Origin of the sequence: Halomonas alkaliantarctica, assembly GCF_029854215.1 — a bacterium.
GTDB classification, from domain to species: domain Bacteria; phylum Pseudomonadota; class Gammaproteobacteria; order Pseudomonadales; family Halomonadaceae; genus Vreelandella; species Vreelandella alkaliantarctica_A.
This window is the reverse complement of record NZ_CP122961.1, coordinates 1-57,671: the sequence shown is the minus strand read 5'-3', so window position 1 is coordinate 57,671 and position 57,671 is coordinate 1. Positions and strand designations below refer to the sequence as shown.

General features: G+C 53.8%; 50 protein-coding genes, 3 rRNA genes and 1 other RNA gene (1 of these 54 running past the window's edge). 20 read left to right on the top strand and 34 right to left on the bottom strand.

All coding sequences use genetic code 11. The annotated features are described in order from the left end of the window. The 7 genes in view from QEN58_RS00270 to flgB are tightly spaced (at most 52 nt apart) and all read right to left on the bottom strand, a layout consistent with a single transcriptional unit that may run on beyond the window. A protein-coding gene (locus QEN58_RS00270; protein ID WP_280105269.1) for a flagellar basal body L-ring protein FlgH crosses the window boundary here: on the bottom strand, positions 1 to 213 show its 5' portion. It extends 477 nt beyond the left edge of the window; the window shows 213 of its 690 coding nt (coding positions 1–213); it begins with the start codon at positions 211 to 213; its stop codon lies off the left edge, out of view. Between the two features lie 50 nt (positions 214 to 263). Continuing rightward, on the bottom strand, positions 264 to 1,046 hold the full coding sequence (gene flgG, locus QEN58_RS00265; protein WP_280105268.1) for a flagellar basal-body rod protein FlgG: 783 nt from the start codon (positions 1,044 to 1,046) through the stop codon (positions 264 to 266). Between the two features lie 30 nt (positions 1,047 to 1,076). Further along, positions 1,077 to 1,835: a flagellar basal-body rod protein FlgF gene (gene flgF / locus QEN58_RS00260; protein ID WP_280105267.1), complete on the bottom strand. Its 759-nt coding sequence runs from the start codon at positions 1,833 to 1,835 to the stop codon at positions 1,077 to 1,079. Between the two features lie 31 nt (positions 1,836 to 1,866). Beyond that, a complete protein-coding gene (gene flgE, locus QEN58_RS00255) occupies positions 1,867 to 3,153 on the bottom strand; it encodes a flagellar hook protein FlgE (RefSeq protein ID WP_280105266.1) in 1,287 nt (428 codons plus the stop codon). 52 nt (positions 3,154 to 3,205) lie between these two features. Beyond that, positions 3,206 to 3,895 (bottom strand): flagellar hook assembly protein FlgD, encoded by a 690-nt coding sequence (locus tag QEN58_RS00250; RefSeq protein ID WP_280105265.1) that lies wholly within the window; start codon positions 3,893 to 3,895, stop codon positions 3,206 to 3,208. 3 nt (positions 3,896 to 3,898) lie between these two features. Then, positions 3,899 to 4,309: a flagellar basal body rod protein FlgC gene (flgC, locus tag QEN58_RS00245; protein ID WP_280105264.1), complete on the bottom strand. Its 411-nt coding sequence runs from the start codon at positions 4,307 to 4,309 to the stop codon at positions 3,899 to 3,901. 31 nt (positions 4,310 to 4,340) lie between these two features. Continuing rightward, positions 4,341 to 4,775 carry a flagellar basal body rod protein FlgB gene (flgB, locus tag QEN58_RS00240; RefSeq protein WP_280106873.1) on the bottom strand — a complete coding sequence of 145 codons (435 nt, stop codon included), beginning with the start codon at positions 4,773 to 4,775 and terminating at the stop codon, positions 4,341 to 4,343. A 203-nt stretch (positions 4,776 to 4,978) separates the two neighbouring features. On the opposite strand from flgB, the gene flgA reads away from it, so the two are divergent. The 4 genes from flgA (at position 4,979) to QEN58_RS00220 (ending at position 7,341) form a co-directional block, all read left to right on the top strand. Next, on the top strand, positions 4,979 to 5,695 hold the full coding sequence (flgA, locus tag QEN58_RS00235; RefSeq protein WP_280105263.1) for a flagellar basal body P-ring formation chaperone FlgA: 717 nt from the start codon (positions 4,979 to 4,981) through the stop codon (positions 5,693 to 5,695). A gap of 98 nt (positions 5,696 to 5,793) precedes the next feature. Continuing rightward, positions 5,794 to 6,060 carry a flagellar biosynthesis anti-sigma factor FlgM gene (gene flgM, locus QEN58_RS00230; RefSeq protein ID WP_280105262.1) on the top strand — a complete coding sequence of 89 codons (267 nt, stop codon included), beginning with the start codon at positions 5,794 to 5,796 and terminating at the stop codon, positions 6,058 to 6,060. Positions 6,061 to 6,073: 13 nt separating this feature from the next. Next, positions 6,074 to 6,523, top strand: a complete 450-nt coding sequence (locus QEN58_RS00225) for a flagella synthesis protein FlgN (protein ID WP_280105261.1) — start codon at positions 6,074 to 6,076, stop codon at positions 6,521 to 6,523. Positions 6,524 to 6,600: 77 nt separating this feature from the next. Then, the gene (locus QEN58_RS00220; RefSeq protein WP_280106872.1) at positions 6,601 to 7,341 is read left to right on the top strand and encodes an SDR family NAD(P)-dependent oxidoreductase; all 741 of its coding nucleotides are present in this window, start codon (positions 6,601 to 6,603) and stop codon (positions 7,339 to 7,341) included. 180 nt (positions 7,342 to 7,521) lie between these two features. Here the strand turns inward: QEN58_RS00220 and rrf are convergent. The 3 genes from rrf to QEN58_RS00205 all read right to left on the bottom strand — a co-directional run bounded on the left by rrf (position 7,522) and on the right by QEN58_RS00205 (position 12,500). Beyond that, positions 7,522 to 7,637: ribosomal RNA gene (gene rrf / locus QEN58_RS00215) — 5S ribosomal RNA — on the bottom strand. A 151-nt stretch (positions 7,638 to 7,788) separates the two neighbouring features. Beyond that, a 23S ribosomal RNA gene (locus QEN58_RS00210) occupies positions 7,789 to 10,681 on the bottom strand. A gap of 286 nt (positions 10,682 to 10,967) precedes the next feature. Next, positions 10,968 to 12,500, bottom strand: a 16S ribosomal RNA gene (locus QEN58_RS00205). The 16S, 23S and 5S rRNA genes sit together here, the layout of an rRNA operon. Positions 12,501 to 13,085: 585 nt before the next feature. Between QEN58_RS00205 and QEN58_RS00200 the strand changes: the two genes are divergently transcribed. Continuing rightward, entirely contained in the window at positions 13,086 to 14,111 is a 1,026-nt protein-coding gene (locus QEN58_RS00200; protein ID WP_280105260.1) for an aspartate carbamoyltransferase, read from the top strand. Positions 14,112 to 14,160: 49 nt separating this feature from the next. On the opposite strand, the gene ruvX is transcribed toward QEN58_RS00200, so the two are convergent. The 7 genes from ruvX to QEN58_RS00165 all read right to left on the bottom strand — a co-directional run bounded on the left by ruvX (position 14,161) and on the right by QEN58_RS00165 (position 18,832). After that, a complete protein-coding gene (gene ruvX / locus QEN58_RS00195; protein WP_280105259.1) occupies positions 14,161 to 14,616 on the bottom strand; it encodes a Holliday junction resolvase RuvX in 456 nt (151 codons plus the stop codon). Beyond that, entirely contained in the window at positions 14,616 to 15,173 is a 558-nt protein-coding gene (locus QEN58_RS00190; RefSeq protein ID WP_022520996.1) for a YqgE/AlgH family protein, read from the bottom strand. Before QEN58_RS00190 ends, ruvX begins: the two co-directional genes overlap by 1 nt. Positions 15,174 to 15,245: 72 nt before the next feature. Then, positions 15,246 to 16,202, bottom strand: coding sequence for a glutathione synthase (gene gshB, locus QEN58_RS00185; protein WP_280105258.1), 957 nt, complete (start codon positions 16,200 to 16,202; stop codon positions 15,246 to 15,248). A 77-nt stretch (positions 16,203 to 16,279) separates the two neighbouring features. Continuing rightward, positions 16,280 to 16,972, bottom strand: coding sequence for a CvfB family protein (locus tag QEN58_RS00180; RefSeq protein ID WP_280105257.1), 693 nt, complete (start codon positions 16,970 to 16,972; stop codon positions 16,280 to 16,282). Positions 16,973 to 17,099: 127 nt separating this feature from the next. Next, complete coding sequence (locus tag QEN58_RS00175; RefSeq protein ID WP_280105256.1) at positions 17,100 to 17,864, bottom strand: 16S rRNA (uracil(1498)-N(3))-methyltransferase; 765 nt, start codon at positions 17,862 to 17,864, stop codon at positions 17,100 to 17,102. Positions 17,865 to 17,867: 3 nt separating this feature from the next. Further along, positions 17,868 to 18,368 (bottom strand): protein-export chaperone SecB, encoded by a 501-nt coding sequence (gene secB, locus QEN58_RS00170; protein ID WP_280105255.1) that lies wholly within the window; start codon positions 18,366 to 18,368, stop codon positions 17,868 to 17,870. Positions 18,369 to 18,409: 41 nt separating this feature from the next. Then, positions 18,410 to 18,832: a rhodanese-like domain-containing protein gene (locus QEN58_RS00165; protein WP_280106871.1), complete on the bottom strand. Its 423-nt coding sequence runs from the start codon at positions 18,830 to 18,832 to the stop codon at positions 18,410 to 18,412. Positions 18,833 to 19,036: 204 nt separating this feature from the next. Here QEN58_RS00165 and gpmI point away from each other — a divergent pair, with 204 nt between their 5' ends. The 3 genes from gpmI to QEN58_RS00150 all read left to right on the top strand — a co-directional run bounded on the left by gpmI (position 19,037) and on the right by QEN58_RS00150 (position 23,188). Beyond that, positions 19,037 to 20,614 (top strand): 2,3-bisphosphoglycerate-independent phosphoglycerate mutase, encoded by a 1,578-nt coding sequence (gpmI, locus tag QEN58_RS00160; RefSeq protein WP_280105254.1) that lies wholly within the window; start codon positions 19,037 to 19,039, stop codon positions 20,612 to 20,614. 23 nt (positions 20,615 to 20,637) lie between these two features. Beyond that, positions 20,638 to 21,756 (top strand): murein hydrolase activator EnvC family protein, encoded by a 1,119-nt coding sequence (locus tag QEN58_RS00155; RefSeq protein WP_280105253.1) that lies wholly within the window; start codon positions 20,638 to 20,640, stop codon positions 21,754 to 21,756. Between the two features lie 115 nt (positions 21,757 to 21,871). Then, entirely contained in the window at positions 21,872 to 23,188 is a 1,317-nt protein-coding gene (locus QEN58_RS00150) for a S41 family peptidase (RefSeq protein ID WP_280105252.1), read from the top strand. 11 nt (positions 23,189 to 23,199) lie between these two features. Here QEN58_RS00150 and QEN58_RS00145 read toward each other — a convergent pair whose 3' ends face one another. The 4 genes from QEN58_RS00145 to QEN58_RS00130 all read right to left on the bottom strand — a co-directional run bounded on the left by QEN58_RS00145 (position 23,200) and on the right by QEN58_RS00130 (position 27,795). Next, positions 23,200 to 24,480 (bottom strand): UbiH/UbiF/VisC/COQ6 family ubiquinone biosynthesis hydroxylase, encoded by a 1,281-nt coding sequence (locus QEN58_RS00145; RefSeq protein WP_280105251.1) that lies wholly within the window; start codon positions 24,478 to 24,480, stop codon positions 23,200 to 23,202. Between the two features lie 34 nt (positions 24,481 to 24,514). Then, entirely contained in the window at positions 24,515 to 25,744 is a 1,230-nt protein-coding gene (gene ubiH, locus QEN58_RS00140; protein WP_280105250.1) for a 2-octaprenyl-6-methoxyphenyl hydroxylase, read from the bottom strand. Between the two features lie 91 nt (positions 25,745 to 25,835). Beyond that, positions 25,836 to 27,176, bottom strand: a complete 1,341-nt coding sequence (gene pepP / locus QEN58_RS00135; RefSeq protein ID WP_280106870.1) for a Xaa-Pro aminopeptidase — start codon at positions 27,174 to 27,176, stop codon at positions 25,836 to 25,838. Between the two features lie 40 nt (positions 27,177 to 27,216). Further along, entirely contained in the window at positions 27,217 to 27,795 is a 579-nt protein-coding gene (locus tag QEN58_RS00130; RefSeq protein WP_280105249.1) for a UPF0149 family protein, read from the bottom strand. 181 nt (positions 27,796 to 27,976) lie between these two features. Here QEN58_RS00130 and QEN58_RS00125 point away from each other — a divergent pair, with 181 nt between their 5' ends. The 3 genes from QEN58_RS00125 (at position 27,977) to QEN58_RS00115 (ending at position 29,255) form a co-directional block, all read left to right on the top strand. Next, complete coding sequence (locus QEN58_RS00125) at positions 27,977 to 28,276, top strand: cell division protein ZapA (RefSeq protein ID WP_071694902.1); 300 nt, start codon at positions 27,977 to 27,979, stop codon at positions 28,274 to 28,276. Between the two features lie 92 nt (positions 28,277 to 28,368). Then, positions 28,369 to 28,551, top strand: a non-coding RNA gene (ssrS, locus tag QEN58_RS00120) — 6S RNA. Between the two features lie 56 nt (positions 28,552 to 28,607). Further along, positions 28,608 to 29,255, top strand: coding sequence for a 5-formyltetrahydrofolate cyclo-ligase (locus tag QEN58_RS00115; RefSeq protein WP_280105248.1), 648 nt, complete (start codon positions 28,608 to 28,610; stop codon positions 29,253 to 29,255). Positions 29,256 to 29,719: 464 nt separating this feature from the next. On the opposite strand, the gene ilvA is transcribed toward QEN58_RS00115, so the two are convergent. Next, positions 29,720 to 31,234, bottom strand: coding sequence for a threonine ammonia-lyase, biosynthetic (ilvA, locus tag QEN58_RS00110; RefSeq protein ID WP_280105247.1), 1,515 nt, complete (start codon positions 31,232 to 31,234; stop codon positions 29,720 to 29,722). Positions 31,235 to 31,409: 175 nt separating this feature from the next. Here ilvA and rpiA point away from each other — a divergent pair, with 175 nt between their 5' ends. Further along, complete coding sequence (rpiA, locus tag QEN58_RS00105; protein ID WP_280106966.1) at positions 31,410 to 32,084, top strand: ribose-5-phosphate isomerase RpiA; 675 nt, start codon at positions 31,410 to 31,412, stop codon at positions 32,082 to 32,084. Positions 32,085 to 32,107: 23 nt separating this feature from the next. Here the strand turns inward: rpiA and waaA are convergent, their stop codons facing one another. The 3 genes from waaA to QEN58_RS00090 are packed head-to-tail and all read right to left on the bottom strand — an operon-like array spanning position 32,108 to position 35,917. After that, positions 32,108 to 33,400, bottom strand: coding sequence for a lipid IV(A) 3-deoxy-D-manno-octulosonic acid transferase (gene waaA / locus QEN58_RS00100; RefSeq protein WP_280105246.1), 1,293 nt, complete (start codon positions 33,398 to 33,400; stop codon positions 32,108 to 32,110). After that, on the bottom strand, positions 33,400 to 34,830 hold the full coding sequence (hldE, locus tag QEN58_RS00095) for a bifunctional D-glycero-beta-D-manno-heptose-7-phosphate kinase/D-glycero-beta-D-manno-heptose 1-phosphate adenylyltransferase HldE (RefSeq protein ID WP_280105245.1): 1,431 nt from the start codon (positions 34,828 to 34,830) through the stop codon (positions 33,400 to 33,402). Before hldE ends, waaA begins: the two co-directional genes overlap by 1 nt. Continuing rightward, entirely contained in the window at positions 34,820 to 35,917 is a 1,098-nt protein-coding gene (locus QEN58_RS00090) for a glycosyltransferase family 9 protein (RefSeq protein ID WP_280105244.1), read from the bottom strand. The genes hldE and QEN58_RS00090 overlap by 11 nt, the downstream gene beginning before the upstream one ends. Between QEN58_RS00090 and QEN58_RS00085 the strand changes: the two genes are divergently transcribed. Next, positions 35,916 to 36,635 carry a 3-deoxy-D-manno-octulosonic acid kinase gene (locus tag QEN58_RS00085; RefSeq protein ID WP_280105243.1) on the top strand — a complete coding sequence of 240 codons (720 nt, stop codon included), beginning with the start codon at positions 35,916 to 35,918 and terminating at the stop codon, positions 36,633 to 36,635. The two genes, QEN58_RS00090 and QEN58_RS00085, sit on opposite strands and share 2 nt — an antisense overlap. On the opposite strand, the gene QEN58_RS00080 is transcribed toward QEN58_RS00085, so the two are convergent. From QEN58_RS00080 to QEN58_RS00070, 3 genes are all read right to left on the bottom strand, one after another. Beyond that, on the bottom strand, positions 36,623 to 37,210 hold the full coding sequence (locus QEN58_RS00080; protein WP_280105242.1) for a YrbL family protein: 588 nt from the start codon (positions 37,208 to 37,210) through the stop codon (positions 36,623 to 36,625). The genes QEN58_RS00085 and QEN58_RS00080 overlap by 13 nt on opposite strands. Continuing rightward, positions 37,198 to 38,325 (bottom strand): glycosyltransferase family 4 protein, encoded by a 1,128-nt coding sequence (locus tag QEN58_RS00075; protein WP_280105241.1) that lies wholly within the window; start codon positions 38,323 to 38,325, stop codon positions 37,198 to 37,200. The genes QEN58_RS00080 and QEN58_RS00075 overlap by 13 nt, the downstream gene beginning before the upstream one ends. Positions 38,326 to 38,636: 311 nt before the next feature. Then, on the bottom strand, positions 38,637 to 39,386 hold the full coding sequence (locus tag QEN58_RS00070; protein ID WP_280105240.1) for a glycosyltransferase family 2 protein: 750 nt from the start codon (positions 39,384 to 39,386) through the stop codon (positions 38,637 to 38,639). Between the two features lie 77 nt (positions 39,387 to 39,463). On the opposite strand from QEN58_RS00070, the gene QEN58_RS00065 reads away from it, so the two are divergent. From QEN58_RS00065 to QEN58_RS00050, 4 genes are all read left to right on the top strand, one after another. Further along, on the top strand, positions 39,464 to 40,522 hold the full coding sequence (locus QEN58_RS00065; protein ID WP_280105239.1) for a glycosyltransferase family 4 protein: 1,059 nt from the start codon (positions 39,464 to 39,466) through the stop codon (positions 40,520 to 40,522). Further along, positions 40,519 to 41,484: a glycosyl transferase family 90 gene (locus tag QEN58_RS00060; RefSeq protein ID WP_280105238.1), complete on the top strand. Its 966-nt coding sequence runs from the start codon at positions 40,519 to 40,521 to the stop codon at positions 41,482 to 41,484. Before QEN58_RS00065 ends, QEN58_RS00060 begins: the two co-directional genes overlap by 4 nt. Before the next feature lie 36 nt (positions 41,485 to 41,520). After that, positions 41,521 to 43,431, top strand: a complete 1,911-nt coding sequence (locus QEN58_RS00055; protein ID WP_280105237.1) for an acyltransferase family protein — start codon at positions 41,521 to 41,523, stop codon at positions 43,429 to 43,431. Between the two features lie 185 nt (positions 43,432 to 43,616). Beyond that, positions 43,617 to 45,284: a sulfatase-like hydrolase/transferase gene (locus tag QEN58_RS00050; protein ID WP_280105236.1), complete on the top strand. Its 1,668-nt coding sequence runs from the start codon at positions 43,617 to 43,619 to the stop codon at positions 45,282 to 45,284. Here QEN58_RS00050 and waaF read toward each other — a convergent pair. Beyond that, a complete protein-coding gene (gene waaF / locus QEN58_RS00045; protein ID WP_280105235.1) occupies positions 45,274 to 46,317 on the bottom strand; it encodes a lipopolysaccharide heptosyltransferase II in 1,044 nt (347 codons plus the stop codon). The genes QEN58_RS00050 and waaF overlap by 11 nt on opposite strands. Then, the gene (gene rfaD / locus QEN58_RS00040) at positions 46,310 to 47,266 is read right to left on the bottom strand and encodes an ADP-glyceromanno-heptose 6-epimerase (protein ID WP_280105234.1); all 957 of its coding nucleotides are present in this window, start codon (positions 47,264 to 47,266) and stop codon (positions 46,310 to 46,312) included. Before rfaD ends, waaF begins: the two co-directional genes overlap by 8 nt. A 109-nt stretch (positions 47,267 to 47,375) precedes the next feature. Between rfaD and glyQ the strand changes: the two genes are divergently transcribed. From glyQ to gmhB, 3 genes are all read left to right on the top strand, one after another. After that, entirely contained in the window at positions 47,376 to 48,347 is a 972-nt protein-coding gene (glyQ, locus tag QEN58_RS00035) for a glycine--tRNA ligase subunit alpha (RefSeq protein WP_280105233.1), read from the top strand. After that, a complete protein-coding gene (gene glyS / locus QEN58_RS00030; protein WP_280105232.1) occupies positions 48,347 to 50,413 on the top strand; it encodes a glycine--tRNA ligase subunit beta in 2,067 nt (688 codons plus the stop codon). Before glyQ ends, glyS begins: the two co-directional genes overlap by 1 nt. Before the next feature lie 163 nt (positions 50,414 to 50,576). Next, entirely contained in the window at positions 50,577 to 51,128 is a 552-nt protein-coding gene (gene gmhB / locus QEN58_RS00025) for a D-glycero-beta-D-manno-heptose 1,7-bisphosphate 7-phosphatase (RefSeq protein WP_280105231.1), read from the top strand. A gap of 200 nt (positions 51,129 to 51,328) precedes the next feature. Here the strand turns inward: gmhB and gyrB are convergent, their stop codons facing one another. From gyrB to dnaA, 4 genes are all read right to left on the bottom strand, one after another. Further along, positions 51,329 to 53,749, bottom strand: coding sequence for a DNA topoisomerase (ATP-hydrolyzing) subunit B (gene gyrB / locus QEN58_RS00020; protein WP_280105230.1), 2,421 nt, complete (start codon positions 53,747 to 53,749; stop codon positions 51,329 to 51,331). Between the two features lie 55 nt (positions 53,750 to 53,804). After that, positions 53,805 to 54,908 (bottom strand): DNA replication/repair protein RecF, encoded by a 1,104-nt coding sequence (gene recF / locus QEN58_RS00015; protein ID WP_280105229.1) that lies wholly within the window; start codon positions 54,906 to 54,908, stop codon positions 53,805 to 53,807. A 132-nt stretch (positions 54,909 to 55,040) separates the two neighbouring features. Next, positions 55,041 to 56,144 (bottom strand): DNA polymerase III subunit beta, encoded by a 1,104-nt coding sequence (gene dnaN / locus QEN58_RS00010; protein WP_280105228.1) that lies wholly within the window; start codon positions 56,142 to 56,144, stop codon positions 55,041 to 55,043. Between the two features lie 60 nt (positions 56,145 to 56,204). Then, positions 56,205 to 57,671 (bottom strand): chromosomal replication initiator protein DnaA, encoded by a 1,467-nt coding sequence (dnaA, locus tag QEN58_RS00005; RefSeq protein WP_280105227.1) that lies wholly within the window; start codon positions 57,669 to 57,671, stop codon positions 56,205 to 56,207.

Genomic DNA, 57,671 nt, shown 5'->3' with positions numbered 1-57,671 from the left:
CGGACGGCGGTCTTCAAATAACGGTTGATAGCCTTGCCTAGCCTGATAAATAGATCCGTTAGGAATGGGCGGTGGACGATCAACAATGCTGATCTGCTCTTGCTCCCCCACCACTGAGGCTCTTGGAATTTGGGCGCAGCCAGCGACAATCAATAAGAAAAGCACCAGCCCCGCTAGTGCAATACGACGTGACATGTGACGCAACTCCAGCATAACGCAACCTGTAAGTAAGCCTTGTATAAAAGCTTTGTCGATAAGTAACGTTACATCTGGCTTAAGCGTGCCAACATTTCGTCACTGGTAGAGACCGCTTTACTATTAATTTCATAGGCTCGCTGGGTCTGAATCATATTGACCATTTCCTCAACAACGTTGACGTTGGAGGTTTCCACATACCCCTGGAATAAACGGCCTGCACCATTCATACCGGGCATATTTTCATTAGGTGCACCAGAGGCCCCAGTCTCCAGATAGAGATTGCCACCAATACTTTGTAAACCTGCCGGATTAATAAAGGTACTGACGGTTATTTGCCCAATCTCGTTATCAAGCGCGATACCCGGCTGGCGAACGCTTACCGTGCCATCCTCGCCAATGTTCACGGATAAAGCATTAGGCGGTAAGAAGATAGCAGGCTCAACAGGGTAGCCATTAGCGGTCACCATCTGACCGTTTTCATTTAACTGAAAGCTACCGTCACGGGTATATCCCGATGTGCCATCGGGTAATAGCACTTGAAAAAAGCCTTCACCATTGATCGCAAGGTCACGGGAGTTTTCTGTCTGCTCTAGCCCACCTTGAGTATGTAAACGCTCTGTTGCCACAGCCCTTACCCCTGTGCCAACCTGCATACCGGATGGCAATCGATCCTGGATATTATTTTGAGCGCCTGGCTGACGCATATTTTGATATAACAAGTCTTCAAACACCGGACGTGAGCGTTTGAAACCATTGGTACTCACGTTGGCCAGGTTATTTGAAATCACATCCAGCTTGGTTTGCTGCGACTCCAAACCGGTTTTAGCGGTCCATAAAGACTTAATCATTTGTCCGTTCCCTTAACCGGCTGACCAGCATCAGCCTTGAATAGATAGTATGCCATTGGCACGCTGTGCGTTTTCGTCAGCGGTCGTTATCACTTTCATCTGCATGTCATAACGGCGCGCAACATCGATCATCGAGACCATGGCATCAACAGCGCTAACGTTGCTGCCTTCCAGTGCGCCGCTAACCAACTTGGCATTTTCATCAGCAGGTAAAGCGCCAGGCTCACCTTGGTCATTCGTAGGTGCGCGAAACAGACCGTCTTCACCGCGCGTTAATGCTCCCTCTTCAGGAGTCACCAGCTTAATACGCCCTACTTCGACCAACGCTTCCGGCCCTACGCCCTCGGGTATGGCACTAATCGTTCCATCGGCACCGATGGAGACTTGCGCGCCTTGCGGGACAGCAATAGGGCCGCCTTCGCCCATTACCGGACGCCCAACGTTGAGCAGCACGCCATCGCTATCGATCTGCAGATCGCCACGCCGTGTATAGGTTTCGGTACCGTCATCCGCTTGCACCGCCATCCATGCGTCGTCTTGCATCGCGACATCAAGGGTGCGCCCCGTATACTCAACAGGGCCCTGTGAAAAATCGCTGCCGGGCGTCGTCGTCACCGCTGAGGTACGCGTTGCTAGTAACGCATCGCCCTGCACGGGCACGGAACGAGCCGCCTGTAGCTGCGCACGAAAACCGGTGGTGCTCACATTCGATAGGTTGTTACTCACCACCGACTGCTGGTCCATACTGTTTTTGGCACCACTCATGGCGGTATATAGCATTCGATCCACGGTACTTACTCCTTACCTAAATGACCGATCATTAAAGGTTAATAATGGTCTGCAGGAGCTCGTCCTGGGTACTGATGGTTTGTGAATTGGCCTGATACGCGCGCTGGGCAACAATCATATCCACAAGCTCGCGCGCCATATCCACATTGGAGGTTTCAACCGCACTCGCCTCAATCATGCCACGTAGGCCAGTACCCGCAGCCCCAACCAACTCCTGGCCAGAATCAGCGGTAGCTGTCCACAGGTTATCGCCTTCGGGCTTTAAACCTTCAGGGTTACGAAAGCTAACCAACGCTATTTGACCGGCCGCGCGCGATTGCTCATTAGAGTAGTTACGCATAACGGTGCCATCATTTTGGATGGTTACGCCTACCAGAGAGCCCGAAGTGTAGCCGTCTTGAGTTAGATCATTAACGGTTGAGCTGTCAGCAAATTGAGTAGTGTTATCAAAGTCAATTTCTACCTGCTGGCTAGTCACGGTAGCATTGAACTCATTAGTACCTGCCGTACCATCTGCATTAAGTACTGCCCCAGCAGTATCTAAATTAATGTCAAACGCAGTAAAGTTATCGTTGAGACGTCCATCCGTAGTAAAACCAAAGTTTGAGCCAGCAGCTATATTTTCAAAACCATAGTTAGGTGCTCCAGCCGGACCGCCAGACATACGTGCATCGACACGCCACTCATTAGCAGCAGTTTTGGTAAAATACATGGTTAAATTGCGGGCATTTCCTAATGAATCATAGATAGTGCCGTTCGTGGAATAAGAGTACTGACTTGTATCGAGACCATTCGCAACCGCCGCTGCATCAATTCCGGTTGGATCAATTATTTCTTCCCCAGCATCTAGGTTTAGCGAGACATCAAGGTTTTCTGTAGCGTTTGCAGGTAAGCCATCAGCGTTGACGCTAATGGCCGACACGTCGCCGCCCGCCTGAACAACACCTTCAGCATTAGCTGCATAGCCCATGATCTGCGCGCCCTGGGCGTTCACTAGGCGTCCATCGGCGGTCATGGTGAGCTGGCCATTTCGCGAATAACCTACTTCACCATTAGGCTGCTGAAAGCGAAAGAAGCCTTCACCCGAAATAGCTAGGTCCATATTTCGGTTAGTGGATTCAACATTACCCTGGCTAAAATTTTGCAGCACTGAAGCAGTACGAACCCCAAGACCTATACGCGATTCTGCATAAACATCGGCGAACTGTACATTAGAGCTTTTAAAACCAACTGTTTGCGAGTTGGCAATGTTATTACCAACGGCGCCTAATTTTTGCTGCTGAGCGTTTAGACCACTGAGTGCTTGTGAAAAACTCATGATGTTCCCCTAAGAAAGCTATGTTTAATTAAACATTGGTTTTAATTAATAGTTAAAGAATTTGTTTAACGTCATTCAGGCTAATTTGGCCGTAGATCGCGCCTAGATCCAGCCGAACGCTGCCACTGCTATCGTTAGGCGTCACACTATTTACTACGGCGTACTGCAAGGCCGTCGATTCGATTTTTTCATCTTCAGCATCGGTCGCCTCTAGCTGAACCGAATATCGACCGCTGGCAACCGATTCACCCTGAGCATTTTTTCCATCCCATTGGAAAGATTGAACACCTGCATCTAGTGCCCCTAGGTCAAGAACCCTAAGGACTTGACCGCCATCACCCACTATAGTGGCTTTAACATTCGCCGCCGGTTCGGCAAGTTCTATACCAAAGGGCGTAGTATATGAATTCCCGTCTTCATTCTGCTCCACCAAAACATCCCTACCGGACACCATAACGCCCTTGCCGATTAGACCACTCGCCTGCAGTGCCTGATTGGCATTCATTTGGCTGGTAATGCCTTCAAGCGTGCTATTTAATTCTTCAATACCGCTTACTGTATTGATTTGCGCTAACTGCGAGGTCATCTCCGAGTTTTCCATCGGCTTGAGCGGATCTTGATTCTGCAATTGGGTAATCAACAACGTCATGAAGCTTTCACGCAGTTCATCGGATTGGCGAGCAGAGAGGCCATTAGAACCACCGCTATTTATGTTATTCAATACGTTCGTATCGACATTCATGGTTTACCCCTCACCCAGCGACAGCGTCTGCATCAGCATCTGCTTACTGGTATTAAATACTTCGATATTGGCTTGATAGGAGCGTGAGGCAGAAATCATATTGACCATTTCATGCACGGGCTCAACATTGGGCTTTGCCACATACCCCTCTTCATCAGCTGCCGGGTGATTGGGCATGTACTCCATCCGCAGGGGCGAATCGTCTTCCACTACCTCGGTTACACGAACACCGCCAACGCCATAGCGGTTGCTTTGTGCCAGGGTCTCAAACATCACCTGTTTGGCTCGATAGGTTTCACCATCAGGCCCAGCAACACTGTCTGCGTTGGCCATATTGCTAGCGGTGACGTTCATTCGCTGGGATTGGGCACTCATTGCCGAGCTGGCAATATCAAACGTAGAGAACATCGACATCGTTTATTAACTCCTCACTAATTTGGTCTGGTTACTCGGGCTGCATGGCATTTTTCAGCCCTTGAATTCGGCTGTTGAGCATCGTGAGTCCGACTTGATAACGAACTGCGTTATCAGCAAACTGCGTGCGCTCACGGTCCATATCAACCGTATTCCCATCCAAACTAGGCTGATCCGGGATGCGATAAAGTAAATCGACGTTGTCCGCTCCGCGCCATGCGGGGCCTTGTCCAGCAATATGGTTCCCGGCAGTACGCGACAATGTAAGGCCTCCGCCGGTATTACTAGATCCATTCTGAACACCGTCTACTGCTTTTTTCAGTTCACTAGCAAAGTCAATGTCCCGCGCCTTATAGTTAGGCGTATCGGCATTGGCGATATTAGCCGCTAACACCTCGTGACGCGCTTGACGTAACCCTACTGCTTGCTGATGAAAATTAAAGGCAGATTCCAGTTGATCAATCATGCCGACCCTCGCTTTGAGGCAAAAAATAAAATGGATTTTGTTGATGATGAAGAATACGTCTGGAGCTGTCAGCCTAAAGCATGGAACAGCTGTCGTTTCTGCCAGCATTTCGCGTGATACGGTTACTGCCTTTTCGCTAGACTGGGCGATGAACCCTTCGCTTTGCTCTCCTTCCTTCGCTCCCAAGTAAGTGGCCTTCCCCCATGCTACGACAGCGCCTTACTAATCCCAGCACGCTTCGCTTCTGGCAAGTGATCCTCTTATTGGCCATCCTATGCGTCAGTGCTCTAACCAAGGTGCAGGCTGATGACGACCACCTTCTCCAAAAAGTGCATCAATTTCTTTACAAAGAGACACGCGCATTAGGCGAAGAAGTGGTCATTGACCTACGGCCACCGTCTCCACATTTACCACAATGTGTCCAACCGGAGCCTTTTTTACCCAACGCTAATCAAGCCCCCTTGGGCCGCGTGTCCGTTGGCGTACGTTGCGGTGAAGACAGCAGACAAGTCCGCTACTTGCAGGCCCAAATTGATGTCATTGGCAATTACGTGGTGGCAGCAAGAGACATTGAGCGGGGCACATTGATCACGTCAAATATGCTCAATGAACGCGGTGGCAACCTTGGTGATCTGTCAGCTCAAGCGCTGACAGCCGAAGAAGATATCGTAGGTAAAATAGCTCAGCGCCCAATTCGCAGTGGCAGTGCCTTCTTAGCCCATTATTTACAAGCGCCTGATTTAGTTGAACGTGGGCAGCGCGTCACGGTCATAGCTCAGGGCTCAGCTTTTCGCGTTTCTCGCGAAGGCGAAGCGCTTGAAAATGGCGCTCTTGGCGAGCAGATAAGAGTCCGTTTTGGTTCACGGGAAATCCTGACGGCTCGTGTCACTGAGCGAGGTATTTTGGTGGTGGATTTTTAGTGTGAAACCTAAAGTTATACCCAGCACTGCCGATAGTTATCTTTATACAAGCTATACTAAACGCAAAGCGCATCGACGCTGACGATGAGGCAGACGACGTGAACATTGATAACATTAATCCGCTGTTACGCTCTAACCAGGCTCAGCAGCGTGACGAAACGCAAAAAGCTAACAGCGTTACATCCGCTACACCGGGTGGCACAACACGTGAATCTACTCAACTGAGCCAATCAAGCATCGATGAATCCCAAGATATCGATAGCGCCAAAGTTGAAGAGATTCGTGACGCCATTCGTGAGGGCCGCCTTGAAATGAACGCGGAACGTATCGCCGAGGGCCTAATTGCCAATCTTAAAGATTTATAAGGGGAGCCTGTAAATGAGCCTTGCATCCTTGCTTACCAATCAACAACAGCGCCTTGATGCGCTCATATCGTTGTTGTCCAGCGAGCAAAATTTATTGACGCAAGGTGATATTGACGGTGATGCCCTATCTCAAGTTGCACTGGATAAACAGGCATTGCTGGCCGAACTAGAGCGTATTGAGACCCTGCGTCGCAATGTACAAGAACGTCTTGGCTATGCCGAGGGCGCTAACGGCGCTAGAGCGGCTGCTCAAGATGCAGGCTGTCATACAGCTTGGGAAAGCTTGCTAGAAAAGAGCGAACGAGCCTCGCGCATGAATGAGCTAACGGGGCAGATGCTGTCCGTACGCATGAAGCATAATCAAGCAATGCTGGATTATATCCGTCAAATTGCAGAAAAAACGCTTTATAAACCGGATGGTCGTAATAGCGCCCAACCGGGCAGAATCAACGCTTCCGCCTAATATATCTAATCTCTCGACAAAATCTCTGCATGACGTTTCAATGAAAGCCCTCATTGGCGGGATTTCAAAGGCTTTTCATGTTCAATTTACTGCCTCATCATTATACAGCGCTGGTTGTCGGCGCATCGGGGGGAATAGGCGCTGCCATTATTAAGCAGTTACTTTCTTCCTCGCATGTTGGCCACATTATTGCAGTTAGCCGCCAACCACCACGAATTGATGACCCCCGCCTCACTCACCTAATGCTTGATGTCTCTCAAGAGCCAGGTAGAAAGGCACTTCAAAAAGAGCTAGCGGCCCAACCCATTCACTTCTTTTTCAATGCCATCGGCATCCTTCATGATAAAGCGCAACAGCTGCTGCCTGAAAAGCGCCTAGATCAGCTTAGCGTCGAAAATCTAACCCAAACAATGAACATCAATGCTTTTACGCCGGTCTTATTGTTAGCGGCACTGCAAGACTCATTCAAAGGGACACATCCGACGGCGATCGCCAGCCTTTCCGCTCGTGTTGGCTCAATCGAGGACAATCAGTTAGGAGGCTGGTATAGCTATCGTGCCAGCAAAGCAGCGCATAACATGCTGCTCAAGACAGCATCCATAGAACTCAAGCGACTTAATAAGCAGTCCACAGTGCTATGCCTACATCCAGGCACCACCGACACGGCACTCTCCAAACCCTTTCAAGCAAGGGTTCCTCACGAGAAGTTGTTCACGACCACATTTGTAGCAGAGCAGTTGCTGTCAGTTATCGCCCAGCGAACGCCTGATGATAGCGGTACCTTTTGGGACTGGAATGGCCAACCTATTGATTGGTAAGTATGAGATGCTTTTTTCCACGCATACAAAAAACCCAGCCGGGTGGCTGGGTTTCTTGTTAAATAAGTGCCTGACGATGGCTGGGCCGGCCATCCGGGACTCTCCATGGGGAGACCCCTTGTTTTCTTCCGCACAACTAAAATACCCCAGCTTCTCTCGAAGCTGGGGTACGGTATAGGTGCCTGACGATGACCTACTCTCGCATGGGGAGACCCCACACTACCATCGGCGCTAAGCGGTTTCACTTCTGAGTTCGGCAAGGGATCAGGTGGTTCACGCGTGCTATGGTCGTCAGGCGTAACTGGCTATGTACATCATGCTGACTGTTTTTAACTCAATTGTGTGCGTCTTATCGCCTGCCGCCCTTACGTTATGTCGTTTGGGCCACACGCTGCGTATCCGGCATTCATCAACGTCATCATCACGACCAGACCCCTTGGGTGTTATAGGGTCAAGCCTCACGGGCCATTAGTACACGTTAGCTCAACGCCTTGCAGCGCTTCCACACCGTGCCTATCAACCAGCTGGTCTCGCTGGGCCCTTCAGGAGGCTCTAGGCCTCAGGGATGTCTCATCTTGAAGGGGGCTTCCCGCTTAGATGCTTTCAGCGGTTATCCCGTCCGACCATAGCTACCCGGCAATGCCACTGGCGTGACAACCGGAACACCAGAGGGTCGTCCACTCCGGTCCTCTCGTACTAGGAGCAGCCCTTCTCAAACATCCAACGCCCACGGCAGATAGGGACCGAACTGTCTCACGACGTTCTAAACCCAGCTCGCGTACCACTTTAAATGGCGAACAGCCATACCCTTGGGACCGACTTCAGCCCCAGGATGTGATGAGCCGACATCGAGGTGCCAAACACCGCCGTCGATGTGAACTCTTGGGCGGTATCAGCCTGTTATCCCCGGAGTACCTTTTATCCGTTGAGCGATGGCCCTTCCATACAGAACCACCGGATCACTAGAACCTGCTTTCGCACCTGCTCGACGTGTCTGTCTCGCAGTCAAGCACCCTTATGCTCTTGCACTCAATGCACGATGTCCGACCGTGCTGAGGGTACCTTCGTGCTCCTCCGTTACTCTTTAGGAGGAGACCGCCCCAGTCAAACTACCCACCACACACTGTCCTCGATCCGGATAACGGACCTGAGTGAGAACGCCAATGATGCCAGGCTGGTATTTCAAGGTTGGCTCCGCCCGAACTGGCGTCCGAGTTTCAAAGCCTCCCAGCTATCCTACACAGGCAACATCAGCGTCCAGTGTGAAGCTATAGTAAAGGTTCACGGGGTCTTTCCGTCTAGCCGCGGGTACACCGCATCTTCACGGCGATTTCAATTTCACTGAGTCTCGGGTGGAGACAGCGTGGCCATCATTACGCCATTCGTGCAGGTCGGAACTTACCCGACAAGGAATTTCGCTACCTTAGGACCGTTATAGTTACGGCCGCCGTTTACCGGGGCTTCAATCAAGAGCTTCGCCTTGCGGCTAACACCATCATTTAACCTTCCGGCACCGGGCAGGCGTCACACCCTATACGTCCGCTTGCGCGTTAGCAGAGTGCTGTGTTTTTAATAAACAGTTGCAGCCACCTGGTATCTTCGACCGGTTCGGGCTTAGAGAGCAAGTCTCATCACCCTACGCCGGCGTGCCTTCTCCCGAAGTTACGGCACCATTTTGCCTAGTTCCTTCACCCGAGTTCTCTCAAGCGCCTTGGGATTCTCACCCTGACCACCTGTGTCGGTTTGGGGTACGGTCGCACATGATCTGAAGCTTAGAGGCTTTTCCTGGAAGCGTGGCATCAGTGACTTCCTGACCGTGGTCAGTTCGTTTCGTGTCTCGGCCTTAAAGGATCCCGGATTTACCTAAGATCCCAGCCTACTCACTTTCACCAGGACTACCAACGCCTGGCTCACCTAGCCTTCTTCGTCCCCCCATCGCAACCATGTCCGGTACGGGAATATTGACCCGTTTCCCATCGACTACGCCTTTCGGCCTCGCCTTAGGGGCCGACTCACTCTGCTCCGATTAGCGTCGAACAGAAACCCTTGGTCTTCCGGCGAGGGAGTTTTTCACTCCCTTTATCGTTACTCATGTCAGCATTCGCACTCGTGATACCTCCAGCAGACTTCTCAATCCACCTTCATTGGCGTACACGACGCTCCTCTACCGCTCATCCTAAAAGGATGAACCCGTAGCTTCGGTACCTGGTTTAGCCCCGTTACATCTTCCGCGCAGGCCGACTCGACTAGTGAGCTATTACGCTTTCTTTAAAGGATGGCTGCTTCTAAGCCAACCTCCTAGCTGTCTAAGCCTTCCCACATCGTTTCCCACTTAACCAGGATTTCGGGACCTTAGCTGACGGTCTGGGTTGTTTCCCTTTTCACGACGGACGTTAGCACCCGCCGTGTGTCTCCCACGCGTTACTCACCGGTATTCGGAGTTTGCCTCGGGTTGGTAAGTCGGGATGACCCCCTAGCCGAAACAGTGCTCTACCCCCGGCGGTACTACGTGAGGCGCTACCTAAATAGCTTTCGAGGAGAACCAGCTATCTCCGAGCTTGATTAGCCTTTCACTCCGATCCACAAGTCATCCAAATCTTTTTCAACAGATCCTGGTTCGGGCCTCCAGTTGATGTTACTCAACCTTCACCCTGCTCATGGATAGATCGCTCGGTTTCGGGTCTATATCCAGCGACTGTGTCGCCCAGTTAAGACTCGGTTTCCCTACGGCTCCCCTATACGGTTAACCTCGCCACTGAATATAAGTCGCTGACCCATTATACAAAAGGTACGCAGTCACAGAACAAGTCTGCTCCTACTGCTTGTACGCACACGGTTTCAGGATCTATTTCACTCCCCTCTCCGGGGTTCTTTTCGCCTTTCCCTCACGGTACTGGTTCACTATCGGTCAGTCAGGAGTATTTAGCCTTGGAGGATGGTCCCCCCGTCTTCAGTCAAGGTTTCTCGTGCCCCGACCTACTCGATTTCACATGATCAGATTTTCGACTACGGGGCTATCACCCGCTACGGCCAGACTTCCCAATCTGTTCGCCTAATCATTCACATGCTTAAGGGCTGGTCCCCGTTCGCTCGCCGCTACTAGGGGAATCTCGGTTGATTTCTTTTCCTCAGGGTACTTAGATGTTTCAGTTCCCCTGGTTCGCCTCTTACACCTATGTATTCAGTGTAAGATACTGACCTTATGGTCAGTGGGTTTCCCCATTCAGAAATGTCCGGGTCACAGGTTGTTGCCACCTCACCGAACCTTATCGCAGGCTACCACGTCTTTCATCGCCTCTGACTGCCTAGGCATCCACCGTGTGCGCTTAATTGCTTGACCCTATAACCCGAAGGAGTCTGGATATCGCAATAATCACGTTTCATTTTGCCGGATACGCTGACGCGTATCACAATTTAAGACCACTTCTTGCGAAGTGTTCTTGTCAGCATGATATACATTGTTAAAGAGCGACTGCTATAAGCAGTGATAAGCGTTTTTTTCACATTAAAAAAAGAAGACCTTTTTCTTTTTCTAAGCTAGAAAAGCGTTCGCTTATCACTGCTCATATCACAGCTATCTGATCAGGTAATTCATTGTGGACGCTTACTGACTGTGACGCATCGTTTAAGGAGGTGATCCAGCCGCAGGTTCCCCTACGGCTACCTTGTTACGACTTCACCCCAGTCATGAACCACACCGTGGTGATCGCCCTCTTGCGTTAGGCTAACCACTTCTGGTGCAGTCCACTCCCATGGTGTGACGGGCGGTGTGTACAAGGCCCGGGAACGTATTCACCGTGACATTCTGATTCACGATTACTAGCGATTCCGACTTCACGGAGTCGAGTTGCAGACTCCGATCCGGACTGAGACCGGCTTTAAGGGATTCGCTGACTCTCGCGAGCTCGCAGCCCTTTGTACCGGCCATTGTAGCACGTGTGTAGCCCTACCCGTAAGGGCCATGATGACTTGACGTCGTCCCCACCTTCCTCCGGTTTGTCACCGGCAGTCTCCTTAGAGTTCCCGACATTACTCGCTGGCAAATAAGGACAAGGGTTGCGCTCGTTACGGGACTTAACCCAACATTTCACAACACGAGCTGACGACAGCCATGCAGCACCTGTCTTACAGTTCCCGAAGGCACACCAGAATCTCTTCCGGCTTCTGTAGATGTCAAGGGTAGGTAAGGTTCTTCGCGTTGCATCGAATTAAACCACATGCTCCACCGCTTGTGCGGGCCCCCGTCAATTCATTTGAGTTTTAACCTTGCGGCCGTACTCCCCAGGCGGTCGACTTATCGCGTTAACTTCGCCACAAAGTGCTCTAGGCACCCAACGGCTGGTCGACATCGTTTACGGCGTGGACTACCAGGGTATCTAATCCTGTTTGCTACCCACGCTTTCGCACCTCAGTGTCAGTGTCAGTCCAGAAGGCCGCCTTCGCCACTGGTATTCCTCCCGATCTCTACGCATTTCACCGCTACACCGGGAATTCTACCTTCCTCTCCTGCACTCTAGCCTGACAGTTCCGGATGCCGTTCCCAGGTTGAGCCCGGGGCTTTCACAACCGGCTTATCAAGCCACCTACGCGCGCTTTACGCCCAGTAATTCCGATTAACGCTTGCACCCTCCGTATTACCGCGGCTGCTGGCACGGAGTTAGCCGGTGCTTCTTCTGCGAGTGATGTCTTTCCTGGCGGGTATTAACCACCAGGCGTTCTTCCTCGCTGAAAGTGCTTTACAACCCGAGGGCCTTCTTCACACACGCGGCATGGCTGGATCAGGGTTGCCCCCATTGTCCAATATTCCCCACTGCTGCCTCCCGTAGGAGTTCGGGCCGTGTCTCAGTCCCGATGTGGCTGATCATCCTCTCAGACCAGCTACGGATCGTTGCCTTGGTGAGCCTTTACCTCACCAACTAGCTAATCCGACATAGGCTCATCCAATAGCGGGAGCCGGAGCCCCCTTTCTCCCGTAGGACGTATGCGGTATTAGCCTGGGTTTCCCCAGGTTATCCCCCACTACCGGGCAGATTCCTATGCATTACTCACCCGTCCGCCGCTCGTCAGCATCTAGCAAGCTAGATCTGTTACCGCTCGACTTGCATGTGTTAGGCCTGCCGCCAGCGTTCAATCTGAGCCATGATCAAACTCTTCAGTTTAAGATCTATGCGGTTCTTACCTGCCACCCGAAAGTGACAGAAGCGAACCAAACTTGGCTCAAGGTTCAAACGAATTCATTCAAAACAGATTCCAAAGGACGAATCCTTCAAAACCTTATTGCTTGAGTCGCTTGCCTTGATATTTGGTGATTTGTCACCAACGTCAGCAAGCGCCCACATGAATTACCTGATCAAATTGTTAAAGAGCTGTTTCGCTGGGTAGTTACTGTAAAAGTAACCGGCTTACCGTTGACTTGGCTTGCCGCAGCGAGGAAGGCGTATTCTACGCACTTCCTAGCGTTTGTCAAGGGCGTTGTTTTCGATGTGATGCTGACAACATCCAAAACCGCGAGCTATCGCAGAAGCGGTAACTGTTTGACAAACCAAGGCTTTTACACCTCATTCACCGCTGGTAACGCTAGGCGTCCCCGGCAGCGGATGCGTACTTTACGGTTTCGCTGACGGGTTGGCAAGGGGTTTTGTAAGAAAATTACAGATTAGCACCCTGTAACGAATGAAAGCCCTTCGGCACTCCCCCCATTGGCGGTTACACTAACCTTATCTACCACCTTACTGAGGTCCGCCATGAGCCACCACTTGCTAACTGTCGACTCATTAAACCGCGAAAGCGTTGATCATTTACTGCGTGTAACTGCACGCATGGAGCCAATCGCTCAGCGACGCCAAGTGACACGCGTGTTGGAAGGGGCGGTACTCGGCAATCTGTTTTTTGAAGCAAGCACCCGTACGCGGGTGAGCTTCAATGCTGCCTTTTGCCGTTTAGGCGGCAGCGTTTGCGACACCACGGGTTTCACCTTCTCCTCAATGGCGAAGGGTGAGTCACTATACGATACCAGCCGTGTAATGAGCGGCTACTGCGACGCCATTGTAATGCGCCACCCCGACCAAGGCTCAGTAGCTGAATTTGCCGCAGCGACCAATGTACCGGTGATTAATGGTGGTGATGGCCCTGGCGAGCATCCCAGCCAAGCACTACTTGACCTTTATACGATTGATAAAGAGTTTCAGCGCCTGGGTAAATCGCTGACCGGTGCGCATATCTTACTTACCGGCGACTTGAAGTACGGCCGGACCGTCCATTCACTGATTAAGCTTTTATCACTCTATGACCCGCTGCGCATTACCCTGGTGTCGCCGCCGGGCCTTGAGATGCCTTCCAAACTGATTGACTTAGTCGCCTCTCGCGGCCACCGCATTGAGCAGCGCGATTCACTCGCGAGTGATTTTGCCGATTTAGATGTGGTGTACACCACGCGGATTCAGAAGGAGCGCTTTACCGATGAGATGAATGAGAGTTTCCAAGGGCTCTCTGACGACTTTATGGTTAACCGCGATTTTCTCGATCACCGCTGCAGCCAAAGCACCATTGTGATGCACCCGCTGCCCAGGGATAGCCGCCCCGGCGCGAATGATTTAAATATCGACCTTAACGGCGACCCGCGTCTGGCGATTTTCCGCCAAACCGATAACGGTATTCCCATGCGAATGGCGATTTTCGCGACACTGCTCCAAGTCGATGAGCTAATCGAAAAAGAGCTACGCCCCGTGCGCTGGTACGTACCGGCCCAAACGGGCACGTTGGATCGTTAAAGTGCACAAGTTTAAGGGTAGAAAATTTCAAGTTAGGACTTATTAGGACTTACAAAGAAAGGCGCCCGCCAGGCAAGCCTTCCTGGTGGGCAAACCAGCCCTCAAGAATAAGAATGGCCGCAATGCCATCGACGCTGTCTTGGCGATAATTGCCTTTATGGCCCGCCTCGCGAGCAATTAGCTTAGCTTCTCGCGTGGTGCCACGCTCGTCGACCATTTCACACGGTTTACCAAAACGACCATGCAAACGATTACCGAATTTGCGAGCGCGGGTGCTCATCTCTGACTCGCTGCCGTCCATATTAAGCGGCAGCCCCACCACTAACAGATCCGGCTGCCACTCGTTAAGTAGCCGTGACACGACATTCCAATCGGGAATCCCATCCCTTGCCGTAAGCGGAGTGAGCTCGCGCGCACTGCGCAGCAGCTCGTTGCCCACCGCCACACCGATACGCCGAGTGCCGTAGTCAAAGGCCAGGATTAACCGCTGCCCCGCTTCGGCCATCAGGCGTGCCCCGCGTCTCGGGTCATCAGGTTAAGATCAATACCCAGTAAACCAGCCGCAGCGGTTAAACGCTCAACGGGCGGGGTATTGAAGAGCACACTGCTCTCGGCTTCTACCGTTAGCCAGCTGTTCTCCTTCAACTCTTCTTCCAACTGCCCAACTTCCCAGCCCGCACAGCCTAAGCAGACTAAAAAGTGCTCGGGCCCCTCGCCAGCGGCAAAGGCCTGCAGAATATCCAGCGAGGTGGTCAGCGCAATGCCATCCTCCACCTGGATACTCGAGTCCCACTGCTGGCTATCGCCGACATGCAGAATGAAGCCACGGTCTTTATGCATCGGCCCGCCGTAATAAACCGGCGCATTACGGTGTGGACTTGTTTCACCGCCTAATTCCAACTGATCAAATAGTGCCTCGAGCGTGATCTCTAACGGTCGGTTAGTAATCACCCCCATGCAACCGTTGTTATCATGATCGCAAAGATAAATCAGACTACCGGCAAAATTAGGATCTTCTAAATGCGGCATAGCCATTAGAAAGTGATGTTTCAAACTTTGCATGCGTCTCCCACTGCCTGCTGACATCCCGGCAGGCATAGCGTAATAAGTGTCATTATAAGAGTTAAGCCGTGCTTAGGCTAAGCGGCGCTCGATAGCATCCAGCAGCAAACCGGCAATATTGGTGCCCCGCTGATCATCAATTTCACGCACGCAGGTAGGGCTGGTGACGTTGATTTCAGTAATATAGTCACCGATGACATCTAGACCCACGAACATTAGCCCTTTTTCACGAATCATTGGCTGCACCTGCTGAATAAGCCAATAGTCACGCTCGGTGAGCTCGCGGCTTACCCCTCGTCCACCGGCGGCCAGATTGCCACGGGTTTCGCCGGCCGAGGGAATACGCGCCAAACCAAAGGGAACGGGCTCACCCTCGACTAACAGAATACGCGTATCGCCATCCTTAATTTCCGGCAGGTAGCGCTGAGCCATAATTTGCCGCTGGCCGCGCAAGGTAAGCTGCTCAATAACCGCGCCGATATTACGGCCTTCCGGGCCAATATGGAAAATGCCGGTACCGCCCATGCCATCCAGAGGCTTGAAGATGACATCGCCGTGCTCCGCATGGAAGGCACGCAGAACATCGTCACGGCTGGCCACAAGCGTCGGTGCGCAGCACTGTGGAAACTGCTGCGCAAACAGCTTTTCATTACACTGCAACAGCGCCGACGTGGGGTTAACCACCAGGACACCTTCACGCTCAGCAAAGCCCAGCAAGTGCACGGCGTTAGTAAAATCGGCGTCGACAGGCGGGTCTTTACGCATCAACACCACATCCAGCTCAACCAGTGGGCGCGCAGAGGGCTCGCCCAGGTCATACCAGTGGTTCGGATCGCGATGCACTGTTAAGGGGCGCATACGTGCGTAGGCCTGTCCTGCATTCAAGAAAAGGTCTTCCTGCTCCATATAGTGCAGGGTATAGCCGCGCTCCTGGGCGGCCCATAGCATGGCCATGGTGGTGTCTTTCTTGTAAGCGATGTCGCTGATGGGATCCATCACAACGCCGAGATGCAGATTTGATTGGCTCATCGGGGGCACTATCCAAACATGAACAATAGAGGACCAGTATGCCGCACTGCCCGCGAGGCTCCAACTGCCCCAGCTAACTACTCGCTGAGCGCACCAGGCACGAGGCGAATAGCGCCAGGCTCCAGAGTGATTAGCTGCTGCTTATAAAGCCGCCCAATGGCCTGTTTATAGGCGCTTTTACTCACCCCTAAACGTGCTTTAACTTCATGGGCAGGGCTTTTATCCCCTAGCGCCAAATAGCCACCGCTTTCACGCAGTGCCTGCAGTATTTTATCGCCCACCACATCTAAACGAGCAACACCTGGCGGTAGCAGCGAGATATTTAGGCGACCATCTTCTCGACGCTGCTTTACGTAGCCCTTGACTGATTGACCACGGCGCAGTGGCTGAGTGACATCGTCCTGGTAAATAAGCCCCCAGTAGCGGTGATTCACCACCACCTTCATACCCAGATCAGTACGCTCCGCCACGACGACGGCGACTTCGTCGCCTTTTTCCATGGCCCAGGCGTCATCGGTCAAAAAACGATCCAGCTTCATCGACGCCACTGGCCGACCCTGGTCGTCGCTATACAGCATGACCAGTACGCGTTTGCCGGGATCAGGGCGGAAGTGCTGCTCGCTAAACGGCAGCAACACATCTTTCGGCTGCCCCCACTGCAAAAACGCGCCGATGTTATTGACGGCCGTGACGGTCAGGTACGCCACTTCTCCCAACTGGGCGGCTGCATCGCTGGCGGATCGGGGGGATGAGTGTGACTCACGCACCATGGGTGTCGTCCTTAAAGAAATAGATAAACATTATGGTGCCTAAGATAGATAAGGCAAAGCGCGGCAGGAGGAGAGTAAAAAAAACAGCTACGCTTGATGATAGGTGGCTTTCACTAATAGTAAGTACTTACAAATCGCCAAAGTAGTGTTGCAGCAGCGAAAGGGCCACCACCGGTGCCGTCTCCGTACGTAACACCCGCGGGCCGAGTGTCAGCGGCGTAAAGTCAGCGGTTTGGGCAGCGGCGATATCGCTCTCGCTCAAACCGCCTTCCGGGCCGATAAGCAGCGCGACCGACGCCGGGCGGTCTTGGCGATCGAATGCATTGCCAGTCGCTAGATGCAGCATCAAGCGCAGCGACTCCTGGCGTTCTTCAAGCCATGTCGATAACGGCATCGGTGTATGCACTTGGGGCACCACCGCACGGCCACTCTGCTCGCAGGCGCTGGCCGCCACCGCCTGCCAATGAGCGAGCTTTTTATCTTCACGGTCGCCCTTTAAACGCACGTCACCGCGCTCGGTATACAGCGGGGTAATCGCCGAAACGCCCAACTCGACGGCTTTCTGAATGGCATAATCCATTCGGTCGCCTTTAGAGATGGCTTGGCCTAGATGGACCGACAGCGGCGATTCACCACTGCCCGACCATACCGCTTCGACACGCGCGAGCGTCTGCTTGCGGCTAACTTCTGCCAAACGCACCCCCGCCTCAAGACCTTGGCCGTCAAATAGCACCAGCGGCGCGCCTTCACCCATGCGCAGCACGCGAGTGATGTGGCGCGCTGGGCCGTCAGGCAGTACGACGTCACTGCCTGCTACGAAAGCAGCAGGCACATAGAGACGTGGCATTTTGCCATGCAAGGCATACCAATCAGCGGCGTGCGTTCCTGACATGGCTTAGTGGGTATTCTCTTCTGCTTGCTTGGCTTCGCGCTGCTTACGCTGGGCGTACATCGCTTCGAAGTTAACCGGCGCCAGCATCAGCGGCGGGAAACCACCACGGTTGACCAGGTTATCCACGCACTCGCGGGCGTAGGGAAACAACAGGTTAGGGCAGAAGGCACCTAGGGTTTGCTCCAACTGCGCACCTTCAATACCGGCAATACGGAACAGACCCGCCTGCTCAACTTCGGCCAGGAAAGAGGTGGTACCGGTTTCGTTGTCGTTCACCTGGGCAGTGACTTTGACCACCACTTCATACTGATCATCAGCAATTTTAGTGCTGGTCGTATTAAGATCCAGGTTCACTTTAGGTTTGAACGCCTGCTTAAACACCGAGGGCGAATTGGGCGCCTCAAACGAGATATCTTTTACATAAATACGCTGCAGCGAGAATTTGAGCTGCGGTTTTTCGTCTGCCGCGGCACCCGCCTGCGGGGTATTGTTATCTTCCGCCATGAGAAAACTCCTGATTGTTAATTAAATAAAGGTAACGTTGGTTACTTTTTAACCACTGGAAGGCCGTCGCCTTGCCACTGCGCCATACCGCCTCTCAACTTGTACGCGCGCTCAAAACCAGCTTTGGTGAGCTTGGCCTGTGCGGCGCCGGAACTCTGGCCGTGCTTGCATACCACAATGATCGGCTGGGCTTTCACTTTATCCAGTTCGGTCATGCGGCTATCGAGGTTGCTTTGCGGTATGTTGCGCGCCCCCGCGATATGCCCGGCTTTGAAGTCTTTGTTTTCACGGATATCCAGCACCACCGCGTCTTCGCGGTTGATAAGCTGAGTGGCCTGCGAGGCGTTCAGCGCATTCGTGGAGGCACTGCGCGTTTCATAAATAATCCACGCTATCAGCACCAGCAAAAATGCCCCAACTAGCAGGGGGTGGTTCTGTACGAATTCGAACACCTGATCGATCATCGCGAACACAATCTCTTGGTCTATGCAGAAAAAAGCGGCCTTACCGCTGCCAAAACGCGACAAGTATACACGTCAGATAGCTTCCCGCGCAGGCCTTGATCATGACGCCTGGCAGTTGCCTGCGTTATGATGCCCCAAGCGTGCGCCTGTCGCGACCCCGAATTTTCGAGTCGTTCGGCTTGCCAATCTTAACGAGGTTATTTTATGGATACTTCTCGCACCCCGCGCCCCGTGGCGCTGATTATTCTCGACGGCTATGGCCACAACCCCGAGAGCGCCCATAATGCGGTGGCCGCTGCCCATACGCCGACGATGGATAAACTGTGGGAAAACCGCCCTCACGCCTTCGTTCATACCGATGGCCTTAACGTGGGGCTTCCCGATGGCCAGATGGGCAACTCTGAAGTCGGCCATATGAATATTGGTGCCGGACGGATCGTTTACCAGGACTTCACCCGTATCAGCAAGGCAATTGAAGACGGCGACCTGGATGTTAATGACAACCTCACCCAGCCGATAGACGAAGCTGTCGCCAATGGTCGGCCGGTACATTTAATTGGCCTACTCTCCCCTGGCGGCGTCCACAGCCATGAAGACCACTTTATTGCCATGGCCGAACTTGCGGCACGCCGTGGCGCCCAGCGTATTTTTATTCACGCCTTTCTCGATGGCCGCGATATGCCACCGCAGAGTGCGTTAGCCTCGATAGAGCGCGCCAATGCTCGCCTGGCCGAGTTGGTGGGCGCTGATAACGGCTTTGTCGCCTCAGTTATTGGCAGGTTCTATGCCATGGATCGCGACAACCGCTGGGAACGGGTCGAGCAAGCGTATCGTCTGCTTACCGATGGCCAAGCGGAGTACTACGCCACCAGCGCTGAAACTGCGCTCCGTGACGCCTACCAGCGCGGTGAAACCGACGAATTCGTATCGGCTAGCAGCATACCGCTCAAAGATGGTTCCAAAGAAAATGCCATCACCCTGCAGGATGGCGATGCAGCGATTTTCCTTAACTTCCGCTCCGACCGCGCCAGGGAGCTGACCCGCGCCTTTGCCGAGCCGGATTTCAACGGCTTCGAGCGCCGGGCATGCCCCAAGCTTGCCGGTAAAGGGCTGGTAATGATGACCCAGTACGCCGCTGACATTCCTGCGCCTGCCGCCTTCCCGCCATCGGATCTCAATGACACCCTAGGGGAAGTCGTCGCCAAGCGTGGCATGAAACAGCTGCGTATTGCCGAAACCGAAAAGTATCCCCACGTGACGTTCTTCTTTTCAGGCGGCAATGAAGCCGAGTACGAAGGCGAAGAGCGCATCCTGGTGCCCTCACCGCGAGATGTGCGCACCTACGACGAAAAGCCTGAAATGAGCGCCTTTGAGATTACCGATAAGCTTGTCGACGCCATCGATGGCGGCAGCTTTGATCTGATCGTTTGCAACTACGCTAACGGCGATATGGTCGGCCACACCGGCGACTTCAATGCGGCGGTAAAAGCCATTGAGACCGTGGATACCTGCGTGGGTCGTGTCGTTGAAGCCATCGAGCGTGCAGGCGGCGCCTGCTTAATTACCGCCGACCACGGCAATGCCGAACAGATGGTTCATCCCGAAACAGGCGCACCGCAAACCGCCCACACCACCTTTGTGGTACCGCTTATTTACGTTGGCGAACGTGCGGCCTCGCTTGAAGAGGGCAAACTATGCGACCTGGCCCCCACGCTGTTGACCATGATGGATCAGAAGCAGCCCGAGGCGATGACGGGTAAACCACTGATCCATTATAAGTAATGTCTAATCGGCGCTATTTAGCAATGACTCTCCTGCTGGCGCTAAGTTATGCGCCAGCGGGCTTCGCCCAGCAGGATGAAAATGCGGCGCGCCGGCAATTGGATGCGATTGGCCAAGAGATCGAGTCCGTTGCCCAACGCCTCAGCGCCACTGGCGAGGCCCGCGATAGCGCCGAACGCGAGCTCAAGGAAGTCGAAACCAAGCTTGCCGAGACTCATCAGCGCTTGGACACGCTACAAGCTGAGCGCCGCCAGTTGAATGATGAAACGACCCAGCTCCGTCAACATCGTGACCGACTGGAGAGCGAGCGTGCCGATCAATATGCAGCCTTAGGCCAGCAGCTCTCAGCGCTTTACCGCCTTGGCCCAACGCCGCAGCTCAAACTGCTGCTTAACCAAGGAGACCCCTCCGAGCTTGATCGTATGCAGGCGTATATGAATCGGCTAACTGAAGCACGCAATCGACGCTTGAATGCTATCGCCCGCCTTGATACGGCGCTCGCCGATACCCAAAAGGAGCTCAGCGAGCGACAGGCCCGCCTCGATACGCTGGCCGACGAGCTAGAAGAGCAAAGCGCGCTGTTAGCCCAACGCACCACCGAACGGCGAGGCGTTGTTTCCAACCTGGATGACCGCTACGGCAGTGAAGAGGAGCGGCTGGCCGACCTCAATCAGAGCCGCGAAGAGGCCGAGAGGGTACTCCGTAATATCCAGGCGGAGATGGCAAAACTTGCTGAACCCACGCCTACTACGCATATTGTAAGCACCCAAGGTGATTTGCCTTGGCCGGTACAGGGTTCAATCAGTAGCAATTTTCACCATCGCGACGGCGTGCACTATAACGGTATTGTGATTCAGGCCAGCGCTGGCACCCCGGTCACTGCCGTACACACTGGCCGGGTGGTATTCGCTGACTGGATGCGCGGGTTTGGTAACTTGTTAATTATCGACCACGGCGACCAGATCATGACGCTGCATGCTCACCTGCAACAGTTTAGCGTCAGGCCTGGTCAGCAGGTCAGTCGCGGTGATGAAATTGGTCGCGTAGGGGATAGCGGTGGTCAAAACCGCGCGGCACTCTACTTTGAAGTTCGTCGCGGCGGTGAACCAATTAATCCACAGCGTTGGATTGCGCGTCGCTGACGGGATAAGCTGCATGACTATTGATGTCTCAACGCCCAACGACACATTTTCTACTCAACATTTTCAATGACAGGGTGGCGCGCATTGGCGCCACCTATCGCCCTGCGGAGTCTGCATGACGCTATCTGTTACCGGGGTATCAGCCCCCGCCAAGCGCTTCTTGGCTACCCTGCTCCCGATTGTTTTACTGTCGGCCCCGCTACCGTTGCTTGCCCAACCAGCCGGTAGCAGCGCGGCGGAAGAACCTGCCTACGACCAGCTACCCCTGGAAGATATCCAGACCTTCGCCGAGGTGTTTGAGCGTATTAAGCGTGCCTACGTTGAGGAGGTCGATGACAGCACACTTTTACGTAACGCCATGCGCGGCATGCTGAGTGAGCTAGACCCCCACTCCGCCTACTTGGATGAGGAGGAGTACCAAAGCCTGCGCGAGTCGACTCAGGGCGAATTTGGCGGCATCGGTATCGAGGTGGGCACAGAGAATGGTCAGCTCATGGTGATTACGCCTATCGATGATACACCCGCTTCCCGCGCTGGGCTGATGTCTCGCGATATTATCGTTGCCATTGACGGCACACCCACCGATAGCATGTCGCTACAAGAAGCCGTGACCCTAATGCGCGGCGACCCGGGCACCGATCTACGCATTAGCGTGCTGCGTTCAGGCGAAGATTCGCCGCGGGAATTTACCTTGACCCGTGAAGTTATTCGCAGCGAGAGCGTTAAACATGAGCTGCTCGAGCCCGGTTACGGCTACCTGCGCGTTAGCCAGTTCCAGTCGCGTACACCGGAGCAGGCCCGCGAGGCGCTTGAGCTTATGTCGAGTAACCAGGCTCTAGAAGGGTTGATACTCGATTTACGTAATAACCCCGGGGGAGTGCTACAGGCCGCCGTCGGCATTGCCGACCTGTTTCTGGATGAAGGCTTGATTGTGTATACCGAGGGGCGCCTCTCGGATACCGAGATGTCGTTCTCCGCCTCACCCACCACGCCCGCTGCCGATGTGCCGCTGGTCGTGTTGATCAATGGTGGCAGTGCGTCAGCGGCGGAAATTGTTGCCGGTGCGCTTCAGGATCAGCGGCGCGGCGTGATTATGGGCACCGATAGTTTTGGTAAGGGATCAGTGCAACAGATTATGCCGCTAGGCAATGGCGAAGGGCTCAAGCTCACCACGGCGCTCTACTACACCCCCAACGGGCGCTCAATTCAGGCCCAAGGCATTGAACCCGATGTGGACGTCGTGCGCGGCCGTCTAGAAGTGGCTGAGAGCCGTCGTGAGATTCGCGAAGCCGACCTTGAAGGCCACCTTAGCGCTCAGCAGGCGCCCCGGGATCGCCAGGAAATGGCCGAGCGGCTAGTCGATGATTACCAACTCAGCGAGGCGCTTAATCTGCTTAAAGCACTCAATGTAGTCGACCGTCAGCGGCGTTAAGGCAACCTGACTTAACGGCAAGTAAGCGGCAGGCGGCCGCGTTCCCCGGTCGCCTGCCGCATTAATACCCGCTTTAGCGGCACCAACTGGTTCATACCACTCATCCCCAAATTACGCGCTAGCGTCAACGCCGGGTCGTGGCTGCCAAACAGCACTTTAAACCCTTTCATGAGGCCCAGCATGGCGCTGTTATCAAAGCGCCGCCGACGCTCATAGCGCCGCAAGGTGCTTAGCTCCCCCCAAGGGGCGCCGCGCTGCCAGGCATGCACCACCTCTTCTGCCAAAACCGCCGCATCCATAAGGCCTAAATTGACGCCCTGGCCCGCCAGCGGATGAATGCTGTGGGCAGCGTCCCCCACCAGTGCGAAATGCGGCTGCACATAGTGGCGGGCATGGCGCTGCACTAACGGAAAACGGTGGGCCTTATCGCAGACCGTTACCTCTCCCAGGCGGTAACCAAACGCTCTACCCAACGCCTCCCCAAGCGCTTCGCGAGACAATTCACTAAGCTCAGCGGCGTGCTCCGGCGTGGTCGACCATACGATTGAGCAGTAATGATCATTCTCTTCCACGGTTAAAGGCAGAAATGCCAGCGGTCGGCCGTCAATAAACGCTTGTCGCGCCGCCCCACCATGGGGTTTGACGCACGTAACGGTGGTTACCACCGCCTCCTGCTGCATATCGTCGCTGGCCACCTCGATACCGGCCATTTCGCGCAGCACAGAGTGGGCGCCATCAGCGGCGATGATTAACGGGGCGTGCAGTTGGCGCCCATCGTCAAGTATCAGCCAGTCGCCACTTGAGGCTTGCTTTGAAGGGTTAGCGCTGGCGCGTTGCAACGCCTCTAAGCGAACGCCAAAAAAAGGGGTGACATTGGGATGGTCAACGACCTGGCTATTGAGCGCGGCCAGAGTGACCGCGTTCTCAACGATATGGCCCAGCACCGCGACCCCCGCCTCGTCGGCAGAAAAGGCAATTTCACCACTGCCTTCGGCATCCCACACCTGCATGCCTTGGTAGGGAGTCACTCGGGTTTTCTGCATCGCAGGCCAAGCGCCCAAATGGGTTAGCAAACGCTGAGAGACCGGCGTTAACGCGCTAACCCGCGGGGCTGGCAGCTTGCTAGTGGCATTTTCAAGGCTTAACGGCGCGGGCTTTGCCTCAACAAGCGCTACCTGCATGCCCGCCTGGGCTAACAGCGCACAGAGCGCACTACCGACCATTCCGCCACCCACAATGATCGCCTCAAAGCTTTCCACTGGCGGCTTCGCAATGGATGAGTCCGTATGCATAGCGTTCCTTTTTTGTGGCCTAGGATGTGTAAGCTTAACGTTCTAAGCCCATGGCGCGACGAGCTAGCCCTCGCCGCAGCGGCCCAACCAGATTCAGGCCGATTAACCCCGCTGCGCGGGCATGGGGCAATAGCGGAAAGGAGAGCCCAAATAGCCGCACCAGGCCATCGCTAAAGCGGATCACGTTGGCACGATCTCGGGAGCGCTGCTTTTCAAAGGCTTGCAGTGTGGTCATATCGCCCAACGGCCGCTTGGCCTGCTCACCCTGCTCCAGCGCTTCAACAAGATCCATTACCCCGCGCAGGGCTAAGTTAAACCCCTGCCCTGCGACCGGGTGTAAGGCATGAGCAGCGTTGCCTAATACCGCGAGGCCTGGGCGCACAGGTTCTTCAGCGGTAACCAGAGAAAGCGGATAGGCGTGTCGGGTGCCTACCTGGGTAAACCGACCCACCCGATCGCCAAAGGCACGCTGAAGTTGCAGCAGAAATTCACGTTCAGGAAGCGCCATGCGCGCTGTTTCGGTGCCGCTGGGGTGCGTCCAGATTAATTCCATGGCCTGGCCGGGCAGTGGCAACAGCGCCATTGGCCCTTGGGAGGTAAAGCGCTCGTAAGCAACCCCAAGGTGGGGCTGGCTTACCCCTACGTGTGCGATCAGCGCCGTCTGCTGGTAAGACTCATGGCGGCTGCCAATACCAAGCTGCTCTTTCAGCCCAGAACGCCCTCCATCTGCTAATACCGTTAGCCCTGCGGTTAGCTGGCTGCCGTCTGAGAGCTGCAGATCATGCCCATTCGCTACGGGGGTAAGTTGCTCAACCTTCGCCGGGCAGTGCCACTCCAGCGGCAATTGAGCAAGCCGTTGGTGCAGCACACGGCCCATCCACGCATTGGGGATTACATGGCCCAACGCTGCAACGCCCAGCTCATCAGCGCTCAGCCGTGTCGCTCCTAAGCGGCCGCGCTCACTGATATGAATATGCTTGATAGGCGTGGCCTCACCGCGCATCGCTTCCCACACGCCCAACTGCTGAAAGCGCTGGGCTGAACCTTCCGCGATCGCGCTGGCCCGGGCATCAAAGCTGGGCTGCCAGGTAGTTTGCTGCAACTGAACAGCCATAGGCGCCGACTCAATGATTGCCACACGCCAGCCATAGCGCTCAATCAGCGGTGCCAGGGCGCAACCTAAACTGGCGCCTACCAGGCCCCCACCCACAATCACGATGTCATGTGTCAGCGCTCCCTTAACCGCCTGATTAGACTGCTGCATTGGCTTCTCCCGACCACGACTCCTCTTCATACAGAGGTAACGATAACGTAACGTAATTTACATAAAGGCTACTAAAAACAGTTAAACTTGGTTACTTTTTAGCCATTAATGCTTCAATTTCGACGACCTGTTTAGGCACGTCTGCGGTCAGTACTTCATGACCTTCGTCGGTGACGACCACATTATCTTCAATTCGAATACCAATGCCCTGATAAGCATCAGGAATATCGTCATCACTAGGAATATACAGGCCTGGCTCCACCGTGAGCACCATGCCTGCGACCAGTGGCCGAGGTGTTTGCTCATCCAACCGGTAGGTGCCGACATCGTGTACGTCCAGCCCCAACCAGTGTGACGTTGAGTGTAGGTAAAAGCGCCGATAACTCTCGTCATCGATGCGCGCCTGAACCTCGCCTTCCAGCAGGCCAAGCTCAATCAGCCCGGCAGTTAAATCATGCACCACGCCCTGATGGATATCAGCAAGGGTAGCATCCGGCTGGACGGCACTCACAGCGCGCTGCTGAGCGTCAAGCACCACCTGGTAGAGCGCTCGCTGGGCATCATTAAACCGCCCAGACACCGGAAATGTGCGGGTGATATCACCGGCATATAACTCAAACTCGGCGCCCGCATCAATGAGAACCAAGCCGTCTTCACACAACGGTGCGCTATTTTCAATATAGTGCAGTACACAGGCGTTGGCACCGCTACCCACAATCGTACTGTAGGCAGGACCACTGGCCCCATGCCATACAAACTCATGCTCTAGCTCGGCCTGGAGCTGAAATTCGCTCAACCCGGGGCGCGACACCTGCATGGCGCGCCGGTGCGCATGGGCAGATATCAGCGCCGCATGCCGAAGCAGGGCAATTTCAGCGTCGCTTTTGATTAACCGCATGGCGTGAATCAACGGGCTGATATCCAGCCAACCTTTTAGCGGCGGCCGACCGCGCCTAAGCCCGGCCTGGGCTTCCTGTAAAGCATCTTCAGCCATGCTGACAGCTTCAGCATTGTCTAGTGGTAGATAAAGCAGCTCGCGACCCGTCAACAATTCGGTCAGCCGTTCATCACGTACTGCGTTTTCAAACGCCTGGTCAATTCCGTATTCAGCGACCACGCCTTCGGCGCCCAAGCGGCGCCCTGTCCAGGATTCCATGGTGGGGTCACGGTCCTGACAGAACACCACGCTTTCACCTTCAGCGCGTCCAGGGAGCAGCACCAGCAGCGCATCCGGTTCGCGTATGCCCGTCAGGTAGTAAAAATCGCTGTTCTGGCGGAAAGCAAACTCGCTGTCCCGGGAGCGGGTCATCAGTCCGGCACCGGGAAGCACCACCGCAGCGTTACCCGGCAGTTGGGCCATTAAGGCATCTCGGCGGTGGCGATACTCGCCCACGCTGATCGCAGGGGGGCGAGGTAACAACATAGGCAACACAGGGTCGGGCAGCATAGCGGCTCCTCTCTAGGCAACGTGATTAGTGAACGGGCGCGTCGCTTTGTTCGACTTGCGGCATGCCTGGGTGCTGCTCGGTGTACAGCAGCATCGCAGCCATGCGGGCATGCTCGGTAAGTGCAAACAGGTCGTTTTCGTTTTCGGGGCTGTCGTCGATATCGGTATCCATACGTCCTAACGCCTGCAAATCATCAATCGCCTCACGGAGCGCCTGGGACCAGCGCTCGCGCAGTTCGTTGTCGGCTACTTCATCGACCACTTCGATAAAGCCCAGCGTCCACTCTTTAAGGCCTTGCGCCTGCTCGCCCAATGAAAACAGTTCATCAGGTAACAGCGGCGTATAGTCCAGGTCACTGGCGCTGAGCGCCTCTACGGTTTGCCGCCGCCAGCCTAATAGCCGCTCGGCACTTGCCTGATCGCGAGGCTGCTCAACGCCAAGGCTCTGGCAGACTTCGTCCAACCAAGCCTCTGCACTGACATCACGTAGCGCCAGCAGTGCACATAAGCGGCCATCCAAAAAAGCCGGGGACTGCATGCTGCCATGCAGGAGAAAAACATCCGCCACGTCAGAGAAGTCCTGACGCTCATCAATCAATGACATCGTATTTACTAACCTCGTATTCACTGTGTGTATGGGCGATAGGGTATCGGCAATGGTGCAAGATGCTCTCGCCCGCGCGTTGACCGCACACAAGCGCCTCTCTTATAGTGAGTGGCACTTACCTTCCTATGCTGTGATGTTAACGCATTGGGCCCCTTGCTGGCCCGTGCTGGAGTCTTTGATGAGCAACGCCAAGCGGCCAACCAAAGAAATAACCCTGTTAGGGCGCGGCTATATCATCGCCTGCGACACGGGTGAAGAAGCTAAACTTGACCGCGCCGCGCGCTATTTAGACCGCGCCATGCAGGGTATCAATGCCCAAAGCAGCGTGCTGGGGAGCGAGCGTGTGGCGATAATGGCGGCTCTCAATATCACCCACGAGCTTCTCGAAGCCATGGATGAACACCGTGCCGGTGAAGAGAACCTGCACCGCTTGAATGAACGCCTTGAGCGGGCATTAGCCAAAACACGCCCGTCTTAGGCGTTACCAGAAAGCACTGTCAATGGTCTCAAGACTCGGCGAACATTTAACCCAGACCTTTGGCATTAGCTGTCGCTCTGTTAGGATGGCGGAGTTCTCTGGGGTGTACGCCAGTCGTTATAGTCCCTCGAGCCTATGCGTAATACCCAGGGGGCCAAATGCTAGCCAGGCCCGTGTGCATGTCCGTGCGTCGGAAAGCCTGACGGTCTGGCTGCGGCCACCCACCTGAACCAGTAGGTTCAGGGCCAGAATGACAGCGGCACTCTGGAGAACACCTATGTATTTGAAAGAATAGAGTATTTGAAAATATAGGGTATAAGAGAACATCTGCATGGAAAGCCTCTATTCGGACGACGATAAGAAAGCGCTACGCCGCTTTTTACGTCACCAACGCCGAGCCCTTTCTAAGCATGAGCAGCGCCTTGCAGCGCAGCGTTTGTGCCAACGATTGAAAACCCTGCCTGAAATACGCCGAGCACGGCGCTTAAGCCTTTATCTGCCTGTCAACGGCGAAATCGATCCTACCCCGCTACTTCCGTGGCTACGTCAGCGTAACGTCGAGGTCTACCTACCGGTTTTACGTCCGTTTAGCGCTAACCGTCTGTGGTTTGTTGCCTACCGCCCTGACACTCCAATGGTGAAGAATCGTTTTGGTATTTGGGAGCCTGACGTGCGATTCAGCGCCCAGCGGCGCAATCGGCTGCCTACTTGGGCACTCGATACATTGATTGTGCCGCTAGTAGGGTTTGACGCTAACGCTAACCGTATGGGCATGGGGGGGGGATTTTATGACCGCAGTTTGGCGTTTATGCATCGACCCGGGCCGTCGCCCACCTTGATTGGCGTCGCCCATGCCTGCCAGCAAGTGGCATCTCTGCCTGTGGAGCAATGGGATGTGCCTTTACAAGCCGTGGTCAGTGACCTGGGTTGCGTACGCCGCCACTATTCAACTGCCAAAGAAAAAGGGCTGACCTCATAAAGGGTCAGCCCTTCCCTAGGCTATCTGATATGTGTCGCCTTACAGATTGAAAACGTTGTTGCTGTCATTAGAGGTGTTAACTTACAAGTGCGAACCAGTAGAGATTAACTTCCTAACATTGCCTGTGCATAGCCGGTAGCAAGCACCCCTAAAGCAAACACCACCATCAACGCCATTACCATATCAGGCTTTTTCCGCCGCATGCCGTTTCTCCAACACCTTTGCCGTTGCCGAGTGTGTTAAATCCACCACCCTTTACTGTTTTAAAAGGATAGCAAACTTGATTAATTTCACTCACGACTATAGGACTATAAGGCCATCCCTGACAACTGGTTTAGCGGCATTTTCCACCCTCATTTCTGAGGATTAAGTTACGTTATGTTACCAGCCACTCTTACGCTCAAGGTAAGCAACCACTTACCCACAACTATTTACTTACACCTATTACTCACCGCTGGGCAACGCTAAGCCATAAACAGTCGGTAGGCAGGATTATCACTTTCGCGCCAGTAACGGTAGCCAATGGCGTCTAAATACTCAGCCACATGAGTTCGATCACCGTTAGGCACCTGCATACCCACCAACACTCGGCCATAAGCAGCGCCATGGTTACGATAATGGAATAGCGAGATATTCCAGTCGTGAGGTAATTGTGTCAAAAAGTTCATCAGCGCTCCCGGGCGCTCGGGGAACTCAAAACGGTACACTTCTTCTTCAAAACGCTCGCTAGGTCGGCCGCCGCTCAGGTGACGAATATGCAGCTTCGCTAACTCATTTTCGGTCAGGTCTTCCACTTGGTAGCCGCCTTCACGCAGCTTCTCGATCACTGCCAAACGGTCTTCACCACCTGGCTTCACCTGTACGCCCACGTAGATATGCGCTTCGCTGCTGTCAGCGTAGCGATAGCTGAACTCGGTCACCATGCGTTTGCCTAGCATGCGGCAAAACTTTTTAAAGCTGCCGGGTTTCTCGGCGATGGTCACCGCTAGAATCGCTTCACGCTGCTCGCCTAGCTCCGTGCGCTCGGCGATGTGCTGTAAGCGATCAAAATTGGTATTGGCGCCCGAGTTAATACACAGCAGCGTCTCACCCTCGGCACCGGTCTGCTGTACGTATTTTTTCAGCCCCGCCAGCGAAAGCGCGCCGGAGGTTTCCGCCACCGCACGGGTATCCTCAAAAATATCTTTCACCGCCGCGCACATTTCATCGGTATTGACGGTGATGACACCGTCAATCAAGTCTTTGATCAGCGAAAACGGCACCTCGCCGATTTGCGCCACCGCGACGCCTTCGGCAAATACGCCCACTTGATCGAGCACCACGCGCTCGCCCGCCTCTAATGCGGCTTTAAGGCAGGCACTGTCTTCGGCTTCGACACCGATCACTTTGATGTCCGGACGCAAGTACTTAACATAGGCCGCGACACCTGCGATCAATCCACCGCCGCCGACCGGTACGAAGATGGCATCCAAGCGCCCAGAATGTTGGCGAAGGATTTCCACGCCGATGGTGCCTTGGCCAGCCACCACATCGATATCATCAAACGGCGGAATATAGGTGTAACCGTGCTCTTTGATCAGCTCTTGAGCATGCTCGGCTGCAGCGGCGAAGGCGTCCCCTTTAAGGATGACCTTGGCGCCTCGGGCGCGCACCGCCTGCACTTTGATATCCGGTGTGATACGCGGCATCACAATCACGGCCTTGACCCCCATCAGCTTAGCGGCCATGGCCAGCCCTTGGGCATGGTTACCGGCGGAGGCGGCAATCACGCCTTTATCTTTTTGATCCTGGGTCAACTGCGCCATTTTGTTATAGGCGCCGCGAATTTTGAATGAGAAAACCGGCTGTAGATCTTCGCGCTTAATCAAAATCTGGTTGTTGAAACGACGCGACAAAAAGGGTGCAGGGGAAATCGGGGTCTCACAAGCGGCTTCATAAACGCGGGCTTGGAGGATCTTTTTGACGGTTGCTTCGAGCATGCGGGTATCCCAAGGGAAGAACGTGAACGGACAAAGCTTTTATTGGTAGCAGATTACGTATAGCGACGTCTAGCCGCGTTTTCATCGGCAGGCAACGTTTAGGTCGTTATACTAGCGCCACTGCCTCTTTTCTCTAACTCCCCTCTGACTCTCAAGGCTTTTTATGCACCAAGCTATGAACCAGGATGAATTAAAGGCCGCCGTGGCGGACGCCGCCATTGCAGAAATTAAACCTCAGCTGGAAAAGGATACCATCTTAGGCATTGGCACCGGCTCCACGGCTAACCTGTTTATTGATCGCCTGGGGCCTCTGCGGCATCAATTTAAAGGCGCGGTGGCAAGCTCTAAAGCGAGCGCCGAGCGTCTTGAGAAACTGGGCATTGAGGTTTTTGAGCTCAATAGTGTTGGCACAGTCCCTTTTTATATTGATGGCGCAGACGAAGTGAATGCTAACTTACATATGATTAAAGGCGGGGGTGCTGCGCTTACCCGCGAGAAAATCGTGGCTGCCTGTGCCAAACGCTTTATCTGCATTGCTGATGGCTCAAAATACGTTCCTACGCTTGGTAACTTTCCGCTGCCGGTAGAAGTCATTCCCATGGCGCGCTCCTATGTTGCCCGCGAGTTGGTAGCGCTTGGCGCCGAGCCGGTTTATCGCCAGGGAGTCGTCACCGACAACGGCAACCAAATTATCGACTGCTTTGAATTTATGATTGCCGACCCGGTGGCCATGGAAGCACGTATCAACGCAATTGTCGGTGTTGTGACCAATGGCTTGTTTGCCGCCCGCGGCGCCGATGTACTGCTGCTGGGCAAAGAAGATGGCGTGGAGCGCATAGCGCTTAAATAAAGGTTCTTCGATGGAGGCTCTGGCTAACGAGACAGTAACAAACCCAGTCCTGTCAGGGTGCGATCAAGTGCGCCTTTTTGCGTTTCCATCACCGCGCGGCCTGCGCGCCCAGCCTGCTGAGCGCGCTCTGGGTCAGCAAAGTAGTCCGCCAGGGCCTCTGCCAGAGTATCCGGGCTATCGACCAGCGATAGCGCTCCCGCTGCTTGAAGCGGTTCAGCCACATCGGCGAAGTTCTCAATCGATGGGCCGCTAAGCACCGGCCTGCCTAGCGCCGCCGGCTCAAGCACATTGTGCCCGCCCAATGGCACTAGGCTGCCGCCCACAAAGGCTATCTGGCCTGCTGAATACAGTGTAGCTAGTTCACCGAGCGTATCCCCGAGGTAAACCTGCGTTTGCTTTGTGGCGGGCTGCTGTTGGCTGCGACGGCTTAGTGTCCAGCCTTCTGTTTGGCAAAGTTTAGCCACGTCATCAAAGCGCTGCGGGTGGCGGGGCACCAGTACCAGCAACGCATCAGGGTGACTTTTGAGCAATTGGCGATGGGCCTTAAGCAGTAGCGCTTCTTCGTCTTCTCGAGTGGAGCCCGCTACCCAAACCGGACGCCCTTCCCATTCTTGAAGTAAGTTCTCACCCTCCTCGCACGCTCTATCTTGACTAGCTATTTCAAATTTCAGCGAGCCAACTATGCGGGTGATATCCGTACTGCAGCCGAGGGCATTAAAGCGTTCGGCGTCTGCCGTTGATTTTGCGGCTAGCCAGCTAACCTCGGCGAGCGTGCTGGCCATTAGCGGGCGCAGGCGTTGGTAGCGCTTAAAGGCCCGGGGCGATAGGCGGCCGTTCACCACGGCCACCGGCACATCCTGCTGGCGGCATGCGTGAATCAAGTTGGGCCACAGCTCGGTTTCAAACAGGATGGCGAGTTCGGGCTGAACGCTGCGTACAAAGCGTCTGGCAGCACCGGGAAAATCCAACGGTAGGAAGCAATGGGTAAGCCTTGCTTGATCACTTGGGGCTTGCTCGCTAATGAGCGCTTGGGACTGCTGGGCGCCCGTCGCGGTCATCGTGGTGAGAAGCAGGCTATGCGATGGATAACGTTCTAATAACCCCTCAATCAGCGTTCGAGCGGCGCGTACTTCTCCCACCGAGGCACAGTGCAGCCAAATGCGCGGTGCGGGAGGAAGCGGCTGAAGGCGTAACCCCAGCCGCTGAAGACGCGAGCAAGTGGGCACTTGCTCACGCCAGATACGCCAACCAATCAGCGGAGAGAGCGCATACAGCGCCGCTGAATAGGCAAGCCGAGGCCAAGCAGGTGTAGCCATTAGCGTTCGCGATCTAGAATAGAGCTAATCATCGCCGAGGTCGAAACGCCATCTTCAAAGCCCAATACTTTAACCTCACCTCCATTGGCGATAACGGCCGCGCCACCCGCGATATCTTCGGGGCGGTAATCGCCACCTTTGACCAAAATATCGGGCAGCACCGCTTCGATCAGCGCCTGGGGGGTATCGTCACTAAACGGTACGACCCAATCGACAGCGCCTAACCCCGCCAACACCTGCATACGTCGGTTTAAGGCATTAATTGGCCGCTTAGGCCCCTTTAAGCGGCCAATGGAGGCGTCATCGTTAACCGCGACGATCAAACGGTCACCCAAGCGCTTGGCCTGCTCCAGGTAAGCGACGTGGCCAGCATGCAGAATATCAAAGCAGCCGTTGGTCATTACCACTCGTTCACCGCGGAGCTGGGCGGCCCTTACAGCCTCTATCAGTACAGCAGGCTCAATTACCCCAAACTCAGCCAATTTATCGCCGTGTAGCGCGGTGTAGAGCTCAGCGATGGAAAGTGTGGCCGTGCCCGGTTTGGCTACTACCAACCCAGCCCCCAAATTCGCCAACATCATCGCTTCAGGAAAAGCATGACCCGACGCTAGCGCTAAACCCATTAGGCCAATAACGGTATCGCCCGCCCCTGTTACATCGAAAACTTCCTGCGCCCGGGTGGGTAAGTGAAGCGGCGCGTGCCCTTCACGAATCAGCGTCATGCCCTTTTCGCTGCGAGTAATCAGCAGCGCTTCTAGCTCCAACTCCGCACGTAGCGCTTCACCCCGGCGGGATAACTCAGCATCAGTCGTGCAATGGCCGACCACGGCTTCAAATTCAGTCAGATTGGGAGTGATTAAGCTCGCCCCACGGTATTTGCTGAAATCCTGCCCTTTCGGGTCTATTAGCACCCGCTTGCCCTGGGCTCTTGCGTTGGCTATCAAGTTCTCTACTTGGTTCAGAGTACCTTTCCCGTAGTCAGAAAGGATCACTACGTCGCAGTCGGAAAGCGCCTTTTCTACCTGGGTCACTAGCTCACTGGTATCAACACTGTCCAGGCGCTGCTCGAAATCCAGGCGCAGCAACTGCTGGTTACGACTCATCACACGCAGCTTCGTAATTGTGGGTATCTCTGCACTGCGCTGAAAGTAAGTACTTACACCCGAGGAGGTCAGACTGGATTGAAGAATTTGCGCGTTGTCATCGTCTCCGACCACGCCCGCCAGAACCGCATTTCCGCCTAGGGAGGTAATGTTTAGCGCCACGTTGGCCGCCCCGCCTGGTCGGTCTTCAACATCTTCTACCCGAACTACGGGCACAGGTGCTTCGGGGGAAATCCGCGAGGTGCCGCCATGCCAATAGCGATCTAGCATGACATCGCCGACCACCAGCACTCGGGCATGTTCTAAGGCGGTTAAATCAATCTTCATCAGTGCTCCCTGTGCTGCCGGCAGAGATGGTATGCGCCAGCAGTGTATCCAGTTTAGCGATAACATCGTCTGTTTTAATCAGCATCATGGCGCTTGGATGTCGCACTCGTTGGCCCCAGCTCACGTCTTCTACCGATTTATGCAGATAGGTACGCACCGCCTCTGGGTATACGTTGACGGCAAACTCGCGCCACAAATAAGGCCCCGTTCGATTCGGGTTATTTGACGCATACAAGCCTAACGCCGGAGTGCCCATAGCATTGGCCATATGAATAGGACCGGTATCTGGTGCAATTACCGCGCGCGCTTGATCAATCAGTGCCAATACGCCTTTCAAAGAAGTACCCCCAATCGCGTTAATCACACTCTCGGGCTGACAAAACGCTTCAATTTGATCACCTGTTTCACGCTCTTGCGCAGTGCCACCCCCCGTCAACACAGTTTTAAGGCCGTATTGCACCCAGGCATGTTCAATTACGCTGGCATACCCTTCCGCCGACCAGTTGCGCTTATTGCTTATTCGAGCGCTACTGCATGGATTTAAAACTAAGTAAGGCTTTTCACCGCTAATCACTTTTGCTTCATTCCGTGCCGTATCTGACACAGGTAAATTCCACTCTAAATGGTCATCCTCTATCCCAAGCACCCGGGCGAAATCCATAAAGGACTCCAGCACATGAGCCTTCGGATGAGGCGCGAGCTGATGCTGTGTGAACCAGTGCTGAGCATCTTTGGCGCGCGCCTTGTCATAGCCCACGCGAACGTCGGCCTTCAGCCCAAGCGACAGAAAGCTGGCACGAATGGCCTGCTGCATATGCAGTAGCACATCAAAGCGCGTACCGGCAAGCTGCCGCCATAACGCGCGCATACCGGCAAGGCCTGTCGACTTGTCGTAAACAACGAACTCGACCCCGGAAAGCCCCGCCAGTAGACTGTGCTCCCCCTTACCGATAATCCAGGTAATGCGCGCATTGGGCCACTGGCGCTGCAACGCCCGCACCGTGGGCACGAGATTGCACACATCTCCTAGGGCGGAGAGGCGCAAAATGGCAATGTGGTTAGGCTGAACAGGCAGAGAGGGCTTCATGCGCTTAGCGGCACTCCGGCAGAGAAATTGGCTGATTTTACATGATGTAGACAGTTTATGTGACGCGCCGGGAACACACCAAATGGATCCAGACCTATTCACTCGCGATTACTGGCGTGAACGCGGATTAATTGTGGGCGAAGCCCCCGGCCGAGGTAATAGCCTTTTCTTGCAGGCAACACCTAAAGAGCAATGGGCACTCAGGCCTTATCGCCGTGGTGGCATGGTGGCTAAACTCAGTGAAAAACGCTACCTATGGACCGGCGCGGAGCAAACCCGGGCATTTCGTGAACTGCGCTTGACCGCCAAGCTTTTTGAGCAAGGGTTGCCGGTACCCCGCCCCGTCGCAAGCTGTGTTACCCGCTATGGGCTTACTTATGAAGCTGCGTTGATTACCGTGCGCATTGCGGGTGCCAAAGCGCTGGCCGAGCTGCTAGTCAACGATCAAGCCGATGAAGCGCTATTACACCGTGTGGGGGTTATGATTCAGCGCTTTCACCAAGCAGGACTTGACCACGTTGACCTGAACGCGCGCAATATTTTGATCAATTCCAGTGGAGAACCTTGGTTAATTGATTTAGATCGTTGCCGACTGCGTAGGGCAGGTAGTTGGCAGGCGGCGAATTTGGGGCGGCTAGAGAGCTCGCTTAACAAATTTACCACACCGGAAGCTGCGGCATGCGCAGCTCAGTGTATTTATGTCGGCTATAAAGGCTGACGGCTCTGATTAATCACAAAGTGCGGCTTGACTATTTTAGCCATGAATCTTGCCCACTTACGCCGGATCTTGTGTCGACCAAGCCAAGGTATATACTCCGACAGCGGGATCAATTCGGCGGCTCCCAACCCGTCGATCAACATGACGGTGGTGGCATTCTCGCGCTCAATCACTAGCAAATTGCTCATCACCAGATCACAAGGCACCACATTATAGGTCAGCAGGTAGGTCTTCAGTGCACCAAGTCCCGCCCAGAAGTGGTCTGCCTGCTGAGGCGTCAGCGGCTTAACTAGGTAATCCGCGACATTGAGAGGCAGCTTTCCCTCGTCATCAAGTATCAACTGCTGCTCAATACCGATCATATCGCTACCTTTCACTGCACCGAAGAATTCGGGGATCAACAAGAAAGGCACACCTTGGCGCTTCAAACGGCGGAAATAGCGCAGCTCGCGGCGAGTCTGCTTGGCTTTCGCCAGTCGGCTGATCTTGACGCAGCGAGCGTGGTCGTATGGGTGCTGATAGCAGGTTCGCTCGTCTCCCCGGCCAATGATATGCCACTCGCTTACGTCCAACATTTGGCTGCTTGCTTTAGCTGGTACACATCTAAAATACATTGATAATTTTTCATCATAATGATCCCTACATCCAGCGTTAGCGCCAACTCACGACAGCGTTTCTGGAGCTCCGTATCGCCTTTGCACCCGGCCCAATAGGACATGGCATCAGTCAGTGCACCAATGTTATCAGCTCGGTCAATAACCGTTGCTATGTCCGACGTTACAACTTCTTTGGCACCGCAGCTTGCAGTAGTGATAACCGGTGTGCCGCAGGCCAGCGCCTCAAGCACGGTAAATCCGAATGGTTCGTAATGCGCTGGCAGCACGTAGCAATCGGCCAGAGAAAAATAACGCTCCGGTGACGGCTGCTCACCAAGGAAAATACATTTTTCCTCAATCCCCAACTGCCGGGCGTGCTCTTGATATTTGGCCTGCCGGGAGTCGCGGCCTACGACTATTAGGGTGGCGTTAATATCGAGCCGGGCGAATGCATTAAGCGTGGATTCAAGCCCTTTTCGCTGATAACCGGTACCCAGAAACAGAAAGACCGGCGTGTGTCCGTCAAGCCCTAGCTCAACGGCCAGGGCCCGAGCGTCATCGCCGAGTCGTTCTCGATCGAAGCGATGGGTATCCACAAAGTTGTGGATAACCGAACGTTTCTGGGAAGGAACGCCGTAAGCTTCGGCGATTTCGCTATCGCTTTGCTGGGAATTCGAGACCACGTGATAATAAGCGCCGGGGGCCATGGCTTTTGCCTCAATACGAGCGGCTATTTTGTCCTTACGCCGCCGCTGCCGACTGGATTTTGAGGCCAGGTGATGATGAACTGTGCCGCCACCGATGCGCAGCATGTCATGAGTCCAGGTCTTACCCAACCCGTAGACCAGATCATAGTCAGCCGCCTTGACGTGGCGCTCTACGGCCCGAGCAAAGCGCCAAATTCGCTGTGCTTTGCCTACGCTGAAAGGGCGCAGGCGGACAAACCGAATGGCCGGATGCGAGGGCACCACATGAGAGCGACAGATAATTGTAACTTCCTCACCGCGCTCAGCTAGGTAGCACGATAGCTCGTTGAGAAACCGCTCGGTACCACCGGAGGCTGCGTGGCGCATGTGTACTAAGGCTATTTTCACCGGAGATGCCTCATGGTTAAAAAGGACGAATATCCGTGGCGGAACACCGGTACCTCTGCAGAGGACCCCACAAAATCACTAGCCAGAAATAGTAAACCCTTATACCGCTATTATGGTTGAAGCCAGCTTGGGTAAGGCTGAAGACTACCCGAGCCATGCATATAGCCCCGAACAAGCGCAGCGGTTAGATGAAGAGCAATGTAACAAGCCCCAGGTCTCTTTACTTTTCCAAGTTAGCCAGGAAATGATTATGGGTATGCTCAAGCTGTTGTGCTCCAGAATACACCACGCCCACTCTGGCTAAGACGCGTTCACAAATCTCGGACGCGGCGTTTCATGTATTTCCAGAAAACGCCATTGGCATTAGCCACAGCGATGATTAACCCGCGCCAGCCGTCAAGAAAACCGCGCTGCAGTAGATACGCACGCCAAAAAGCAAACATCGCTTTCAAGAAAATAAACGCTACAGGATAAACCCGGAGTTTGTCTGATTCAGCACGTAGAGTGGAGTAGCGATTAATTTTATCCAGAAACTGGCCAAGCTCAGTGATTGCTAAATGCTCAACGCAACCGTCTAGGCGTACAGTTTGGGTAGTTCGATTAACTACTACCGACTCGTGTACCACGGCGTCGTTAAAGTTGTGTAGACCGCGATGAAACACGCGTATAAGCCAGTCGTTACCCCAACCCGAATGGTATACGGGTTTGCCCAGTAGTTGGTTTTCCCGATACACCTCTACTACTTGCTCGACATCCGCCTCTGGCAACCAGTCGGCCAACGATTCTAGTAATTGAAAAGTAGGCGCCTCGTCGGCATCAAGCGACAAAATCCAGTCGTTGCGGGCAAGTAGCACTGCATGTTTTTTGGTCGAGCCGAAGCCCAGAAACTCACCTTGGTGGAGAGAGACGTTAGCGTAACGCCGAGCGATATCAAGAGTCTCATCGGTGGAGCCGTTATCATAAACTACCACTTCCCCCACGGCTTCGAGCGAATCCAAAGTACGCGCAAGAGTCTCCGCCGCATTGCGTGTGATAATTACGGCACTTAACTCAGCCAACATTTTGAATGCCCTGTCAGGATAGAACTCAGATGCTACTATAGCGGCCTTTAATCCCACAAACTTTCGGTGAGACGATCTTGCACATCATCCATGTCAATCTGGCCCGTGGGTTTCGCGGTGGCGAGCGGCAAACGGTGCTGCTGATCCAGGCGCTGGCCAACAAGGTCGGTATGGCATCCCAAGTGCTGGTGTGTCGGCCCGATTCCCCCCTTCGCGCAGAGTTGGCCGAAACCCCGGGGGTAACTTTTGTGAGCGCTCGCCACCAGCTAGCAGGTCACTACAAAGCTGGGCGCGCCACGCTGGTTCACGCCCACGATGCCAAGTCGGTACACTGGGCCTGGCTGCATCGTCAGCTTTTTCGCACCCCTTACCTGATTACCCGGCGTGTGGATACGCCGGTCAAACGCAAGCTCAGCAACCGGGCCTTCTACCGAGATGCATACCGCTGTGTGGCACTCTCCCAAGTTATCGCTGATAACATACAACCGCTAAGCTCGCACTCGGTGGTGAAGATTCCCAGCGCATTTACTCCACTAATACCAAACCCCGACGTAGCACAAGCTTTCCGTGCACGCTATCCTGGGCGCTTTATAGTTGGGCACGCTGGCGCACTAGTAGACCGACACAAGGGACAGCGTGTACTCCTTGATGCCGCCCGTCGTCTGCGGAACTCACAGCCGGATATGCTTTTCGTGTTTTTCGGTCGAGGTGAAGATGAAGCCACGTTAAAGCAGGAAAGCATGGCGTTGGACAATGTCATTTGGGCCGGCTTCCAGCCCGATATAGGCCAATATCTACCGGCACTGGACGTGTTTGCCTTTCCTTCACGCAACGAAGGGCTAGGTTCAGTACTGCTAGACGCCATGCATGCCAAGGTGCCCGTGGTAGCGAGTCAGGCTGGCGGCATTCCGGATATTGTCCAACATGGTGAAACAGGGCTACTGTTTCCGCCCGGTGACGGCGAAGCATTGGCTCAGAATTTGGTCAGACTTCGCGACAAAACATTACGTAAGACACTTGCAGAAAACGCCTCTCAGCGCCTGACTTGTTATTCGCCGGAGGCCATGGCCAGTGCATACATGGCGCTTTATTCTCCTCTTGCCTCACCCAGCACTGTCCAGGACTCTCGTTCATGATGAGTGGAAAAAATGCTTATCGTTTGCACAAGTTAATATTTTATACCACGGGTCTGCTTGGCGCCTTGCCACCGAGAAGTCTTTTCCGGAATCAGCGTGAGACAATTCTGGCGGCATTCGATACCCTGCCTGCAGTCGAGCAGGAGGCGCTCATGGCGCGGGTAACGTATTACAACAAGCTTGATGGTTCGGTCGCTCTTTCCAGTAGTGCCATCAGCAACCGAGACTTTACTCTCAGCTCGCGAAAATCCACCTACCATCTGGATTTCTATCATGTAGCAAAGTACTTCCCCAAAAGTGCGGCATACCATTACCGCTTTGGCGACAAGACCTTCGTGCCAGACGTTCCCACCTTCGTCAAAAGTCGGCCCATTTACGGCGACAACCGCAACTCCATACTGCTCAAGCTCAATAGCGTGCGCCACTTTTACAAGGTAACAGACACTCACCGCTACAATGCGAAAAAGGACATGCTGGTATGGCGGGGAGCGGCTCACCAGCCCCACCGGCGTAGCTTTCTGGATCAGTGCCATGACTTGGATCGCTGCGATGTCGGTGCAACCGATAACCATGCGACAACGGCGGCATATCGAAAACCGTTTATGTCCATCGAGCAACAGTTAGAACACAAGTTTATCTTCAGTATTGAAGGCAACGATGTTGCCACCAATCTGAAATGGATCTTGGCTTCCAACTCCCTGTGTTTCATGAAGCGCCCTATTTATGAAACTTGGCTCATGGAAGGCACGCTGATTCCCGGCTACCACTACGTGGAGGTCAGCGACGACTTTTCCGATTTACACGAAAAGATCGATTACTACCTATCCCGCCCCGAAGAGGCTCAGACTATTATCCAAAACGCCAACCGCTATATTGCCGACTTTTATCACCCCTTTCGGGAAAAGCTGATTGCGCTGCGGGTATTTGAGCATTATCTGATACGCACCCACCAGACCCACTAACCCCTGCCGGTTACATATAAAAGAGCAACGCACTTCATGCAATATAGACAGGAAATTGACGGGCTAAGAGCAGTGGCCGTGCTCCCCGTAATTCTATTTCACGCCGGTTTTTCATGGTTTTCTGGCGGCTACGTCGGGGTTGACGTATTTTTTGTTATTAGTGGTTATCTAATTACGTCCATTCTTGTCGATGAGTTAGACAAGGGCACGTTCTCTATTGTGAGCTTCTACGAACGGCGGGCCCGACGTATTCTCCCCGCGCTGTTTTTTGTCATGCTGTGCTGTTTGCCTTTCGCCTGGATATGGATGGTACCCACCCAGTTCCAGGATTTTTCCAAGGCGCTCACGGCCATCAGCTTGTTTTCATCGAACCTGCTGTTCTGGAAGCAGTCCGGCTATTTCGCTCCGGCCGCTGAAGAAAACCCCTTGCTGCATACCTGGAGCCTGGGCGTCGAAGAGCAGTTCTACATCATCTTCCCTGTCCTCCTGCTCTTTCTGTGGCGCTTTGGCCGCCGGCCGGTGTTTTATTCAGTCATCGCGCTTACCGCTCTTAGCTTACTCGCTGCCGAGTGGGGCTGGCGAAATGCTCCGTCTGCCAACTTTTACCTACTGCCAACCCGAGCTTGGGAACTGGGTGCTGGCGCGCTGTGCGCGCTGTTGCTGGCAAGGCGTGCTCTTAAGCCCAGCACTACGCTCTCGCTTATTGGTCTGGGGCTCATTCTGTATAGCATCTTATTTTTCGACGAAAACGTTCCGTTTCCCTCGCTATATACGTTGGTACCGGTTATTGGTACGGCGCTGATCGTCATCTACGGCTCAGCCAGCACGTTCACCGCACGCCTGCTTTCTCAAAAAGTGCTGGTGGGCGTCGGCCTGATCAGCTTCAGCGCTTACCTATGGCACCAGCCCTTGCTTGCTTTTGCCCGCATTAAAAGCGCCTCCTCACCGGAGTGGCCATTAATGGCCGGGCTTTCTTTACTGTCGCTGGTACTCGCCCAGTTCAGTTGGAAATACGTGGAAGCACCGTTTCGCAAGCGGGGGTCAATGGGCTCACGCAAGGCCATTTTTATCGCCTCTGCTGTGGCATCATTTGGGTTTATCACTACAGGCATGTACGGCGATGCTACCAATGGCCTCCCTGCACGGCTGAACCTGACACCCATGCAACAAGATTACTTAGCCACAGCTCGAAAAAGTTCATATCGTAAGGAGTGCCACTCCAATAATTCCTATGTCATCCCCCCTGAACAAGCATGCCAATATAACCAGCTCAACGGCAGCGTCGCTGTTTTAGGTGACAGCCATGCTGTGGAGCTGGCATATGCTGTGGCGCAATCCCTTGACGCAACTACCGGTGTTCAACACTTTTCCTTCAGTGGCTGTGCTCCGGCCTATCTGTCGAACGCCGATACCCCTTGCGCAACGTGGACGCGCAAAACCGTCGACTATCTCGCTCGCCATGACACTATCCGTCAAGTAGTGGTCATCTACCGCATCCATGCCGCACTATGGGGCGATCACAGGGATTCTTACCCCGCCCTACCTAACAGCACTACCGCCGAGGAAAGGCACGAAAGCCTACGAAGCCTGGAGGCCATGCTTGACGTGCTTGTACAGGCCGGAAAACAGGTGATTTACGTAGCACAGGCACCGGAACTGCCTTTTTTCATCGATCAGGAAGTGTATCGGTTGGGTGGCTCGCCGGAGGTTATAAAGGGTGTCAATCTTGACTGGTGGGAGCGGCGGACGGCGTATTTCAAACGACACTTCTCCCCGGCAGAAGGCGTAGTAGTGATTCGCCCTGAGTCAGTACTATGTGGTATCGAAACCTGCTTCGCCGGGCAAAACGGCAAAGCATTTTATTTTGATGACGATCACCTTTCCCTGGAGGGCGCGCGAAAAGTCGCGGAGTTAATTGCTACTGCCATCAACACGCCTAAGCCATGAAAACTACGCCCGACGGGGTAATACCCGTCAGCGCTATTTTGCTGGCATTGGCGCACCGGTCGGGTTCTTTTAAGTACTGGTCGGCATGACGGCACGCATTGTTCGGCTTTTTTGCGTCCCATGATAAACTTTTGATCATTGCTAGCCGAACAGGGTGGTCACCATTAACAACCTATTGGAGAGTCATGCCCACGTTCACACGCCCCCCCCCCTCTACGTGGTTACCCCTAACGATCCTCGGTCTTTGCCTGGGTTACACTGCCACGGTAATGACCCGCCTGCCTTGGTGGACGCTATTTTTCGTAGCCGCAGTATGGATTGGTGTGGGATTAAAGCTACGCTGGGGCCGGCCTGCCAACGCCCGTTATCGTAAAATGTGGCCCTGGTCGCTGTTACCTTTAAGTCTTTGGGGTGTCTACGTTTACTTGGCTGACAGCTTTGGCATTGTCGATCTGGGAGCGGTGTTTTTTCACCTCCAAGCCGGTATTGCCGAGCATGGTGGCGCAGGAAAGATGCTAGTGGCGGTGCTCTATACGCTGATAATGATAGGCGTACTTGCAGCCGTGACGTGGTTATCACGCCATGATCAGCGCTGGCGGTTAGCCGAGCGCTTTTTCGCTATTTTGTTATTGGCTAGCAACCCGCTACTTTATGGCATAGGGCAACGCAGCGCGGCCATTGTTACCGATGACGGTGCCTGGCTGGATCGACGCTACAAGCCACCCCCCACCGAAGAACTTGGGGACGCCCCTAACTTACTCATTCTTTATTTGGAAAGCATTGAACGCACCTACTCCAATGAAATATTTGGGGATGCCTACGCCAGCCTAAACGCATTAGGGGAACGGGGTGCCGTCTTCGAGGGCGTGCGTCAGATGGATAATACGGGCTGGACGATGGCGGGCATGATTGCCAGTCAGTGCGGCGTGCCATTAATGCCCGCCGGTCTACTTCACGACAGCCAGTTCGATCCGCTTTCCAAAGTTGTGCCTGGGGTCGATTGTCTTGGCGACATACTGGCCGGGCAGGGCTACCAGCTGAGCTATCTAGGTGGCGCCAGCACACAATTTGCGGGAAAAGGTTTGTTCTACCGCGGGCATCAATTCAGCACGGTGAAAGGACGTGAAGATTTAGAGCCCCTTCTAGAAGATCCAGAGTATGTAAACAGCTGGGGGCTTTACGACGATACGCTTTATGACATCACTGCCGATGAGGTAAGGCGTTTGGATAAGCAAGATAACGGCCCCTGGGGTGTGGTTAGCCTGAATTTGGCAGGCCATGCGCCCAATGGTTACCCCTCTCAGGCGTGCGTGGAAAGGCAAGGTGAATTTGACGGTCAGGATATTCTTTACTCAGTCGAGTGCGCTACTTGGCTTGCCCGAGATTTAGTTGAACGTTTGGACTCCGAGGGCCTTCTCGATAATACCTTGGTGGTCATTCTCAGCGACCATTTGACGATGCGCGTTTCTGTGTGGGATCAACTGACGGCATTAGATCGCGACAACACGCTGATTATGCTAGGTAACAGTATTGAGCCCCAGCGCATTCGTCGGGACGCTACCATGCTGGACGTTTTTCCCACTATACTTGATGCGCTGGGCTTTCATTTGGAGCGCGACCGCGCTGGATTAGGCACTTCGCTTTTCAGCAGTAATCGTACGCTGGTAGAGGCCCACGGCATCGAAGTGCTTAATGAGCGTTTAAGAGAAGAGACGGCGCTTCAGCACCGCCTTTGGGAGGGCATCTCCCCTCAGCGGCGCAATGATCCCGATGAGCCTTCTCAAGAAACCTATCAAAAGCAAACCCTAGAGACGCCTGCTGACGTGGCAGACGAAGTTGAGCTCACCCATTAACGATCACGTTCTCCCACTGATGAGCCGCGTGAATCTGTTGATAGACTTGCTCAACGCTGAGCTGATTAAGGCAATTGGTGTGCCCTAACGGGCAGGTGCGCTGAAAGCAGGGAGAGCAGGAGAGCGCTAGGTAATGAATGACTGCGTTATCGGTCAAGGGCGGTGTGTAGGCGGGCGATGAGGAGCCGTATAGTGCATGAATACGTACACCTACCGCCGCGGCCACATGCATTAATCCCGAATCATTAGTGACTACTTGGCGACAATCCGCCAGCAGATCAACCGCATCGGCCAGCTGCGTTTTACCGCACAGATTATGGGCATGGGAAAGCCCCTGAGCAATCTCCTCTCCCGCCGGATGATCCTTTGCCCCACCGATTACGCGTACCTCAAAGCCCTCATCCACCAGTCGTTTGGCTAATGCATGAAAATAACTAACCGGCCACTGCTTGGCAGGGCCATACTCAGCGCCAGGCATCATGCCAATCGCCGAACGCGATGAAAGCGAGTGCGTCAGGCGTAAATTGACCAGATTATCGCGGTCTATCTGGAGGCGTGGCTTGGGCACCGCAAAATCACCGCTGACCGCTTCTTCAAGCGGTAGACCCAATGATACAAAGCGCTTTACCGTTTGATCGAGCACCTGTTTGTCAAGTTTGCGGCGCTCTTTAAGAAGCCCATAGCGATGTTCGCCTAAAAAACCGATACGCTCGGGAATACGTGCCATAAAAGGAACCAGCGCTGCTTTCCACGAGCGTGGTAGTACAATGGCACGATCAAAACGTCCACGCAGGCGGCTGGCGAGTTCACGGCGGCTGGCCAAGCCAAATTCACCGTGACTGACTGCCAGCGGCAGCACTTCATCCACTTCAGGCATCCGCTCTAAAATAGGCTGTGACCACGCGGGGGCAACCACGCCTATCGTCGCACCTGGCTGACGGGCTTTTAAGGTCATAAACAGGCTTTGAGCCATGACCATATCGCCCACCCACGAGGGGCCAATCACCAGCAAGCGCTGATTTGAGTTAGCCATTTAACCACTCCAAGTAGGCCTTAACCCCTTGAGCAACGGTTTTGAACTCAATATCACAGCCGCTCTCGCGTAACTGGCCAATATCGGCACGGGTATAGCTCTGATAGCGTCCTTTCAGTTCTTCGGGGAAGGCTATGTAGTCGATCTCCCCTTTACCGTAAAAGTCGATAACTGCCTCGCCAATGGCTTTAAAAGGCTCAGCCCGACCGGTGCCAAGATTGAAGATGCCGGATTGATCAGGATGATCCAAAAACCAGAGATTCACATCAACCACATCGCCGACATAAACAAAGTCCCGGCTCTGCATACCTGCCTCGTAGCCGTCATAGCCGCCAAACAGCTTGAGCGTTTCGCCATTACGAATTTGCAGATGGTTGTGATAGGCCACACTAGCCATTTTGCCCTTGTGCTGTTCACGGGGGCCGTAGACATTAAAATAACGAAAGCCCACTACTTGAGTGGTTAGCTTGCTCCAGCGTGAACGCACGTGCTGATCAAACAGCAGCTTTGAATAGCCGTATACGTTAAGCGGCTTTTCGCACTCGGGCACCTCTTTAAACACCTCGCTGCCGCCATAGGTGGCGGCTGACGAGGCGTATAAGAAGGGGATACTCTGCTGCTCGCAGTAATTAAGCAGCACTTTGGAGTACTCAAAGTTATTCTCCATCATGTAGTGACCATCCCACTCTGTAGTATCCGAGCAGGCGCCTTCATGGAAAATAGCATCGATCTTAGGTAGGTCGGCGCTATCACCGCGCAGGGCAGCTTTTACTCTGGCGAGGAAATCGTCTTTATCGAGGTAATCCCCCAGCGTGCAGTCCGCTAAATTGACGAATTTGGTACCGTCCCGAAGATCGTCAACCACCATCACGTCATTTCGACCGCGGGCGTTCAATGCCTTAACTATGTTGGCCCCGATAAAACCGGCACCGCCTGTTACCACAATCATACTGTTCTCCTTACCTAAAGCGGCTTGTTGGCATACGTGCCTATAACCCATCTGCCTAGGATTGTATACTTGACGCCTTATGAATTCATGGCCAACGGTGCTTTCCGCGATGAGTGTCTCGACAAACCAATCGACACCTGATGTGTCGACCTTTCAAGGCTTGATCCTTGCTCTGCAGCAGTACTGGGCAGAACAGGGTTGCGTCATCCTTCAGCCGCTCGATATGGAAGTCGGCGCGGGCACCTTCCACCCCGCTACCTTCCTGCGGGCGATTGGTCCCGAAACCTGGAATGCTGCCTATGTACAGCCTTCCCGCCGCCCTACTGACGGCCGCTATGGCGAGAACCCTAACCGCCTTCAGCACTACTACCAGTTCCAGGTAGTGATGAAGCCATCGCCAAGCAACCTGCAGGATCTCTACCTGGGCTCACTCAAACGCCTGGGCCTTGATCCGCTGGTTCACGATGTGCGCTTTGTCGAAGATAACTGGGAATCCCCTACTCTTGGCGCCTGGGGCCTTGGCTGGGAAATCTGGTTAAACGGCATGGAAGTTACCCAGTTTACCTACTTCCAGCAGGCAGGTGGCATCGAATGTTACCCGGTCACCGGCGAACTGACTTACGGGCTTGAGCGTATCGCCATGTACCTGCAGGACGTCGACAGTGTTTATGACCTCGTATGGGCCATTGCCCCCGATGGTAGTAAAGTGACTTATGGCGATGTCTACCTGCAAAACGAGCGCGAGCAATCCGCCTACAATTTTGAACATGCCGATGTTGACCAGCTATTTGCTAACTTTGATCACCAGGAAAAAGAGTCTGGCAAGTTGCTCGCCGCCAACCTACCGCTGCCAGCCTATGAACAAGTCCTGAAGGCATCACACACGTTCAACCTGTTGGATGCCCGTCATGCCATCTCGGTCACCGAGCGTCAGCGTTTTATCCTACGTGTTCGCACTATGGCCCGGGATGTCGCCACCGCTTACTTAGAGTCGCGTAAGGCCGAAGGTTTCCCCATGGCGCCAGAAATACTTCGCCGAGAACTGTTACAAGAGCTACTCGCCGATCAGGGAGACGACTAATGGCTGTTAATACGCTTTTACTAGAACTCGGTGCAGAAGAGCTGCCACCCACGGCTCTGGACGCTCTTTCCGATGCGTTCGCCGCGGGAATAGAGAAAGGCCTGCAAGAAGCCGATGTTCCCTTTGCCAGCGTTACCGCTTTTGCGACGCCACGGCGTTTAGCGGTACAGGTGCATGAACTGGCCGATAAACAGCCTGATCGTGACGTTGAGCGCCGTGGTCCAGCGCTCGCGGCGGCCTTTAAGGATGGCGTTGCCACTAAAGCCGCGGAAGGCTTTGCCCGCTCTTGCGGGGTAAATGTCGACGAGCTGATTCATTTAGAAACCGATAAAGGGACTTGGCTAGGCTTTCGTGAACAGCAGCAGGGAGAACCTATTCAAGCGCTGCTGCCCGAGATTATCCGCAAATCAATCAGTACCCTCCCCGTGCCTAAAAATATGCGTTGGGGTGCTTCACGCGTTGAGTTTTCCCGCCCCGTTCATTGGCTGGTCGCCATTTACGGTAGCGACGTAGTGGCCGCTGAGGCGCTTGGCCTAGAGGCTAGCTGTACGACCTACGGTCACCGCTTCCACGCTCCTGATGCTATTCAGCTGGCACACGCCGATGAGTATGTGGCTACGTTGGAAAATGCCTATGTACTGGTGGATCGAGAACAGCGGCGCGAGCGCATCCGTGAACAGGTATTAGCAGAAGCCGAAGTGCAGGAGGCCAATGCCGTTATCGACGAAGAGCTTCTGGTAGAAGTGAGCGGCTTGGTGGAATGGCCGGTCGCACTTACCGGCAGCTTTGATGAGCGCTTTCTGGAAGTGCCCGCCGAGTGCTTGATCTCCTCAATGAAGGCTAACCAGAAATATTTCCACCTGCTGGATGACGCTGGCAAGCTAAAGCCGCTGTTTATCACCATTGCCAATATCGACAGCGCTGACCCCGACCAAGTCATTGCCGGTAACGAGAAAGTTATTCGCCCGCGCTTAGCCGACGCAGCATTTTTCTACGACACCGACCGCAAGCGCACGCTTGCCTCGCGGATTCCCCAGTTAGAGAGCGTGGTATTCCAGCAGCAGCTAGGCACCCTCGCGGATAAAGCTCGCCGTAGCTCGGCTATTGCGACGTTTATTGCCGAGCGTATTAATGGCGACGTGGCTCACGCTCAGCGCGCCGTAGCGCTTGCCAAGTGTGACCTTGTGACGGAAATGGTTCTCGAATTCCCTGAACTTCAGGGCATTATGGGACGCTACTATGCGCAGCAGGATGGCGAACCCGCGGAGGTTGCCCAAGCCCTTGAAGAGCAGTACCTGCCGCGCTTTGCTACCGATACGATTCCTCAAAGTGCCACAGGCAAAGCACTAGCCTTGGCGGATCGTCTGGATACCCTGGTAGGCATCTTCGGGATTGGTCAACGCCCTACGGGTGCAAAAGATCCTTTCGCGCTACGTCGTGCTTCGATTGGCGTACTTAACATTCTGGTCAAAGGCGAACTTGATATTGACCTGCGCGAGCTGCTGGCGGTTGCCTCAGAGCAGCACCAGGGTCTGCCCAAGGCTGATGGCCTGGTTGAGGACGTGCTCACGTACATGCTTGATCGCTTCCGCGCCTGGGGCCAGGAAGAAGGCGTCAGCGCTGAAATGTACCTTGCTGTGCGTGCACGCCCCGTCACTAACCCACTCGACTTCGCCCGTCGCCTGCGCGCGGTGAAGGCCTTTGCCCAGCGGGATGAAGCCGCAGCGTTGGCGGCGGCTAACAAGCGTGTTTCAAATATTCTAAGCAAGCAGGAGCATGACGGCAGCACACCGGTCGATCAAAGCATGCTGCAGGAAGATGCCGAGCGGGCTCTGTTTGATGCGGTAACAGGTTGCCAAGCACAGGTGGCACCACTATTTGCTGCAGGTGACTACCAGCAGGCACTCGATATACTTGCCACACTTCGCGTTCCAGTGGATGCCTTCTTTGATCAAGTAATGGTGATGGCGGACGATCCAGCAATCCAGCGTAATCGTTTAGCACTTCTTGCTAACCTTCAGGCGTTGTTTTTAGAAGTCGCCGATATCTCGCTGCTCCCACAGTAGTCGACTCATTGTTCGCAACCCAAGCCCAACCCTAAAAGGTTGGGCTTTTTTTGTTCGACGCGTGTATGTGTTTCACGTGAAACACCTTTGCTAGATCGGGGTAAAATATCCATTAACCTCGTGAGTAGAAAGCATCGCCAGCAACCGAACCAATAGGATCACTATGCTAAGTGCCAATAACCTTGTCATACTGGATCGAGACGGCGTCATCAATCATGACTCTGATAACTACATCAAATCTCTCGACGAGTGGGTGCCCTACCCCTCTTCCATCACAGCCATTGCCCGACTCACGCGCGCGGGTTTCACCGTTGCCGTCGCAACGAATCAATCGGGCATTGCCCGTGGCTATTATGATGAAACAACGCTTCATGCGATGCATGATCACTTAATGACGTTAGTCGAAGCGCAAGGTGGTCATATCACACATATCGCTTACTGCCCCCATGGGCCGGATGATAAGTGCTCATGTCGTAAACCATTACCAGGAATGCTGCTGAACATTCAACAACTTCTCGGGCTCGAAAGCTTAACGGGGAGCTGGATAGTCGGTGATAGCCTGCGAGATCTACAGGCGGGCGAAGCAGTAGGCTGTAAAACAGCACTAGTCAGAACAGGAAAAGGGGTTAAGACGGAGCAAAAAGGCGTTGGTCTTAAAAAAACCAAGGTCTTCGATGATTTAGCGCAATTTGTTGAGTGGCTAATTGATAGCTAAACAGCACCGTGCAAATAACTTGATCGCTCTACATTGACTGAACGCCCTTCACCTCATCTTTCTGCCCCAGCTTATTCATACCAAAAAAGCGCCGCTATGTAATTCATAGCGGCGCTTGTCATGGCGGCATTAAATCATGTCGATGGGTAGCCCGTTAACGTAGTGTTTCACGTGAAACATCTTAACGAGCGTAATCCATCTTATACGTCTAAATTCGCCACCAGCGCATTGGTTTCGATAAAGTCGCGACGGGGTTCGACGTCGTCACCCATCAGGGTATTGAACATCATATCGGCGCCTACAGCATCTTCGATCGTTACCCGCAGCATGCGGCGGCTATCGGGATCCATGGTGGTATCCCAAAGCTGATCCGGGTTCATTTCCCCCAAGCCCTTATAGCGCTGCACGGAAAGCCCGCGCTGGCCTTCTTGCATAAGCCACGCCAGCACTTCCGAGAAGTGCGATACAGGCTTCTGACGCTCGCCACGGGCAATAAAGGCGCCCTCTTCCAGGAAGCCATTTAGGGTTTCGCCCAGCTCGGCGATACCACGGTAATCGGCGCTTTCAAAGAAGTCGAGACCCCATCTATAATCAGTCGTCACACCATGTGCAACCAGCGATACGGTAGGTAAGAAAAGCCCACGCTCTGAATCTTCTTGAAGATGGAAGTGATAACGCGGACCGCCTTCATAGGCGACCATATCGTCCATAACCTTCTGCAACTCGGCTATCCAGTTCTCCATTGTGAGGCGATCTTTCAGGCTCTCTTCACCTTTCAATGCCGAAGCGTGAACGATCTGCTTAAGCACTTCATTAGGATAAACTCGCGACAAACGATCAATCCGCTTCATCACGTTGCGGTACTGATTTACCAGTGTTTCAAGCTGTGAACCCGAAATACCCGGTGCATTGGCATTAACATGCAGGCCTGCGCCGTCTAGAGCCGTCGTGGTTAAGTAATCCACCATCGCCTGCTCATCTTTTAGATAGAGCTCTTGCTTGCCGCGCTTGATTTTGTAAAGTGGCGGCTGAGCGATGAAGATATGACCACGTTCAATCAATTCCGGCATTTGGCGGAAGAAGAACGTCAACAGCAACGTACGAATGTGCGACCCGTCGACATCGGCATCGGTCATGATAATAACCGAGTGGTAACGCAACTTATCAGGGTTAAACTCTTCGCGACCAATACCACAGCCCAGCGCGGTGATTAGCGTGCCCACTTCTGCAGAGGAAAGCATTTTATCAAAACGCGCTTTTTCGACGTTCAGGATTTTACCTTTGAGCGGCAAAATAGCCTGAGTACGGCGGTCGCGGCCCTGTTTGGCACTGCCGCCCGCCGAGTCACCCTCCACCAAGTAAAGCTCTGACTGACTGGGGTCTTTTTCCTGGCAATCCGCCAACTTGCCAGGTAAACCGGCAATATCCAACGCGCCTTTGCGGCGAGTCATATCACGCGCTTTGCGGGCCGCTTCACGGGCACGCGCTGCATCCAGCATCTTATTGACGATAGCCTTGGCTTCATTAGGTTTTTCAACAAGATACTCGGAAAAGAGGCGACTCATTTCCTGCTCAACCGCTGTTTTCACTTCACTTGAAACTAGCTTATCTTTCGTTTGGGACGAAAACTTGGGATCCGGAACTTTCACTGAAATGATCGCGGTCAAGCCTTCACGGGCATCATCACCGGTCGTGTTGACCTTGGCCTTCTTAAGCAAGTTTTCTGCTTCAATATAGTTATTGAGCGTACGGGTAAGACCTGCCCGGAAACCCGCCAAGTGTGCGCCGCCATCTCGCTGTGGAATATTATTGGTATAGCAGAAAATGTTTTCAGTGAAGGCTTCGCTCCACTGCATGGCCACCTCTACTTCAACGCCATCATCACGGATAGCGTTAAAGTGGAATACCGGATTAATCACACTCTTATTGGTATTGAGGTGATCAACAAAGGCTCTCAAACCGCCTTCGTAGTGAAACAGCTCCTCTTTACCGCTGCGCTCATCCAATAAGCGGATAGCCACACCAGAGTTCAAAAAGGAGAGTTCGCGAAGACGTTTGGCTAAAATATCAAAATGGAACTCGATATTGCCAAAGGTTTCTGGCGATGGGCGGAAGTGAACTCGGGTGCCGCTTTTTTCGGTTTTGCCCACAACACCCAACGGCGCTTGAGGAACGCCATGGCGGTACATTTGTTCAAACACTTCACCTTGACGCCAAATGGTTAAGCGCAGTTCAGCGGAAAGCGCGTTAACAACGGAGACGCCTACGCCGTGCAACCCACCGGAAACTTTGTAGGAGTTATCATCGAATTTACCGCCTGCGTGCAGAACCGTCATGATAACTTCAGCGGCGGAAACCCCTTCCCCTTCGTGGAGTTCGGTGGGTACGCCGCGGCCGTTATCACTCACGGTGACCGACTCATCCGGGTGGATGACAACACGAATTTCACTACAATGCCCAGCCAACGCTTCGTCAATGGAGTTATCCACCAACTCGAAGACCATGTGGTGGAGCCCAGTACCGTCGTCGGTGTCACCAATATACATACCTGGCCGCTTACGCACCGCGTCCAGTCCCTTGAGCACCTTGATGCTTGATGAATCGTAAGCCTGCTCGCTCATTGACCACTCCGTTGTGAAGTCTGTCTCATCCTGTATCGTCCCTTCCCTTCCTGCGCTAGCTGAGTCTCTCTAAACCACTGAACCCCTCTTTGCTATGTTTCACGTGAAACATACTCACAGGGGTATCAGTGCGCCAGGCATTCTTTAATGCAGAAGGTTCGACACTGGTAATAAATGCTTGGCACTGCATATCTTCGAGTAGCCCACAAAACTGGTAACGGTTTTGCTCGTCAAGCTCTGCGGGTAAATCATCAATAAGATAAATACAGTGCCGCTGTGCTGTTCTTTCCAGAAACCGCCCTTGGGCAAGTTTTAATGCACTCACCACTAACTTTTGCTGGCCTCTGGAAAGCACTTCTACAGCAGGCTGTTTGTTTATTCTGATACGCAAATCTGCGCGCTGCGGACCTTGCTGAGTAAACCCCATCTGCTGATCAGTTGGCCGACTATCGTATAACACATCAGCGAGGGATCGATCTTTATCCCAACCCCTGGCGTAGTGGATCGACATGCCCGGCAATGGAAGCAACACCTTAAGTGTCTCTTCAAAGACTGGCAGAAAATCACTGAACCAAGCCCGACGCAACGTATCCATCTGTTCACCCGAAATGGCTAACTCGTGCTCCCATACCGCCATTTCTTGAGGTTGTATTCTACCACGCCTGAGCAGTGCATTCCGATGTTTCAACGCACGCCGGGTGCGCTTCCAGATTGTTAAAAAGTCATGTTCCACGTGAAACACACCCCAGTCGAGAAATTCTCGACGACCGGAGGGAGAACCTTCAAGCAATCGGAAAGCATCTGGGTTGATTAATTGAAGCGGCATTGCCTCTACCAGTTCCGCCAAGCGAGCGTTCTTATCACCCTTTAAACGAAGCTCAAGCTCCCGCTGAGCTCTTAAGCGGCGCACACCAAGGGTAACCTCCGGTTCCCCGCTTAAACGGCCGTACAGTGTCATATATGGCTCGTCTGTTTGAATTGCGTGCTTTAACTGGCGCGTACGAAAAGAGCGTCCCATGCCTAGAATATGCACACCTTCCAACAAACTGGTTTTTCCACTGCCATTAGCACCGCTGATAACATTGATGCGCGAAGAGGGCGCCAGCTCAATCGGCTGGAGATTGCGCAAGGCGTGGAAATTAAGCAGTGTCAGGCTCATCCTATTATCACCACTTAAAATATCCTTTGAAAACGGGAGTATTGCCCAAAACGAGCTAGCGGCGCTTCTGCAATCAGAAGCGCCGCTAACGTTGTCTGCTTATAGGTTGCTATGCCCCAAAACAAAGACGGTTTACAGGCGCATCGGCATAACAACATAGAGAGCATCACCGCCACCGGGCTCTTCAAGCAGTGCACTACTATTGGGATCAGCCAGAGTAATCTGCACACGGTCCTCATTAAGCACCGTCAACACATCAACCAAATAGCCTACGTTAAAACCAACTTCCATTGCCCCACCATTATATTCAACGGCGATATTCTCCTCCGCTTCTTCCTGCTCGGGGTTGTTGGCCATTACTTTAAGGTTGTTCTCCTCAAGATAGAGGCGCACACCACGGTACTTCTCATTAGAGAGGATGGCAGTACGCGAAAGCACTTGGCGCAACTCAGCACGTTCGGCAATCAGTACTTTGTCGCCATTGCGAGGCACTACACGCTCATAGTCAGGAAATTTACCGTCAATTAACTTGGAGGTGAAGGTAAAATCCCCTGTGTGGGCACGTACATGGCTGGAGCCAAGCGTTAAGCTGACAGGCTCATCGCTATCATCTAGCAGGCGCGACAGCTCTAAAATCCCTTTACGCGGCACAATCAGCTTTTGAGATTGGCTAACAGTCACGTCGATTGGGCGCGAGCACATCGCCAAACGGTGACCGTCAGTAGCGACGGTGCGCAGCAAATTGCTCTGGATTTCCAGCAGCATACCATTCAGGTAATAACGCACATCCTGCTGCGCCATGGCAAACGAGGTCGCCTCAATCAGGTGCTTAAGGGTACCGCGGGGTACACTAATCTCCTGACTGCCGTCCGCATCTTCGATATTGGGGAATTCAGCGACGGGCAGCGTCGACAGCGTAAAACGTGAACGACCGCTACGCAGTACCGCACGACCCTCTTCAACGGACAGCTGAATGTCAGACTGATCGGGCAATGATTTACAAATATCCATCAGCTTACGCGCGGGCACTGTCGCGGAACCCGCCTGATCGACTTGGCTGGCCACGGTGCGACCCACGAGCTCGACTTCTAAGTCAGTGCCGGTGAGCGATACCTGGTCACCCTCTACCTGAATCAGCACATTAGAAAGTACTGGCAGCGTTTGGCGGCGCTCAACAACACCAGCGACCAGAGTCAGCGGACGTAGCAGCGCCTCTCGGGAAATCGAAAATTTCATCAATACTCCGGTTCTATATCCTGAAAGGCCTGCGCGTAACAGGCCCGTCCCATGGGATGATTAACTGGTCAACAGGCGCAGTAAATTCTTGTAATCCTCACGAATATCCGCGCTTTCTTCCTGCAATGATTTCACTTTTCGGCAAGCGTGCAGCACCGTTGTATGGTCGCGCCCACCAAAGGCATCGCCAATCTCAGGTAAACTGTGATTGGTGAGCTCCTTAGCAAGCGCCATGGCCACCTGACGAGGGCGAGCAACTGAGCGTGAACGGCGCTTCGAAAGCAGATCCGCCACCTTAATCTTGTAATATTCGGCGACCGTACGCTGAATATTATCTACCCCCACCTGCTTATCCTGAAGCGCTAACAGGTCTTTCAGCGACTCACGAATAAAGTCCTGGGTAATCGTTTTACCCATGAAATGCGAATCAGCAATGACTTTTTTCAGCGCACCTTCCAATTCGCGCACGTTGGAACGAATTTTTTGCGCAATAAAGAAAGCCGCATCGTGAGGCAAATCGACCTTAGCTTGGTCAGCCTTTTTCATCAAGATGGCCACGCGGGTTTCAAGCTCCGGCGGCTCTATCGCGACCGTAAGCCCCCAACCAAAGCGTGATTTAAGGCGCTCCTCTACTCCACTGATCTCTTTAGGATAGCGATCAGAGGTGAGGATCATTTGCTGACCGCCTTCTAATAACGCATTGAAAGTATGAAAAAACTCTTCTTGAGACCGCTCTTTGCCAGCAAAAAATTGAATATCATCAATCAGTAACGCATCAACGCTGCGGTAAAAACGCTTAAAATCATTAATCGCATTAAGCTGTAACGCTTTGACCATATCGGCAACAAACCGCTCGGAGTGCAGGTACACCACTCGAGCGTTTTCACGCCGAGTTGCCAATGCGTTTCCCACCGCATGCATTAAGTGGGTTTTACCCAAGCCCACGCCGCCGTATAAAAATAAGGGGTTATAAGCGCCGCCTGGGTTTTCAGACACCTGACGAGAGGCAGCACGAGCCAATTGGTTCGATTTGCCTTCTACAAACGTATCGAAAGTAAAATTCGGATTAAGCCCGCTACCATGTTTCAGGCTGCCTTCTACCTGCACCTGACGCTCATTATTACGTCGACTTGGTGCTTCATCGCGCAGCTTATCGATTTCACGCTCATCGGCAATATCGCCGCGTGGCAGCGTATGAACCGCAGGCGATGCTGGTCGCGATGGAGAAGCGGATACGGGATTGCCTAAATCGCGATGCTGAGGGGCCTGGGTTGCCAAGCTGCGACTTCCCACCGTCAGGCTTACCTTTGGCGGTTTAGCCGGTGCGAGCTCACGCATCAGCTCACTAATCCGCTTGGCATACTTATCGCTCACCCAATCGCGCACAAAGCGATTCGGCGCTAATAAGCGCAGCTCGTTGGACTCTCCTTCCTCTGCCTGCAGCGGGCGTATCCAGGTATTGAACTGTTGGGAATTCAGCTCATCCTGCAGGTTGTCCAGGCACTGTTGCCAAAGCGTCAGTGACAC

Excerpts from the sequence above, each read along its gene's own strand:
- rpiA (WP_280106966.1), top strand. The coding sequence starts at position 31,410 with ATGAACCAGGATGAATTAAAGGCCGCCGTGGCGGACGCCGCCATTGCA.
- flgE (WP_280105266.1), bottom strand. The coding sequence starts at position 3,153 with ATGAGTTTTTCACAAGCACTCAGTGGTCTAAACGCTCAGCAGCAAAAA.
- waaA (WP_280105246.1), bottom strand. The coding sequence starts at position 33,400 with ATGGCTACACCTGCTTGGCCTCGGCTTGCCTATTCAGCGGCGCTGTAT.
- QEN58_RS00225 (WP_280105261.1), top strand. The coding sequence starts at position 6,074 with ATGAGCCTTGCATCCTTGCTTACCAATCAACAACAGCGCCTTGATGCG.
- QEN58_RS00080 (WP_280105242.1), bottom strand. The coding sequence starts at position 37,210 with ATGTTGGACGTAAGCGAGTGGCATATCATTGGCCGGGGAGACGAGCGA.
- waaF (WP_280105235.1), bottom strand. The coding sequence starts at position 46,317 with ATGGCTAACTCAAATCAGCGCTTGCTGGTGATTGGCCCCTCGTGGGTG.
- gyrB (WP_280105230.1), bottom strand. The coding sequence starts at position 53,749 with ATGAGCGAGCAGGCTTACGATTCATCAAGCATCAAGGTGCTCAAGGGA.
- ruvX (WP_280105259.1), bottom strand. The coding sequence starts at position 14,616 with ATGGCCGAAGCGGGGCAGCGGTTAATCCTGGCCTTTGACTACGGCACT.
- QEN58_RS00200 (WP_280105260.1), top strand. The coding sequence starts at position 13,086 with ATGAGCCACCACTTGCTAACTGTCGACTCATTAAACCGCGAAAGCGTT.
- gshB (WP_280105258.1), bottom strand. The coding sequence starts at position 16,202 with ATGAGCCAATCAAATCTGCATCTCGGCGTTGTGATGGATCCCATCAGC.
- flgA (WP_280105263.1), top strand. The coding sequence starts at position 4,979 with ATGCTACGACAGCGCCTTACTAATCCCAGCACGCTTCGCTTCTGGCAA.
- ilvA (WP_280105247.1), bottom strand. The coding sequence starts at position 31,234 with ATGCTCGAAGCAACCGTCAAAAAGATCCTCCAAGCCCGCGTTTATGAA.
- QEN58_RS00090 (WP_280105244.1), bottom strand. The coding sequence starts at position 35,917 with ATGAAGCCCTCTCTGCCTGTTCAGCCTAACCACATTGCCATTTTGCGC.
- glyQ (WP_280105233.1), top strand. The coding sequence starts at position 47,376 with ATGAGTGTCTCGACAAACCAATCGACACCTGATGTGTCGACCTTTCAA.
- recF (WP_280105229.1), bottom strand. The coding sequence starts at position 54,908 with ATGAGCCTGACACTGCTTAATTTCCACGCCTTGCGCAATCTCCAGCCG.
- QEN58_RS00115 (WP_280105248.1), top strand. The coding sequence starts at position 28,608 with ATGGAAAGCCTCTATTCGGACGACGATAAGAAAGCGCTACGCCGCTTT.
- secB (WP_280105255.1), bottom strand. The coding sequence starts at position 18,368 with ATGGCGGAAGATAACAATACCCCGCAGGCGGGTGCCGCGGCAGACGAA.
- hldE (WP_280105245.1), bottom strand. The coding sequence starts at position 34,830 with ATGAAGATTGATTTAACCGCCTTAGAACATGCCCGAGTGCTGGTGGTC.
- QEN58_RS00165 (WP_280106871.1), bottom strand. The coding sequence starts at position 18,832 with ATGATCGATCAGGTGTTCGAATTCGTACAGAACCACCCCCTGCTAGTT.
- glyS (WP_280105232.1), top strand. The coding sequence starts at position 48,347 with ATGGCTGTTAATACGCTTTTACTAGAACTCGGTGCAGAAGAGCTGCCA.
- QEN58_RS00250 (WP_280105265.1), bottom strand. The coding sequence starts at position 3,895 with ATGAATGTCGATACGAACGTATTGAATAACATAAATAGCGGTGGTTCT.
- QEN58_RS00155 (WP_280105253.1), top strand. The coding sequence starts at position 20,638 with ATGACTCTCCTGCTGGCGCTAAGTTATGCGCCAGCGGGCTTCGCCCAG.
- flgG (WP_280105268.1), bottom strand. The coding sequence starts at position 1,046 with ATGATTAAGTCTTTATGGACCGCTAAAACCGGTTTGGAGTCGCAGCAA.
- dnaN (WP_280105228.1), bottom strand. The coding sequence starts at position 56,144 with ATGAAATTTTCGATTTCCCGAGAGGCGCTGCTACGTCCGCTGACTCTG.
- QEN58_RS00220 (WP_280106872.1), top strand. The coding sequence starts at position 6,601 with ATGTTCAATTTACTGCCTCATCATTATACAGCGCTGGTTGTCGGCGCA.
- QEN58_RS00125 (WP_071694902.1), top strand. The coding sequence starts at position 27,977 with ATGAGCAACGCCAAGCGGCCAACCAAAGAAATAACCCTGTTAGGGCGC.
- QEN58_RS00055 (WP_280105237.1), top strand. The coding sequence starts at position 41,521 with ATGCAATATAGACAGGAAATTGACGGGCTAAGAGCAGTGGCCGTGCTC.
- QEN58_RS00085 (WP_280105243.1), top strand. The coding sequence starts at position 35,916 with ATGCGCTTAGCGGCACTCCGGCAGAGAAATTGGCTGATTTTACATGAT.
- QEN58_RS00150 (WP_280105252.1), top strand. The coding sequence starts at position 21,872 with ATGACGCTATCTGTTACCGGGGTATCAGCCCCCGCCAAGCGCTTCTTG.
- QEN58_RS00060 (WP_280105238.1), top strand. The coding sequence starts at position 40,519 with ATGATGAGTGGAAAAAATGCTTATCGTTTGCACAAGTTAATATTTTAT.
- flgB (WP_280106873.1), bottom strand. The coding sequence starts at position 4,775 with ATGATTGATCAACTGGAATCTGCCTTTAATTTTCATCAGCAAGCAGTA.
- QEN58_RS00190 (WP_022520996.1), bottom strand. The coding sequence starts at position 15,173 with ATGCAAAGTTTGAAACATCACTTTCTAATGGCTATGCCGCATTTAGAA.
- QEN58_RS00130 (WP_280105249.1), bottom strand. The coding sequence starts at position 27,795 with ATGTCATTGATTGATGAGCGTCAGGACTTCTCTGACGTGGCGGATGTT.
- rfaD (WP_280105234.1), bottom strand. The coding sequence starts at position 47,266 with ATGATTGTGGTAACAGGCGGTGCCGGTTTTATCGGGGCCAACATAGTT.
- QEN58_RS00175 (WP_280105256.1), bottom strand. The coding sequence starts at position 17,864 with ATGTCAGGAACGCACGCCGCTGATTGGTATGCCTTGCATGGCAAAATG.
- ubiH (WP_280105250.1), bottom strand. The coding sequence starts at position 25,744 with ATGCAGCAGTCTAATCAGGCGGTTAAGGGAGCGCTGACACATGACATC.
- gpmI (WP_280105254.1), top strand. The coding sequence starts at position 19,037 with ATGGATACTTCTCGCACCCCGCGCCCCGTGGCGCTGATTATTCTCGAC.
- gmhB (WP_280105231.1), top strand. The coding sequence starts at position 50,577 with ATGCTAAGTGCCAATAACCTTGTCATACTGGATCGAGACGGCGTCATC.
- QEN58_RS00050 (WP_280105236.1), top strand. The coding sequence starts at position 43,617 with ATGCCCACGTTCACACGCCCCCCCCCCTCTACGTGGTTACCCCTAACG.
- flgC (WP_280105264.1), bottom strand. The coding sequence starts at position 4,309 with ATGTCGATGTTCTCTACGTTTGATATTGCCAGCTCGGCAATGAGTGCC.
- QEN58_RS00180 (WP_280105257.1), bottom strand. The coding sequence starts at position 16,972 with ATGGTGCGTGAGTCACACTCATCCCCCCGATCCGCCAGCGATGCAGCC.
- QEN58_RS00145 (WP_280105251.1), bottom strand. The coding sequence starts at position 24,480 with ATGCATACGGACTCATCCATTGCGAAGCCGCCAGTGGAAAGCTTTGAG.
- QEN58_RS00070 (WP_280105240.1), bottom strand. The coding sequence starts at position 39,386 with ATGTTGGCTGAGTTAAGTGCCGTAATTATCACACGCAATGCGGCGGAG.